This is a genomic window from Azonexus hydrophilus, from assembly GCF_038368255.1.
Taxonomy (GTDB): domain Bacteria; phylum Pseudomonadota; class Gammaproteobacteria; order Burkholderiales; family Rhodocyclaceae; genus Azonexus; species Azonexus hydrophilus.
Map to the genome: position 1 here is coordinate 1,181,109 of NZ_CP151406.1, position 56,198 is coordinate 1,237,306.

Sequence of the window (56,198 nt, forward strand, 5' to 3'; positions counted from 1 at the left end):
GGTGACCATGCAGGCGATCCGTCCGGGCCTGATCGAAACCGAATTGAGCGGGCGCTTTCAGGTCGTTCCCGGCAAGCCGGCAATCGTCCTCGACGTCGGCCACAATCCGCAGGCGGTCAAGGTGCTCGCCGACAACCTCTCGAACATGGGTTTCTTCGACCGCACCCGGGCGGTGCTGGGCATGCTCGCCGACAAGGACATCGCCGGTGCTCTGGCGCCGCTCAAGGATCGCGTCGACGTCTGGCATCTGGCCAGTCTGCCGGGGCCGCGCGGCACGACCGCCGCGGCGCTGGCGCAGATCGTGCGCGATGCCGGGGTCGGCGGCGAGATCGTCTGCCACGACACGCCGGCCGAGGCAATGCGGGCGGCCCGGGAGGCAGCCGGGGAAAGTGATAGAATCCTCGCCTTCGGATCGTTCTACACGGTGGCCGGCGCGCTCGAAGCGCTGGGCAGGAAAGCCTGATTGATGGAAGACAACGACGTTCAGCTGCAGCTCAAGAAACGCGCCCGCCGCCGCCTGGTCGGCGCCGTCTTCTTCGTCTCGCTCGTCGCCCTGGTATTGCCGATGCTGATGGATCACGATCCGCGGCCACCCGTACAGGACGTCGAAATCCGCATTCCCGGCCAGGACGACAAACCCTTCGCGCCGGCGATGGTCGCCGTACCCGTCGAGAGCCCGCCCGAAAAACCCGTGCCGGCGAGTGAGGCGCCCGCCGCACCGGCTGCCCGCGTCGTCGAGGCCAGTCCGCCACCCGCGCCGGCGCCCGCGCCCGCCGTGGTCCAGCCGGCCCCGGCCAAGCCTGCCGATAAGCCGGTGGCCAAGGCGCCGGAAAAGCCGGTGGTCGAGAAAAAGCCGGAGGCGCCCACTGCGGCGGCCAACGACGAGGCCCGCCGGGCAGCGGCGATCCTTGCCGGACAGTCGCCGGCGCCAGCCCCGGCAGCGGCCGGCGCACCGCATCTGATCCTGATCGGTGCCTTCACCAACGAGGCCAACGTTGTCAGCCTGCGCAAGAAACTTGGCGAACTCGGCATCAAGACCTATACCGAACCGCTGGATTCGCCTCAGGGCAAGAAGACACGGGTCCGCGCCGGCCCCTTCCCGAACCGCGATGCGGCTGAAAAGGCACTGGAAAAGATGAAACGCATTGGCGTTTCCGGTGTCATTGCACCCAAGCCATGACCCTGTTCGACTACATTGCCGTGACCATCGTCCTGCTTTCCCTGGGCTTCGGCCTGTGGCGAGGTATGGTCAGCGAGGTCATTGCCTTGCTGGCCTGGGGCCTGGGCATATATGCGGCATTCAGTTTTGGCCCCGAACTCGGCGCGATGCTGCCCGCGGGGATCGAGGATCCGACGGTGCGAGCGCTGATCGGTTGTACGCTGATCTTCGTCGGCGTTCTGGTGGCGATGGCGATTGTCCGCCTGCTCATCCTCAAGGCAGTGAAAGCATTGGGGCTGTCGGTTTCCGACCGCCTCCTGGGCATGTTCTTCGGTCTGGCGCGGGGCCTGCTGTTGACCCTGCTGCTGGTGGCGCTCGGCGGCATGACGGCCGCCCCGAGCCAGCCATGGTGGCGCGGTGCAGCACTGGCGCCGCCGCTGGAAACGGCTGTGCTGGCAATGAAACCGATGTTGCCACACGATCTGGCCAAACGTATTCGATTCAGTTAATCAGGAAAATATCATGTGCGGGATTCTCGGCGTCTTGGCCACCACTCCGGTCAATCAATTGCTGTACGACGGACTCATGGTGCTGCAGCACCGCGGTCAGGATGCGGCCGGTATTGCCACGGCGGAAGGCAATACCTTCCACCTGCACAAGGGGCCGGGGCTGGTGCGCGACGTTTTCCGCACCCGCAACATGCGGGCGCTGCCGGGTAACTGCGGTATCGGCCACGTCCGCTACCCGACCGCCGGCTCAGCCTACAACTTTGCCGAGGCGCAGCCTTTCTACGTCAATTCGCCGTTTGGCATCGTGCTCGGTCACAACGGTAACCTGACCAACGCCGAGCAGTTGAAGGAGGAGATGTTCCGCCTTGATCGCCGACACATCAATACCAATTCCGATTCCGAAGTCCTGCTCAACGTGCTGGCGCATGAACTGCAGTCGGCGGCACACGGTTATGAACTGGATGTGGACAGCATTTTCCAGGCGGTGGCCGGTGTCCATCGCCGATGCCGCGGCGCCTACGCCGTTGTCGCTATCATCGCCGGCTATGGGCTGCTCGCGTTCCGCGACCCGCACGGTATCCGTCCGTTGATCTACGGTCAGAACGAAACCCCGGAAGGCACCGAGTACCTGGTTGCCTCCGAGTCGGTGGCGCTGGATACCCTGGGTTTCCAGACCATCCGCGACATCGAGCCGGGCGAGGCGGTGTTCATCGACCTCAATCACCAGTTGCACACCCGCCAATGCGCCCAGCAGCCGATGTACGCGCCGTGCATTTTCGAGTACGTCTATCTGGCCCGGCCGGACACCGTGATCGACCGCGTGCCGGTCTACGAAGCCCGTCTGGCGATGGGCGAATTGCTGGCCGAGAAGGTCAGGACGGCGATTCCGGTGGACGAGATCGACGTCGTCATTCCGATTCCCGATTCCAGCCGTCCCTCGGCCATGCAGTTGGCGCATGTGCTGAACATTCCGTTCCGCGAAGGCTTCGTCAAGAACCGCTACGTGGGCCGCACCTTCATCATGCCTGGCCAGGCGATGCGCAAGAAATCGGTGCGCCAGAAGCTGAACACCGTCGGCCAGGAGTTCAAGGGCAAGCGCGTGCTGTTGGTTGACGATTCCATCGTCCGTGGCACGACCAGCCGCGAGATCGTCGAGATGGCGCGAGCGGCCGGTGCGGTCAAGGTCTATTTCGCTTCCGCTGCGCCGCCGGTACGTTTCCCGAATGTCTACGGCATCGACATGCCGACGCGTGCCGAACTGATCGCCACCGGTCGCAGCGACGCCCAGATCGCCGCCGAAATCGGCGCCGATGCGCTGGTCTATCAGGACATCGAGGCGCTCAAGCAATCGATCACCAAGCTGCGCGCCGACCTGACCGTGTTCGACGCCTCCTGCTTCGACGGTTGCTACATCACCGGCGATATCGACGACTATTATCTCGATGCCGTCGAGGGCAAGCGCAGCAAGAAACCTGCGAAGAGCGACGACAAGAACGAAGACGATGGCGACGGCCGCGAATCGCAGCAGATGGTGCTCGGTCTGGCCAACGGCGGGCAGGAATGATGGCTGGGTTGCCGAACTACCGTCCGGAAACGCTGGCCGTTCGCGCCGGCCAGGAGCGTAGCCAGTTCGGCGAGCATGCCGAAGCGCTTTACCTGACGTCGAGCTTCGTCTTCGGCAGTGCCGCGCAGGCAGCGAAGCGCTTCTCCGGCGAAGAGGAAGGCAACGTCTACGCGCGCTTCTCCAACCCGACCGTGACCATGTTCGAGGAACGCCTGGCCGCGCTCGAAGGCGCCGAGGATTGCGTCGCCACCGCCAGCGGCATGGCGGCGATCATGGCGCTGTGCCTGGCGCACCTCAAGCAGGGCGACCACATCGTCGCCTCAAACAGCCTGTTCGGCGCCACCGTGCAACTGTTCAACAACATCCTGTCGCGCACCGGCATCACCACCACCTTCGTCTCGCATACCGACCCGGCGGCCTGGGAAGCGGCGATCCGCCCGGAAACCAGGCTGTTCTTCCTGGAAACACCGTCGAATCCGCTGACCGAAATCGCCGATATCCGGGCACTGAGTGCAATCGCTCACGCGCGCGGCATCCTGGTTGCGGTCGATAACTGCTTCTGCACGCCTATCCTGCAGAAGCCGCTGGAGATGGGCGCTGACCTCGTCGTCCATTCGGCGACCAAGTACATCGACGGCCAGGGGCGCGTCCTCGGCGGCGCCGTCTGCGGTCCGAAGAAGCTGACCGAGGAAGTTTTCAAGTACCTGCGTACCGCCGGGCCGACGCTGTCGGCGTTCAATGCCTGGGTCCTGCTCAAGGGCCTGGAAACGTTGAAAATCCGGATCGAGGCGCAGGCCGCCAATGCTGCACGGCTGGCCCACTGGCTGGAAGCGCACCCCAAGGTCGCCCGCGTTTTCTACCCGGGACTGCCGTCGCACCCGCAATACGCGCTGGCGCAGACGCAGCAGGCCAGTGGTGGCGCCATCGTCTCCTTCGAGGTCAAGGGCGCCCGCGAGCAGGCCTGGACGGTGGTGGATAACTGCCACCTGCTATCGATCACCGCCAATCTCGGCGACACCAAGACCACCATCACCCATCCCGCCTCGACCACGCACGGCCGCATTTCCCCGGAAGCCCGGGCCGCCGCCGGCATCAACGAAGGCCTGCTGCGCATCGCGGTCGGCCTGGAAGCGGTCGAGGATCTGCAGGCCGACCTCGAGCGCGGCCTTTCCCTGATCTGATTTTCCGTGCGGGCACCCGGCTGTGGCCGGGTGCCCGCCTTTGGAGCTGTCCATGCTTTTTTCCGAACTCGGCCTGAAGGCCGAAATCCAGCGTGCCGTTGCCGAACAAGGCTACGACACGCCGACGCCGATCCAGCAGCAGGCGATTCCCGCCGTGCTCGCCGGCCATGACCTGATGGCGACGGCACAGACCGGCACCGGCAAGACCGCCGGCTTCACGCTGCCCATCCTGCACCGCCTGGCCGGTGGTGCCAATGACCGCCTGACGCGCATCGCCAAGACGCCGCGCGTGCTGGTGCTGACGCCGACCCGCGAACTGGCGATCCAGGTCGAGGAAAGCGTGCGCACCTACGGCAAACACCTGCCGATCAATTCGCTGGCCGTCTTCGGCGGCGTCGGCATCAACCCCCAGATCGCCAATCTGCGCCGCGGCGTGGATATCCTGGTGGCAACACCGGGGCGCCTGCTCGACCACGTTCAGCAGAAGACGGTTGATCTGTCGGCGATCGAGATCTTCGTCCTCGACGAAGCTGATCGCATGCTCGACATGGGCTTCATTCGCGACATCCGCAAGATCATCGCGCTGCTACCCAAGCAACGGCAGAACCTGCTGTTCTCGGCGACCTTTTCGCCGGAAATCCGCGAACTCGCCGCCGGCCTGCTCAACCAGCCGGTGTCGGTCGACGTCGCGCCGCGTAACACGGCGGCCGAGACGGTGACCCAGAAAGTCATCGAGACCGACCGCGAGCGCAAGAAGGAGCTGCTCTGCCACCTGTTCCAGACGCATGGTTGGCACCAGGTGCTGGTCTTCGCCCGGACCAAGCACGGCGCCGACGCGCTGGCGCGGACGCTGGACAAGGCCGGCATCAAGGCGGCGGCAATCCATGGCGACAAATCGCAAGGGGCGCGCACCCGCGTCCTTTCCGAGTTCAAGGAAGGCAAGCTGGTCGCGCTGGTCGCCACCGACATCGCGGCGCGCGGCATCGACATCGACGCACTGCCCTACGTGATCAATTACGAGCTGCCCAACGTGCCCGAGGACTACGTCCACCGCATCGGCCGTACCGGTCGCGCCGGCATGGTCGGCGAGGCGATCTCGCTGGTCTGCCACGATGAGCGGGCTCAGCTAAAGGACATCGAGAAGCTGATCAAGCGGACGCTGGATCGTGTTGCCATCGAAGGCTTCGAACAATCGGCGGTGGCCAAGCCGCGGCCGCCGCAACCGCCGCGCGGGCCGCGTCGGGATGACTCCCGGGCAAGAGCGGGCAATGGTCAGCGTGGTGCGGGCAAACCGTCCGTCCATCCCAGCGGAAAGCGTCACCGCTGAAAAAAGAAGGTCTCCCAAATGGGGAGACCTTCTTTTCCTTCCTCGGGTGCTGATCGGCTATAATCTCGGCCCGACTTCAGCCCCCATAGCATGAAGGTCGTGCAGTTGATTTGTAATCATCAGGTGTTGGTTCGATTCCGACTGGGGGCACCATCATTGTTGATACTGCCGTAGCCAAGTCGGTGCGACAGATCAGCGGCTGCCTGCTGCATGGCGCGGGCGGTCGGGCTGTCCCATTCCACGTCGAACTCCCCGACCGAACCCAGTGAAGTGATGGCGGCGACCATGCGTTCGCTGTGATCGTATACCGGCGCACTGAAGCCGTTGATGCCGGGGGTCAGGCTTCCGGTGGCGCGGGAAAGTCCGCGCTCGCGGATTTCGGTCAGCGTCTTTTCCAGTTGTCGGCGGCACGTGCCAATGGCCGTCTTGCTTGACAGGGCCTGCTCATGCAACTCCTCGTCAATCATTTTCTTGAGGAAGGGCGAGCGATAGAATGCGGCAAAGGCGCGGCCGGTGGCCGAGCGGCTGAGCGAGAGAACTGTGCCCGGGCGCAAGGTAATCGTGATCGGGCTGCCGGCATCCACGATCCGGACGATGGTTGCCCCATGTGTTCCCCAGACAGCCAGTGCGACAGTTTCATGAATCGTTTCGCACAGCGAATCGAGCACGGGGCCGGCCAATCTGACCGGATCCAGTCTGCCGAGTCCGGAGAGTCCAAGGTCAAGTGCGTAGGCGCCGAGATCGTAACGGCCGGTGCCGGCATCCTGCTCGACGATACCGATGCGCATGAAGCTGACCAGGTAGCGATGTGCTTTGGCCGCAGGCATGCCAGCCCCCTTGGCGATGTCGCGCAACATCATTGATCGATTGTTCTTGGCAAGTACGTCGAGCAGGCGAAAGCCGACCTCGATGGATTGGATGCCTTGTCGTTCGCTGGCTACTTTTGTGATCATGGTGCGTGTGCCGAATCAAAGTCCATATTCTATGCATCTATGACGCCCTTGCGTGCGGCAATATAATTGCACCTCCAATATAGAGGGAGGTGGTATGCGGGCTGTTCTCGTGGCAAATCCCAAGGGTGGGGCGGGTAAGACCACCTTGGCGACGAATCTCTCCGGTCATTTTGCCAATCAGGGCAAGGTGACAACGCTGTGTGATCTCGACCGGCAGCAATCGGCATTGCGCTGGATGGCTTTTCGCGATCCCTCGCTGCCGGCGGTGACTGGCTACTATGGCGGCAATCAGATATCCCTGAGTCTGCCGCGCGAAGCCGACTGGGTCGTTGTCGATGCGCCGGCTGGGCTGCAGGGATACAAACTCACCGATTACATTCGCGCCGTCGATCGAGTCGTTGTTCCGCTGGTGCCTTCGGTCTTCGATATGGCGGCCACGGAAGACTTTCTCAACTCCATTCGTAGCGAAATCCGCGGCCAGCGCGCCAAGGTCGCAATTGTCGCGATGCGTGTTGATCCGCGCACCAGGGCGGCGGCAATGCTGGAAGAGTTCCTCAAACATTTCGACCTGCCCATCGTTGCCTATCTCCGGAATACACAGAACTACGTCAATGCAGCCGCTGCCGGGGCGACAGTCTTCGATCCGCCGCGGGCGCGCAATAAGAAGGACGTCGAACAGTGGAGAACCCTGCTGGAGTGGCTGGAGAATTAAATTCCATTAATTTGCTTCGAGGGGTTGACGAGGGGGCGGAAGCTCTGCATAATTCGGCCTCTCTGACGGACGCGGGGTGGAGCAGTCTGGCAGCTCGTCGGGCTCATAACCCGAAGGTCGCAGGTTCAAATCCTGCCCCCGCAACCAGCGAAGGTTGTTGGTGTAAGCGGAAGTCAGAGAATGTAGTGAAGCAGTGAGGTGAAAGAAATTTTGCTGAAGTGCTTGACGGAGGTGAGGAAGTGTTACATAATCTCGCTTCTCTGCTGCAGACGAATTGATGGATTGATTTGGCGCGGCGATGCTCTTTAAAAGTTTGGACAACCGATAGGTGTGGGTGTCTTGATGCAGTGGTTTCGGCCACGAAATGTATTAAGGCAAACGCACTAAATAAGATGGAGAGATCCATCGAGGTAGAGAAATCTACCGTCAGTGAATTTGCGAGTTTGTTGGATTGAACTGAAGAGTTTGATCCTGGCTCAGATTGAACGCTGGCGGCATGCCTTACACATGCAAGTCGAACGGCAGCACGGGCTTCGGTCTGGTGGCGAGTGGCGAACGGGTGAGTAATGCATCGGAACGTACCCGGGAGTGGGGGATAACTATCCGAAAGGATAGCTAATACCGCATATTCTGTGCGCAGGAAAGCAGGGGATCTTCGGACCTTGTGCTCCCGGAGCGGCCGATGTCAGATTAGCTAGTTGGTGGGGTAAAGGCCTACCAAGGCGACGATCTGTAGCGGGTCTGAGAGGATGATCCGCCACACTGGAACTGAGACACGGTCCAGACTCCTACGGGAGGCAGCAGTGGGGAATTTTGGACAATGGGGGCAACCCTGATCCAGCCATGCCGCGTGAGTGAAGAAGGCCTTCGGGTTGTAAAGCTCTTTCGGCCGGGAAGAAATCGCGTTGGCTAATACCCAGCGTGGATGACGGTACCGGAATAAGAAGCACCGGCTAACTACGTGCCAGCAGCCGCGGTAATACGTAGGGTGCGAGCGTTAATCGGAATTACTGGGCGTAAAGCGTGCGCAGGCGGTTTTTTAAGATAGGCGTGAAATCCCCGGGCTCAACCTGGGAACTGCGCTTATGACTGGAAGACTAGAGTATGGCAGAGGGGGGTGGAATTCCACGTGTAGCAGTGAAATGCGTAGAGATGTGGAGGAACACCGATGGCGAAGGCAGCCCCCTGGGCCAATACTGACGCTCATGCACGAAAGCGTGGGGAGCAAACAGGATTAGATACCCTGGTAGTCCACGCCCTAAACGATGTCAACTAGTTGTTGGGAGGGTAAAACCTTTTAGTAACGGAGCTAACGCGTGAAGTTGACCGCCTGGGGAGTACGGCCGCAAGGTTAAAACTCAAAGGAATTGACGGGGACCCGCACAAGCGGTGGATGATGTGGATTAATTCGATGCAACGCGAAAAACCTTACCTACCCTTGACATGCCAGGAACTTGCCAGAGATGGCTTGGTGCCCGAAAGGGAGCCTGGACACAGGTGCTGCATGGCTGTCGTCAGCTCGTGTCGTGAGATGTTGGGTTAAGTCCCGCAACGAGCGCAACCCTTGTCGTTAATTGCCATCATTTGGTTGGGCACTTTAACGAGACTGCCGGTGACAAACCGGAGGAAGGTGGGGATGACGTCAAGTCCTCATGGCCCTTATGGGTAGGGCTTCACACGTCATACAATGGTCGGTACAGAGGGTTGCCAAGCCGCGAGGTGGAGCCAATCCCAGAAAGCCGATCGTAGTCCGGATTGTAGGCTGCAACTCGCCTGCATGAAGTCGGAATCGCTAGTAATCGCGGATCAGCATGTCGCGGTGAATACGTTCCCGGGTCTTGTACACACCGCCCGTCACACCATGGGAGCGGGTTCCGCCAGAAGTGGGTAGCCTAACCGCAAGGAGGGCGCTTACCACGGCGGGGTTCGTGACTGGGGTGAAGTCGTAACAAGGTAGCCGTAGGGGAACCTGCGGCTGGATCACCTCCTTTCTAGAGAAGCATCCTGGCACCCACAACCTATCGGTTGTTCAGAAGTAGCAAACAGACGAGGGTCTGTAGCTCAGTCGGTTAGAGCACCGTCTTGATAAGGCGGGGGTCGTTGGTTCGATTCCAACCAGACCCACCAACGTCACCACGGGGGATTAGCTCAGCTGGGAGAGCACCTGCTTTGCAAGCAGGGGGTCGTCGGTTCGATCCCGTCATCCTCCACCAAAACCTAAAGATAAGCAGCGATGTTTATCTTTGGCTTTTGGGCAACCAATTGCTACGTTCTTTAACAAAATGGAAGAAGGTTGTGTATCGCAGTGATGAGCTGCTGATACACGTTGTGATTGCATCTGTTCTCATTTCTAGCCGAAATGAGACAGCACAAATATGAGTTTGCCTGTAGCCGTTCTCGAAAGAGAACACAAGGTTATAGGATCAAGCGACTAAGTGCATGTGGTGGATGCCTTGGCGATCACAGGCGATGAAGGACGTGCAAGCCTGCGAAAAGCGGGGGGGAGCTGGCAATGAAGCTTTGATCCCCCGATATCCGAATGGGGAAACCCACCTCTTTGAGGTATCGCTTACTGAATACATAGGTAAGCGAGGCGAACCCGGCGAACTGAAACATCTAAGTAGCCGGAGGAAAAGAAATCAACCGAGATTCCCCTAGTAGTGGCGAGCGAATGGGGAAGAGCCTGCTAGTGATAGCGGAACTGTTAGAAGAACGGAATGGAAAGTCCGGCCGTAGTGGGTGATAGCCCCGTACTCGAAAACAGATCCGTGGTACTAAGTTAGCGAAAAGTAGGGCGGGGCACGTGAAACCTTGTCTGAACATGGGGGGACCATCCTCCAAGGCTAAATACTCGTGATCGACCGATAGTGAACCAGTACCGTGAGGGAAAGGCGAAAAGAACCCCGGGAGGGGAGTGAAATAGAACCTGAAACCGCATGCATACAAACAGTGGGAGCCTCCTTGTGGGGTGACTGCGTACCTTTTGTATAATGGGTCAGCGACTTACGTTGTGTTGCGAGCTTAACCGAATAGGGAAGGCGTAGCGAAAGCGAGTCTGATAAGGGCGTTGAGTAGCACGGCGTAGACCCGAAACCAAGTGATCTATCCATGGCCAGGATGAAGGTGCCGTAACAGGTACTGGAGGTCCGAACCCACTAACGTTGAAAAGTTAGGGGATGAGCTGTGGATAGGGGTGAAAGGCTAAACAAACTTGGAAATAGCTGGTTCTCCCCGAAAACTATTTAGGTAGTGCGTCTTGTATCACTGACGGGGGTAAAGCACTGTTATGGCTAGGGGGTCATCGCGACTTACCAAACCATGGCAAACTCTGAATACCGTCAAGTGCGAGCAAGGCAGACAGACAGTGGGTGCTAACGTCCATTGTCAAGAGGGAAACAACCCAGACCGCCAGCTAAGGTCCCCAAGACATGGTTAAGTGGGAAACGAAGTGGGAAGGCATAGACAGCTAGGAGGTTGGCTTAGAAGCAGCCACCCTTTAAAGAAAGCGTAATAGCTCACTAGTCGAGTCGTCCTGCGCGGAAGATGTAACGGGGCTCAAACCATGCACCGAAGCTGCGGATATCCGTAAGGATATGGTAGGGGAGCGTTCTGTAGGTCTGTGAAGGTGTCTTGTAAAGGATGCTGGAGATATCAGAAGTGCGAATGCTGACATGAGTAGCGATAAAGGGAGTGAAAAGCTCCCTCGCCGAAAGCCCAAGGTTTCCTACGCAACGTTCATCGGCGTAGGGTGAGTCGGCCCCTAAGGCGAGGCTGAAAAGCGTAGTCGATGGGAAACAGGTCAATATTCCTGTACCGATTCTAGATGCGATGTGGGGACGGAGAAGGTTAGGTCAGCCAACTGTTGGAATAGTTGGTTTAAGCGTGTAGGCGTGCCCCTTAGGCAAATCCGGGGGGCTAAGCTGAGGCGTGACGACGAGGCACTACGGTGCTGAAGTGATTGATACCATGCTTCCAGGAAAAGCCACTAAGCTTCAGTCTAGATTCGACCGTACCGCAAACCGACACAGGTGGGCAGGATGAAAATTCTAAGGCGCTTGAGAGAACTCAGGAGAAGGAACTCGGCAAATTGACACCGTAACTTCGGGAGAAGGTGTGCCCCGGTAGGTTGTAGAGATTTACTCTCGAAGGCCGATGGGGTTGCAGTGAAATGGTGGCTGCGACTGTTTAATAAAAACACAGCACTCTGCAAACACGAAAGTGGACGTATAGGGTGTGACGCCTGCCCGGTGCTGGAAGATTAATTGATGGGGTGCAAGCCCTTGATCGAAGTCCCAGTAAACGGCGGCCGTAACTATAACGGTCCTAAGGTAGCGAAATTCCTTGTCGGGTAAGTTCCGACCTGCACGAATGGCGTAACGATGGCCACACTGTCTCCTCCTGAGACTCAGCGAAGTTGAAATGTTTGTGAAGATGCAATCTCCCCGCGGCAAGACGGAAAGACCCCATGAACCTTTACTGCAGCTTTGCATTGGACTTTGAACCGGTTTGTGTAGGATAGGTGGGAGACTGTGAAACCGGAACGCTAGTTTCGGTGGAGTCGTCCTTGAAATACCACCCTGATTTGTTTGAGGTTCTAACCTTGATCAGTGAATCCTGATCGGGGACCGTGCATGGTAGGCAGTTTGACTGGGGCGGTCTCCTCCCAAAAGGTAACGGAGGAGTACGAAGGTACGCTTAGGGCGGTCGGACATCGCCCATAAAGTGCAATGGCAAAAGCGTGCTTGACTGCGAGACCCACAAGTCGAGCAGGTGCGAAAGCAGGTCATAGTGATCCGGTGGTTCTGTATGGAAGGGCCATCGCTCAACGGATAAAAGGTACTCTGGGGATAACAGGCTGATACCGCCCAAGAGTTCATATCGACGGCGGTGTTTGGCACCTCGATGTCGGCTCATCTCATCCTGGGGCTGTAGCCGGTCCCAAGGGTATGGCTGTTCGCCATTTAAAGAGGTACGTGAGCTGGGTTTAAAACGTCGTGAGACAGTTTGGTCCCTATCTGCCGTGGGCGCTGGAAATTTGAAGGGGGCTGCTCCTAGTACGAGAGGACCGGAGTGGACGAACCTCTGGTGTACCGGTTATGACGCCAGTCGTATCGCCGGGTAGCTATGTTCGGAAGAGATAAACGCTGAAAGCATCTAAGCGTGAAACTCGCCTTAAGATAAGATTTCCCGGAGTCTTGAACTCCCTAAAGGGTCGTCGAAGACCACGACGTTGATAGGTCAGGTGTGGAAGCGCAGTAATGCGTTAAGCTAACTGATACTAATTGCCCGTGCGGCTTGATCCTATAACCTTGTAACACTGCAGCAAACTCATACCGCAGTCACAACATCAACCTTCTACCATTTTGCGTTCGGCGCGACTCAACCCGCGACGAACATACAAGTTACGCTTGGCGGCAATAGCCTTCTGGACCCACCCCTTCCCTTCCCGAACAGGACCGTGAAACAGATGAGCGCCAATGATAGTGAGCTTCCGCTCGCGAAAGTAGGTCACCGCCAGGCTACCCAATACCAAAACCCCCTCAGAAAACACTGAGGGGGTTTTTGCGTTCTTGAACGACGAAACCACGGGGAATTTAGTTGTCGATCCTCGGGGCGGGAAAGGCGCTCTGTGCTAGAATTCGCACCGGCGGGTCTCCCCGCATTGTAGTGTGGTGAACCTGGTCAGGTCCGGAAGGAAGCAGCCACAGCCATTAACTGCAAGTGCCGGGGGTTAGGCTCGCCACTTTCATTTTTGCTTTGGTGTGGGGCGCATGAGTTACCAGGTTCTCGCCCGCAAGTGGCGACCGCGCAATTTTTCGACACTCGTCGGCCAGGAACATGTGGTTCGGGCGTTGACGCATGCATTGTCCGAACAGCGGCTACATCATGCGTACTTGTTCACCGGTACGCGCGGGGTCGGCAAGACCACCATTGCGCGCATCCTGGCCAAATCCCTGAATTGCGAAACCGGCATCACCGCCACGCCTTGCGGCAAGTGCTCGGCCTGCCAGGAAATCGATGCCGGACGTTTCGTCGATCTGCTGGAAGTCGATGCGGCAACCAATACCCGTGTCGATGAAATGCGTCAGTTGCTCGAGAACGCAATCTACGCACCGACGCGTGGCCGTTTCAAGGTTTACGTGATCGACGAAGTGCACATGCTGTCGACGTCGGCGTTCAATGCCATGCTGAAGACGCTGGAGGAACCGCCGGAGCACGTCAAGTTCATTCTGGCGACGACGGATCCACAGAAGATTCCGGTGACCGTCCTGTCGCGCTGTCTGCAGTTCAACCTCAAGCAGATGCCGGCACCGGCCATCTCCGGTCATCTGGCGAACATCCTGCAAGCCGAGGACATCCCGTTCGATCAAGGGGCCTTGGCCCTGATTGCCCGTTCGGCCGGCGGTAGCATGCGTGATTCGCTGTCCCTGCTCGACCAGGCCATTGCGCATGGTGCCGGGCGGGTGGACGAGTCACAGGTCCGGGTCATGTTGGGTAGCGTCGACCAGGATCATCTGTTTTCGATACTGGAAGCGCTGCACGAAGGTAATGCCTCGGCTTTGCTGCAGGTCGCGTCGACGCTGGCGGTGCGCAGCCTCTCCTTTGCCAGTGCGCTGCAGGAACTCGCCGCATTGTTGACGCGTATCCAGGTGGCGCAATGCGTACCTGAGGCGGTCGATGACGAGGATCCGGATCGCGAGCGCATTACGCTGCTGGCGCGCATGCTGTCGCCCGAGTTTGTTCAGTTGGCCTACCAGATCGTCAATCTCGGTCGCGCCGAACTGGGCCTGGCGCCGGACGAGCATGCCGGGTTCCTGATGACCCTGTTACGCCTGCATGCTTTCCGGCCGCGCGGCGTGCCGGAAATGCTGGATACGGTTCGTGCAACACCGCGTCCGACTGCTGTGTCGGCGGCACCCGTGCCCAAGGCACCGGTGGCTGCAGTGACGCCGCCGGCAGCGGCTGCCGAGCGAGCCGCGCCCGCGGCGAAGTCGTTCGCGGAAGATGCTGGCGATGACTGGAATGCCACGGTGGCCCGTCTGGCGCTGAGTGGCCTGGCCAAGGAGTTGGCGCTGAATTGCGAATTGCGGGCACTCGAGGAAGGGCGTTGTCTGTTGCGCTTGCCCTCGACGAAGGGGCACCTGCAGATTAAGCCGTCGCCTGAGCGTTTGCAGCAGGCCTTGAGTGAATACTTTGGTCGGCCACTAGTGCTGAAAATCGAACTTGGTGATCCTTCGTCGGAGACGCCGGCCGAACAGGCGGGGCGGCAGCGGCAGGCGCGTCAGGCCGACGCAGAGGCGGCTATTGAACAGGACATGTTCGTTCAGGAGGCGATTTCCTCACTGGACGCTTCGATTGTGAAATCTTCCATTAAACCCATTGATTGACGGAGCAGCACATGATTAAGGGCGGTTTGGGCGGCCTGATGAAGCAGGCCCAGATGATGCAGGAAAACATGAAGAAGGCGCAGGAGCAACTGGCGCATACTGAAGTCGAAGGTCAGGCCGGTGCCGGCATGGTCAAGGTGGTGATGACCTGCGCGCATGATGTGCGCCGCGTTTCCATCGATCCTTCAGTCATGGACGACCGTGAGATGCTAGAAGACCTGATCGCGGCCGCGATGAACGACGCTGCGCGCAAGGGCGAAGCACTGAGCCAGGAAAAGATGTCCGGCTTCACCGCCGGCATGAATCTGCCGCCGGGTTTCAAGCTGCCGTTCTGACGTGAATCCCAGTGGACTTGAGGCCCTGATCGAGGCCCTGCGCTGTCTGCCGGGGATCGGCCCCAAGTCGGCCCAGCGGCTGGCCTATCACCTGATGCAGCATGACCGGGCTGGGGCCGCCCGGCTGGGTGATGCGATCCAGCATGCCCTGCAGGCGATTCGCCATTGTCAGCGCTGCAATACATTCACCGAGCTCGATATCTGCGAGCGCTGTGCTTCGCCACGGCGCGATCCCAGTCTGCTTTGCGTGGTCGAGACGCCGGTCGACATGAACATGATGGAGCAGACCCAGGCTTATCAGGGGCTTTATTACGTCCTGATGGGCAGGATTTCGCCCATGGATGGCATCGGCCCGCGCGACCTTGCCCTGGAACGTTTGCTGGCCCGGGCCAGTGATGGCCTGGTGCGTGAAGTCATCCTGGCGACCAACTACACCAACGAAGGCGAAGCAACGGCGCATTACATCATGGCCATGCTCAAGGCGCGCGATATCAATGTCACCCGGATCGCTCGCGGGGTGCCCGTCGGCGGCGAACTTGAGTACGTCGACGCCGGAACGCTGGCGCAGGCTTTGCGCGAACGCAAGCTTCTTGGTTCATCCTGATTGCGACAGCGGCTTTTATCGGGGGTTCCATTGGCGTATAATTTAGCGTTTGTTTTTAAACCCATTCAATTCCTTCAGGGGTCAGCGTTATGAGCAATCAAGGGAAAGTGGACTGCGGCCGGCGGCGTCTAGTCGTCGCAACCGCAGCCGTGGGCGGTGTGGGCGCGGTTGCCGCGCTCGTGCCGTTCGTGTCCAGTTTGCTTCCGTCCGAACGTGCCAAGGCAGCAGGCGCACCGGTCGAAGTCGATATCAGCAAGCTGGAAGCCGGTCAGATGATGACCGTCGAATGGCGTGGCAAGCCGGTCTGGATCATCAACCGGACCCCGGAAATGCTCGAAACGCTGCCCAAGCTGGCCGATCAGATGGCCGACCCGAATTCAGAAGTGAAGTCGCAGCAGCCCGATTACGCTGCCAACCCGACCCGTTCGATCAAGGAAAACCTGCTGGTCGTCGTCGGCATCTGTACCCACCTGGGTTGCTCGCCGACTTCGAAGTTCAAGGCCGGTGCCGAAGAAGGCATGGCTGGCGACTGGCTCGGCGGCTTCCTGTGCCCCTGCCACGGTTCGACATTCGACTTCGCCGGCCGCGTGTTCAAGGCGAAGCCTGCACCGACCAATCTCGAAGTGCCGCCGCACGTGTATCTGGCTGATACCCGTATCCTGATCGGCGAAGACAAGAAGGGGGCATGACCATGGCTGGTGGAAATTTCGAAAAGTACAAGTCGGACGGCTCGCTGGCCGGCAACGTGCTGGAATGGGTTGATGCCCGTTTCCCGGCAACCTCGATGTGGAAGGGTCACCTTTCCGAATACTACGCACCGAAGAACTTCAACTTCTGGTATTTCTTCGGCTCGCTGGCCCTGCTGGTTCTGGTCATCCAGATCGTCACCGGCATCTTCCTGGTCATGCACTACAAGCCGGATGCCTCGCTGAACGCCGCCGGTGTGCCGGTCGCCTTCGCCTCGGTCGAATACATCATGCGCGACGTGCCGGGTGGCTGGCTGATCCGCTACATGCACTCGACCGGTGCCTCGGCCTTCTTCATCGTGGTCTATCTGCACATGTTCCGTGGCCTGATCTACGGTTCGTACCGCAAGCCGCGCGAGCTGACCTGGCTGTTCGGCGTCGGCATCTTCCTGGTGCTGATGGGCGAAGCCTTCTTCGGTTACCTGCTCCCGTGGGGGCAGATGTCGTACTGGGGTGCCCAGGTGATCGTGAACCTGTTCGGTGCCATTCCTGTGGTCGGTAACGATCTGTCGATCCTGATCCGCGGCGACTTCGTCGTTGGCGATGCGACCCTGAACCGCTTCTTCTCCTTCCACGTGATCGCCTTCCCGCTGGTGCTGATCGGTCTGGTTGCCGCGCACATTCTGGCGCTGCACGAAACCGGCTCGAACAACCCGGACGGTATCGACATCAAGGAAAAGAAGGACGAGAAGGGCATTCCGCTCGACGGCATTCCGTTCCATCCGTACTACACGGTCAAGGACATCGTAGGCGTGGTCGTCTTCCTGATGGCTTTCAGCGCGATCATGTTCTTCGCGCCGGAAGGTGGCGGCCTGTTCCTGGAAACGCCGAACTTCTATCCGGCCGATCCGCTTAAGACGCCGCCGCATATCGCGCCGGTCTGGTACTTCACCCCGTACTACTCGATCCTGCGTGCCATCGTCTGGAACTTCTTCGGTCTTGATGCCAAGTTCTGGGGTGTGGTCGCCATGGGCGCCTCGGTCGTGATCTTCGCCTTCCTGCCGTGGCTCGATCGTAGCCCGGTACGTTCGATCCGCTATCGCGGCCCGATCACCAAGGTGATGATCACCCTGTTCGTGATCTGCTTCCTCATCCTAGGTTATCTGGGTACCCAGTCGCCGTCCGCGATGGGCGAACTGATCTCGCAGATCTGTACGGTGTTCTATTTCGGTTTCTTCCTCGCCATGCCGTGGTGGTCCCGGATGGACAAGTTCAAGCCGGTTCCCGAACGTGTCACGAAGTGAGAGGGTGCATAAAATGAAAAAATTTCTGATCGCATTGCTCTTCGCACCGGTTCTGGCTTTTGCGGCCGGTGCCAACGTGCCGCTCGACAAGTGGCCCGGTTCGGTGAGCGACAAGGCCGCACTGCAGAATGGTGCCAAGCTGTTCGTCAATTACTGTATGAACTGTCATGGCGCTTCCTACATGCGCTACAAGAACCTGATGGATCTTGGCCTAACCGAACAACAGGTCAAGGAAAACCTGATGTTCACCAGCGACAAGATCGGTGACCTGATGATGGTTGCTGCCCGTCATGACGAGCAGAAGCTGTGGTTCGGCGCGATGCCGCCGGATCTGACCATCATCGCTCGTGCCCGTGGCGAATTGGGTAATCCGGGTGCTGGTGCCGACTGGTTGTACACCTATCTGCGTACTTTCTATCAGGACGAAAAGCGTCCGACCGGCTGGAACAACGTTGCCTTCGAAGCTGTCGGCATGCCGCACGTGCTGTGGGAACTGCAGGGTACCCAGGTGATGAACCATGAAACGCACAAGCTCGAACTGGCCGTTCCCGGCAAGATGAGCCCGGCGGAGTTCGACAAGGCAGTTTCCGACCTGGTCGGATTCATGGTCTGGATGGGCGAACCGCAACAGGAGTACCGCAAGACGCTCGGCATTTTCGTGCTGGCCTTCCTGGCGCTGCTCTTCGTGGTGGCTTACGCCCTGAAGAAGGAATACTGGAAAGACATTCACTGATCCTTCCCGGATCGGCTGACGGCATCGTGGGTTAGACTTCGGTCTGCCCCCGGTGCCGAATCTCATTTTGAGGGTTGCTAAACATGATGAACCTCTACTCGGGCACGACCTGCCCCTTCAGTCACCGTTGCCGCATCGTCCTGTTCGAAAAGGGCATGGACTTTCAGGTAATCGACGTCGATCTGTTCTCCAAGGCCGACGAAATGGCCGCGATCAATCCGCACGGCCGCGTGCCGGTGCTGGCCGAACGTGATCTGGTGCTGTTCGAACCGAACATCATCAACGAATACATCGACGAGCGTTTCCCGCATCCGCAGCTGATGCCGGCCGACCCGATCATGCGTGCGCGTGCCCGCCAGTTGCTGATCGGCATGGAGCGCGAGATCTTCTCGCACATGGAAATCATCGAGAAGAACGGCAAGACCGCCGACAAGGCCCGCCAGGAAATCAAGGCGCGTCTGACCGAGATCGTGCCCATCTTCAACAAGCAGAAGTTCATGCTGGGTGATGAGTTCTCCATGCTTGACGTCGCCATCGCCCCGCTGCTGTGGCGTCTCGACCACTACGGCATCGACCTCGGCAAGGCTGCGGCACCGCTGATGAAGTACGCCGAGCGCATCTTCAGCCGTCAGGGCTTCATCGACGCGCTGACGCCGTCCGAAAAGGCCATGCGCAAGTAAGATGGAACTGCCGTCCACCAAGCCCTACTTGCTGCGCGCCATCTGGGAGTGGTGCTGCGATAACGGCTTTACGCCCTACATCGCGGTCCAGGTCGATGCGCGCACCCAGGTGCCGCGTGAGTTCGTCCGCGATGGTCAGATCGTGCTCAATCTCGGCCCGGATGCAACCAACAAGTTGCAGATGGGTAACGAACTGATCGAGTTCCAGGCCCGCTTCGGTGGCGTGGCCCGGGAGCTGTCGGTGCCGGTGGGCCAGATATCGGCAATCTATGCGCGGGAGAACGGGGCCGGCATGGCTTTTGAAACCGGCGACGAGACCCTGCCTTTCGACGAGAACGAAGAAGCCGTACCGATGGACGAAGTCCCCGATGACGAGCCGCCATCGCCGTCACACCCCGAAGGCGGGCGGCCCAAGCTGCAACGCGTCAAATAGGGACACGGCATCCCCGGGATGCACCAAAAATGGGAGAACCGGAATCGGGTTTTCCCTTTTTTTATGGCAACTCCTTGATTTTTATGGGTGGCATGCCTGTTGCTCAATGCTCGACCGGAAGGAAGATCATGAGCCAGGAAGTCAAATCCACTTGTTGTTACTGCGGCGTCGGTTGCGGCGTGTTGATCCGTGCGGAAGGCGGTGTCATCACCAGCGTGCGCGGCGATCCGGAACATCCGGCCAACCTTGGTCGTTTGTGCACCAAGGGCGCATCCCTGCACCTGACGGCAGGTACCGCCAATCGTCTGGTGCACCCGGCCTTGCGTCCGGCGCGCGGAGAGCCGGCGCAGGGGGTGGCCTGGGACGATGCCCTGGAACATGCCAGCGAGCGTTTTGCGCAAATCATCCGGACGCACGGCCCCGATGCGGTCGCCTTCTATATCTCCGGTCAGTTGATGACCGAGGACTACTACGTTTTCAACAAGCTGGCCAAGGGCCTGATCGGGACCAACAACGTCGATACCAATTCGCGGTTGTGCATGTCATCGGCCGTGGCCGGCTACAAGCAGACGCTGGGTGCCGATGCGCCGCCGAGTTGTTACGACGACATTGACCAGGCCGGGGTCATCCTGATCGCCGGCGCCAATCCGGCCATTGCTCATCCCATCGTCTTTCGCCGCATCGAGGATGCGCGGGTGGCCAATCCGGACCTGAAGGTCATCGTCGTCGATCCGCGCCGCACCGAAAGCGCGGCCATTGCCGATCTCCATCTGCCGATCAAGCCGGGCAGCGACATCGCGCTATTTAATGGCATGTTGCATGTGATGATCGGCGAAGGACTGATCGACGAGACCTATATTGCCGAACATACCGAGGGTTTTGCCGAACAGGCCGCCATCGTCGCCGAATACACCCCGATGCGGGTCGCCGAATTGTGCGGGATTCCAGCCAGCGACATCGTGCGCGCGGCGCGCTGGTTTGCCACCCGGGGGCCGGCGTTGTCGCTTTACTGCCAGGGGCTCAACCAGTCGGCGCACGGTACGCACAACAATGCCGCGCTGATCCAGTTGCACCTGGCTTGCGGCCAGATCGGCAAGGCCGGTGCCGGCCCCTTCTCGCTGACCGGCCAGCCGAATGCCATGGGCGGTCGCGAGGTCGGCGGGCTGGCCAATCTGCTGTCGGCGCATCGTGACCTGGCGAATCCGCAGCATCGCGCCGAGGTGGCGGCCTTGTGGGGAATCCCGGAAGTGCCGGCAAAGCCCGGCAAGGCTGCGGTCGACCTGTTCAAGGCGCTGGCCAGCGGCGAGATCAAGGCGGTCTGGATCGCCTGCACCAATCCCGCACAATCCCTGCCGCATCAGGCGGCGGTTCGTGCCGGACTGGCCAATGCCGAATTCGTCGTGCTCCAGGAATGCTTTGCCGATACCGATACCGCCGCCTATGCCGACCTGTTGCTGCCGGCAACCGGCTGGGGCGAAAAGCACGGCACGGTGACCAACTCCGAGCGCCGCATCACGCGTGTCCAGGCGGCCGTACCGCCGACTGGCGAAGCGCGCCATGACTGGCAGATCGTCGTCGACTTCGCGCGGCGCCTGGGGCGCAAGCTCGATCACGCGGCCGTCGATCGTCTTTTCCCTTACGCCAGTGTCGAGGAAATCTTCAATGAACATCGCGCGTCGACCGCCGGTCGCGATCTCGACATCACCGGTCTGAGCTATGCCTTGCTCGAACAGCAGGGGCCGCAGCAGTGGCCGTTTCCGCAAGGGGCGACGGCCGGGCGGGCGCGCCTTTATGCCGATGGGCGTTTCCCGACTGCCAACGGCCGGGCACGTTTTGTCAGCGTCCAGCATCAAGCGACTGCCGAACAGGCTGACAAGACTTATCCGCTCAGCCTGTTGTCCGGGCGCATGCGCGACCAATGGCACGGCATGAGCCGGACCGGAATCGTGCCGCGCCTGTTCAATCTGGAAGATGAACCTCTGCTGCAGATGCATCCCTGCGACATGCGCCATCGCCAGCTTGAGGATGGCGATCTGGTTCGCCTGTTCAACCGTCGCGGCGAAATTGTCGTGCGTGTTGCTGCCGGCAGCGGCTTGGTGCGCGGCCGGACCTGGCTGCCAATGCACTGGGGCAACCGGTTCATGAACGGGGCCGGCGCCAACGCGCTGCTTGGCGACGCCGTCGATCCCTGGTCGCAGCAGCCGGAACTCAAGCACACCACGGTCGAAGTCGCCAAGAGCGGCCTGGAGTATCCGTTGGCCGTGATCCGCCGTTGTACGGATCTGGACGATGCCTTGCGTCAGCTCGAACTGGCGCGCAGCCTGTTCGACGAATTTCCCTATGCCACCGCTTCGCTCTATGGTCGGGCCAGTCCGCTGGTCGTCTTCCGGGCGGCGACGGCGGCACCGATGCCGGCCGCCTTGTTGCAAACCATCGATGCCACTTTCGGTCTGACAGGCGATACTGGCGCCATCGTCTTCAGCGATGCCCGGCGCCATATCGCCAAGAAAGCCGTGGCCCTCGACGGGCAATTGCTCGGCGTCCGTCTGGCTGGCGAAACCCAGGCACTGAACTGGCTGCGTCAGGCGATGGCGGAAGGCGAACTGGATGCCAGCCTGCTGCGCTTTGCCCTGGCGCCGACGGCGGCACCCCCCGCATCGCTGGCGCCGCGCCAGATCGTCTGCAAATGTGCTGACGTCAGCGACGATCAGATCATTTCCGCCGTTGCCGGCGGTGCCGACCTGGCCGCCTTGCAGGATACGCTCAAATGCGGCACCTTCTGTGGCGGCTGCATGCCGGACATCAAGCGCCTGCTGACCCGGCAGCCACAACAACATCCAGAGGCCGCCTGAGGCCCGAACGGAGGAGACCCGTGAGTTACGCTCAATACATCAAGGAAATCGGACGCGGTGCCCAGGGATCGCGCGATCTGTCGCCGGAAGAGGCACGCCAGGTCTACGCAGCGATGCTCGACGGCGGCGTTCCCGACCTGGAACTCGGAGCGATCCTGATCGCCCTGCGCGTCAAGGGCGAGTCCAGCGACGAGATGCTCGGCTTCCTGGCCGCCATCGACGAGCGCATGAATCGCCTCGACATGCCGCACGGCCGGGTGCGCCCGGTGGTGCTGCCCAGTTACAACGGCGCGCGCAAGGAAGCCAACCTGACCCCGCTGCTGGCCTTGCTGCTGCAGCGCTTCGGCGTGCCGGTGCTGGTCCATGGTCTGATCGAAGGCTATGGTCGGGTGACCAGTGCGCAGATCCTGCGTGAGCTCGGCCACATGCCGGTGATGTCGGCGCAACAGGCGCAGCAGACGCTGGAAGAAAAGGGTCTGGCTTTCCTGCCGCTGACCGCGCTGGCGCCCGGCCTGCACAACATGCTCTCCCTGCGCGCCCGGATGGGCGTGCGCAACAGTGCGCACAGCCTGGTCAAGCTGCTCAATCCCTTCCGTGGCGAGGCGGTGCTGGTGGCGCCGGCGACGCATCCCGATTTCATCACGCTGATGCGCGACATCCTTGTCGAGCGCGGGCAGCGCGGCTTGTTGCTGCGCGGTACCGAAGGCGAGCCGGTGGCCAATCCGAAGCGCCGGCCGCGTCTCGAATATGTCCGTAACGGCAGCGTCGATACCTTGTTCGAAGCCGAGCACGACAGCCTGCGCGGCCTGCCCAACCTGCCCGAAGCCTGCGATGCGGTGAGCACCGCGCGGTGGACGCGGCGGGTGCTGGAAAAGCAGGTGCCGCTGCCCAAGCCGATTGCCAACCAGTTGGCCTGCCTGCTGTTTGCCAGCGGTTATGTCGACGACCTCAACCAGGCCAAGGCCATCGTCGCGGTCGAGGCGACCGGGCTGTTGATGGGTGGCAACTGAGCGCTGCATGCACTGTGCTGGTCAGATGGGCACGTTAATGGTGCATCGTATCGCACGCGGCTTCATGTAAATCCTGTTTAATCAATGATTTGGTCCGCTGGCACGCGGATTGCAACAAGCCCGGCAAAGCAGCGAATCCACCGCCAACGGGGGCGGTCCGATGGCAACGACGTCATGCGCTGAAACATCTTTGCACCGCAAGGTGCGCGCAACGTTGGAGCCCCGTCATCATGAGCAAACCCCGTCTGGTACTGATCGGCAACGGCATGGCCGGTGTCCGCACCATTGAAGAACTGCTGAAGATCGCCCCGGATCACTACGAGATCACGATCTTCGGCGCCGAACCCCACCCCAACTACAACCGCATCCTGCTGTCACCGGTCCTGGCCGGCGAGATGACGGTGCCGGAAATCGTCCTCAACGAACTCGACTGGTATGCCAGCAATGGCATCACGCTGCACACCGGCAAGCAGGTCGTCGCCATCGACCGCGTCCGCCGCAAGGTGATCGCCGACGACGGCAGCGAAGCGCCCTACGACCGCCTGCTCATCGCTACCGGCTCAACGCCCTTCATGCTGCCGATTCCCGGCAACGACCTGCCCGGTGTCATCGGTTACCGCGACATCAAGGACACCGACGAAATGATCGCCACCGCCAAAGTGCATAAGCACGCGGTCGTCATCGGTGGCGGCCTGCTCGGCCTGGAAGCCGCCAACGGCCTGAAGCTGCGCGGCATGGACGTGACCGTTGTGCATATCGGCCCGTGGCTGCTCGAACGCCAGCTCGACGAGACGGCCGGCCGCATGCTGCAACAGTCGCTGGAAGACAAGGGCCTGAAATTCCTGCTGCAGAAGCAGACCGAAATGCTCGTTCAAGGCGAGAGCGGGCGTGTCGCCGCGGTGCGCTTCAAGGACGGCATGCAGATTCCGGCCGACCTCGTCGTGATGGCCGCTGGCATCCGCCCGAACTACGCGTTGGCCGAAAAATCGGGCATCTATTGCAACCGTGGCATCGTGGTGAACGACACCATGCAGACCTACGACCCGAAGATCTACGCCGTCGGCGAATGCGTCAGCCATCGTGGCATCGCTTACGGCCTGGTGGCGCCGCTGTTCGAGCAGGCCAAGGTCGCCGCCAACCATCTCGCCGGCTACGGCATCGGCCGCTACACCGGTTCGGTAACTTCGACCAAACTCAAGGTCACCGGCATCGACCTGTTCTCGGCCGGCGACTTCATGGGCGGCAAGGATACCGAGGAAATCGTTCTCAACGACCCGCACGGCGGCGTCTACAAGAAGCTGGTGATCAAGGACAACAAGCTGGTCGGCGGCGTCATGTACGGCGACACCGCCGATGGCCCGTGGTATTTCCAGTTGCTCAAGGACGCCCGCGACATCCATGACATCCGCGACTCGCTGATCTTCGGCCAGAGCCTGGTCGGCGACGTCGGCCACGCCGGCAACAGCAAGGCCGCTTCCATGGCCGACAGCGCCGAGGTCTGTGGCTGCAACGGGGTGACCAAGGGAACCATCGTCAAGGCGATCAAGGAGCAGGGGTTGTTTACGCTCGACGAGGTCAAGAAGCACACCAAGGCCGCGTCGTCCTGCGGTTCCTGCGCCGGGCTGGTCGAGCAGATCCTGGCCTCGACCATCGGCGGCGCCTATACGCCGGCCGCCTCGGACAAGAAACCGATCTGCGGTTGTACCGAGCATTCGCACCAGAAGGTGCGCGAAGCCATCCGCAACGAACACCTGACCACCAAGGAAGCCGTGTTCGCCGAACTCGGCTGGACGACGCCGAACGGCTGCGAGAAGTGCCGGCCGGCGATCAACTATTACCTGATCTCGACCTGGCCGCACGAAGCCAAGGATGACCCGCAGTCGCGGCTGATCAACGAGCGCTCGCACGCCAACATCCAGAAGGACGGCACCTATTCGGTGGTGCCGCGGATGTGGGGCGGCCTGACGACGCCGGCCGAGCTGCGCGCGATCGCCGATGTCGCCGAGAAATACCAGGTGCCGACGGTGAAGGTCACCGGCGGCCAGCGCATCGACCTGCTCGGCATCAAGAAGGAGGATCTCCCCGCCGTGTGGGCCGACCTCAACGCTGCCGGCATGGTTTCCGGCCACGCCTACGGCAAGTCGATCCGCACCGTGAAGACCTGCGTCGGCGCCGAACACTGCCGCTTCGGCACGCAACTGGCGATGGACATGGGCGTCAAGCTGGAAAAGATGCTGTTCGACATGTACGCCCCGCACAAGGTCAAGCTGGCCGTCTCCGGCTGCCCGCGCAACTGTGCCGAAGCCGGCATCAAGGACGTTGGCGTGATCGGTGTCGATTCCGGCTACGAGCTTTACGTTGGCGGCAACGGCGGGATCAAGACCGAAGTTGCCCAGTTCCTGTGCAAGGTGAAGTCGGACGAGGAGGTCATGGAATATTCCGGGGCCTTCCTCGAACTCTACCGCCAGGAAGCCTGGTACCTGGAGCGCACCTGCCACTGGCTGGACCGCGTCGGCCTCGATTACGTCAAGGGACGCATCGTCGAGGACGAGGACGGCCGGCGCACGCTGTACGCGGGACTGGTCGCTGCCTTGAAGGACGCCAAGGACCCCTGGTCGACCTCGCGTGAGGCGCAGCCGGTCAAGCAATTCATCCCGATCACGGTCGCTGCCTGAAGCAGACGAAAGGAACTGAAATGAGCCACTGGAAACTGATCTGCAAACTGGAAGACATCCCGGCACTGGGTTCGCGCATTGTCCGCCCCCCCAAGGGCGGCGACATCGCCATTTTCCGCACCAGCGACGACAAGGTCTTCGCGCTGCACGACAAATGCCCGCACAAGGGCGGACCGCTGTCGCAAGGCCTGGTCCATGGCGAGCGCGTGACCTGTCCGCTGCACGGCTGGAATATCGGCCTGGCCGACGGCCAGGCGGTGGCGCCGGATGTCGGTGGCTGTGACCGTTTCGACGTCAAGCTGGAAAACGGCGAGGTCTGGCTGGCAATCTGATCGCACCAAAGCGGACGGCGGCTGTCAATACGCCTTCGGGCGGACAGCCGCCGTTTTCTATTTGCGCTAAAGTGAAAGCCATGACTACAGCCATCATCCTTTTTGCCCACGGTGCCCGCGATCCGGAATGGGCGGCGCCGATGCGCCGCGTGCAGGCGGCAATCCGTTCTACCGCGCCGGCGATGTCGGTCGAACTGGCCTTTCTCGAATTCATGACCCCGGACCTGCCGACTTGTGCCGCGGAGGCCATTGCTGGCGGCGCCCGCAAGGTGGTGGTGCTGCCGATGTTCATTGCCCAGGGTGGGCATCTCAAACGCGAAGTCCCGGAAATGCTGGCCGCCATGCAGGCGCGCTGGCCGACGGTCGAGTTCGTGCTCGACCGCGCCATCGGCGAGGAGGAAAGTGTCGTCCAGGCGATGGCCGAGGCCGCACTCCGCAAAGCTGGCGCAGCGCTTGCTTGATTCCGGGCATGTTAAGCGTACTGGTCATTGATGAATCCCGTAGCCGGGCGGCGGAAATCTGCGCCGGGCTGGCGCTCGCCGGTTATCAGGTGGCGGCCATTCTGGCCGATTCGGCCAACCTGACGGCCGAGGTCGAGAAGTTGCAGCCGGATGTGATCCTGATCGACACCGAAAGTCCCAGCCGCGATACGCTCGAAAACCTCGCCGTGGTGCATAAGAACATGCCGCGTCCGGTCGTCATCTTTACCCAGGAAGACGGTCAGAGCGCGATCCGCGATGCCGTCAAGGCCGGGGTTTCGGCCTATATCGTCGATGGTCTGGACCCGAAGCGGATCAAACCGATAGTCGATGTCGCCCGCGTCCGCTTCGAGGATACGCAGGCGATGCGCCGCGAACTCGACGAGATTTCGCGCAAGTTGTCCGACCGCAAGCTGGTCGACAAGGCCAAGGGCATCCTGATGAAGGCTCGCGATCTGGACGAAGAGGCGGCCTATCACGCCATGCGCAAGCTGGCGATGGAGCGCGGCCAGAGCATGTCCAAGGTGGCCAAGGACGTCATCGACATGGCGCGCGTCCTGCTCTGATTCCGCCTCTTTTTGTGCAGATTCGCCGGGTGTTGCACTGCAACAGTGCATGTGGTTTTTCCAGCGAATTCCCGGCTTTCTTCAATTTATCCATGTTATTCAAAGGCTTGTCTGTTTTTCTTAGACCTGGCACGGCCGTTGCGTTAAGGAAGGCATAGCACGGTCAAAGGCGGCCGGGCACGAACCGGGTGTTCCGGTTCCAGGACAATGGCGTCCATCCTCGCTGCCCCGTGCAGCAAGGATGCGACGCCTTTTTTATTTTTAGCCATCTGGAGTCAATGCAATGGAAGATAAAAAGCCGGCTGCCGCAGCCCAAGAATCCTCTCCTGTCTCGACCAAGCGTCGCGATTTCGTCACTGCCGCCCTGGGAGCATCCCTCATGTCCATGGTTCCCCCCGGTGTCCGTAGCGCAGCCTGGGCTGCCGGCTCGGATGCCCCCGAAAAGAAGGAAATCCGCATTGGCTTCATCCCGCTGACCGATTGCGCTTCGGTGGTCATGGCGGCGGTCAACAAGTTCGACGAGAAGTACGGCATCAAGATCATCCCGACCAAGGAAGCCTCCTGGGCTGGCGTCCGCGACAAGCTGGTCAATGGCGAACTGGACATGGCGCACGTGCTCTACGGCCTGATCTACGGTGTGCATCTGGGCATCGGCGGGCCGAAGAAGGATATGGCCAACCTGATGACGCTGAACAACAACGGCCAGGCGCTGACCCTATCCAAGGCGCTGGCCGACAAGGGCGCGACCGACGTTGCCAGCCTGGCCGCGCTGATGAAGAAGGAACCGCGCGAATACACCTTTGCCCAGACCTTCCCGACCGGCACCCACGCCATGTGGCTGTACTACTGGCTGGCTTCCGGCGGCATCAACCCGATGAAGGATGCCAAGGCCATCGTCGTCCCGCCGCCGCAGATGGTGGCCAACATGCGCGTTGGCAACATGGACGGCTTCTGTGTCGGCGAACCGTGGAACCACCGCGCGATCATGGACGGTATCGGCATCACCGCAGCGACCACCCAGGACGTGTGGAAGGATCACCCGGAAAAAATCCTCGGCTGTACCGCCGAATTCGTCCAGAAGAACCCGAACACCTGTCGCGCCGTGATCATGGCCATTCTTGAAGCCAGCCGCTGGATCGATGCCAGCATCAGCAACAAGATGAAGATGGCCGAAGTCATCGCCCAGCGCGCCTATGTGAACACCAGTGTCGATGCGATCAACCAGCGCATCCTCGGTCGCTACCAGAACGGCCTGGGCAAGACCTGGGACGATCCCAATCACATGAAGTTCTTCAACGACGGCGCGGTGAACTATCCCTACCTGTCTGACGGCATGTGGTTCCTGACCCAGCACAAGCGCTGGGGCCTGCTCAAGGATCACCCGGATTACCTCGGTGTGGCCAAGAAGATCAACCAGACCGAGCTTTACGCCCAGGCAGCATCCAAGCTGGGCGTCAGCGTGCCGAAGAGCCCGCTGCGTTCGTCCAAGCTGATCGACGGCGTGGTCTGGGACGGTTCGAACCCGGCCAAGTATGCCGATGGCTTCAAGGTCAAAGCTTGAGTGAGCGAAGGAGATCGGGATGAGTACCACCCTGACGATGCGCGGTGAATTTGCCGGCGAACTGCCGGCCAAGCCCGAAACAGAGACTGTGCCGGTCAAGCCGGTCAAGGAAAAGACGATGGAAACACACGCCAATCCTGCAACCCAGGCGGCTGCGGCCGCCCCTGCCAACCCCTTCGGCGAGATGCTGTCGAATGCCATGCGGGCGGTCTTGCCGCCGGTGCTCGGGGTCTTGCTGCTGGTCGGCATCTGGTACGTGGCAACGCTCAAGGGCGGTTCCATCCCCGGACCGGTCGTCGTCTGGCAGGCAGCGGCGGAACTTTTCGCCGATCCCTTCTACAACAACGGTCCGAACGACCAGGGCATCGGCTGGAATGTGCTTGCCTCGCTCGAACGCGTCGGTCTCGGCTTCGGCCTGGCGGCGCTGGTCGGCATCCCGCTCGGTTTCATGCTCGGCCGTTTTGCCTTCCTGTCGGCAATGATCAACCCGATCATCAGCCTGCTGCGTCCGGTGTCGCCGCTGGCCTGGCTGCCGATCGGTCTGCTGGTGTTCCAGAAGGCCGATCCGGCGGCGACCTGGACCATCTTCATCTGCTCGATCTGGCCGATGATCATGAATACCGCCCAGGGTGTGCAGCGGGTGCCGCAGGATTACCTCAACGTCGCCCGCGTGCTCGATCTCTCCGAGTGGAAGGTGGTCACCAAGATACTGTTCCCGGCCGTGCTGCCTTACATGCTCACCGGCATCCGCCTGTCGATCGGCACCGCCTGGCTGGTCATCGTCGCCGCGGAAATGCTCACCGGTGGCGTCGGTATCGGTTTCTGGGTGTGGGACGAGTGGAACAACCTGAAGGTCGAACACATCATCATCGCCATCTTCATCATCGGCATCGTCGGCCTGATCCTAGAACAGGCGCTGATCCTGCTGGCCAAGAAGCTGACCAAAGAATCGTCCTGAGCGGAGTCAAGATCATGGAAAAATTCGTACAAATCGAAAATGTCGGTCAGACCTTCGACACGAAAAAAGGCAAGTTCGTCGCCCTGCGCGACATCGACCTGACCCTGAAGCAAGGCGAGTTCGTCGCGCTGATCGGCCACTCCGGCTGCGGCAAATCGACCCTGCTCAACCTGATTGCCGGCCTGACCAAGCCGACCACCGGCGTGCTGCTCTGCGATGGGCGGGAAATCGCCGGTCCCGGCCCGGAACGGGCGGTGGTCTTCCAGAACCACAGCCTGCTGCCCTGGCTGACCTGCTTCGAGAACATCTATCTGGCCGTCGAGCGCGTGTTCAGCCAGAAGGAAGGCAAGGCCAAGCTCAAGGCACGCACCCAGGCGGCGATCGAACTGGTCGGGCTGGCCCATGCCGCGCACAAGTACCCGCATGAAATCTCGGGCGGCATGAAGCAGCGTGTCGGCATCGCCCGGGCGCTGTCGATGGAGCCGAAAGTGCTGCTCATGGACGAGCCCTTCGGCGCCCTCGATGCGCTGACCCGGGCCAAGCTGCAGGACGAGTTGATGAAGATCTGCGAGAAGACACAGGCAACCGTGGTCATGGTCACGCACGATGTCGATGAGGCGGTACTGCTCTCCGACCGCATCGTGATGATGACCAACGGCCCGGCGGCGACCATCGGCGAGATTCTCGAGGTCAATCTGCCGCGCCCGCGCGCCCGCCTGGAACTGGCGCACGATCCGGCCTACATCGATTGCCGTGCTGCCGTGCTCGAGTTCCTCTACGAGAAGCAGGCGCACGTCGAGAAGCAGGCCGCCTGATCAGCCTGACTTTCCGATGGCGGCCCGCAGCGCAAGCTGACGGGCCGTTTTCAATGGCGCGTCGGCAGGGGATGCGTTCGTTGCAGGTGCTCGTAGGTCTGCATCAGGTCGAGCACGCGCTGGTTCTGCCCGGCCTCGAGCGCGTGCTGCATGTTCTCGATGATCATCGCGTGCAGCTGGCAGACCCCTTCCGGGCTGCACACCAGCACTTCGCTGAGTTCGGCGGCAATGGCCATCGGCAGGTGTTCGTGTTCGGCGATGGCTTCGATCTCACCACGGTCGAGATCGCAATAGTCGATCAAATCTTGCATGGACAGCATAGGGACTCCTCTGGTGTCGTTTTGGCATCAGTCGGTTTGTCTTTGTTCTGTCCGCCTTGTCGTTGTTATCGGTGGGGGATTACTTCATTTATAGCACGGTCGGCCGTAAAAACAAGGCTGGGCCTCAGAAGACGAGCGGCGCCTCGTTGCTGATGCCGGCTTCCTGCAGGCGGCTGACGGTGGGCTGCAGCTTGAGTTTGGTCCGCTGCCGCAGGGCTTCGGCCCGGCTTTCCAGCACCTCCAGGCCGACCTCGACCGACTGGTTGCCCCGGCCAAAAACAATGGTGTTGCCGCTGGGGCTGGACGGGAAAACGTGGCAGTGACCGAGAAAGGCTTCCGCGATGCGCTCGACGCTGCGCTTGAAGCCTTTTTCGCGTAGCAGGTTGACGCAGAACAGGCCGCTGTCGCTCAACCGGGCCTGCGCCGACTGGTAGAACGCCGGGGTGTCGAGCATGCCGGGGCGACCGCCGGCGTCGAAGCCGTCGGACAGGATCAGGTCGAAGCTACGCTTGCCCTGCTGCAGGTAATCGGCGCCGCAGCCAATCTGCACGTCGAGGCGCAACGGGTCGTCGGGCAGCTTGAAGTACTGACGGGCGATGAACTCGACCTGCGGATTGATCTCGACCACGGTGATCCGGCAATCCGGGTAGTACCGATACAGGAACTTGGCCAGCGAACCTGCCCCGAGCCCGATCAGCAGCGCACTGCGCGGCCAGCGCCCGGGCGGGCGCAGCAACAAACCCGCCATCATTTCCCGGGTGTAGTCGAGTTCCAGCGACCAGGGGCGGGCGATGCGCATTGCGCCCTGTACCCAGTCCGAGCCGAAATGCAGGTAGCGGACGCCGTCTTCCTCGCTGATGTCGATGGCGTGGCGGGGGGCTGAGCGCGGCATGCTGGATTCCGTGGGTGGTTGGCGTGGCGTCCCCGAGAGGAATCGAACCTCTAATTGAGTCTTAGGAGGACCCGGTTATATCCATTTAACTACGGGGACGCTGAGGCGGCGGGATTTTACCTGCTTCGCGCCGACGCAGGGAGTGCCGGGGCGAATTGTACCGGCTGCCGAAGGCATGTGATAGATTGGCCAGAAGAATATAAAAAATGGAGGAGATATATGATGTTTGGAAAATTTGCATATCGGCCGATTGCCCAGCAGTTGATCATGGCCATCCTGGCAGCCCTGATCCTTGTCTTCGCCCTGATGACGTTGATCGTCCAGAAGCGTGCCGACGGGGCGGCATTGAGCGTTGCCGAACACAATCTGACGCACGAAGCGAAATTGATGTCGGGCATGCTCGACGCCCTGTTCGATGCCGTGCGTGAGCGCGGCAGCCGGCAGTCCGATTTTTTCCTGCGTTACCTCAATGGCAAGCTCGAGCCGGGCGAGGGCATGGCGCGTACCGGTGACGTCGACCTGCCGGTGATGCGCCTCGGGGGCGAGGTACTGAACGCCAATGATCGCGTACTGGCTGCCTTCCGCAACCTGACCGGCGACGATGCTGCCTTGCTTGTGCTGCATTCGGGCAAGGTCTACCGCCTGTCCACGCTGCTGCGCAACAAGGAAGGCAAGGCCATGCATGGCGTGCCCTTGCCGGAGAACGACCCGGTTGCCCGTTCGCTGATGGCCGACAAGGATTACCAGGGGTTGGCAATCCGCGGCGGCAAATACTATTTCAGCACCGTTCGCCTGCTGCGTGATGGCAATGGCAAGGCCTGGGGCGCCTATTCGGTCCGTATCTCTCTGGAAGAAGAACTGAAGCGCATCCGGGCGCAATTCGGCAGCCTGGTGGCTGGCAAGACCGGTTATGTGTACATCGTTCGTCCGGCTGATACCAAGGGCGATGGCGAATTCGTGCTGCATCCGCGTTACCAGGAGAAGCTGATCTCCGAAACCGACCTGTCGGCCGAGGTCAAGCAATCGGTCCTCGACCTGCTGGAGAAAAAGAACGGTACCTATCGTTACCGGATGCCCGACGGCAGCGGTAGCGAGCGCGAGAAGATCGTTGTCGCGTCGACCTCGGAATCCTGGGGATGGACGGTGGCGACCGGCAGCTGGCTGGAGGAGTACCTGGAGGAAAGCCATGCCCTGCGCGACCTGCTGATCGTCGTCAGCCTGGTTGCCGCCGTGGTGCTGGCGCTGGTCGTGCTGGTGCTGGTCAATTCGCGCCTGCGCGGTCTGTCGCAGCTGGTGACTGAAGTTTCCCGCGTCAGTGCCGGCGATTTGCGGGCGACGGTGCAGGAGGACAATCCAGACAGTCGCAATGAGGTGCACGTCATTGCCCACGCCTTCAACCAGATGGCCGGCAGCATGCGCAAGCTGGTCAGTGGCGCGTCGCAGACCTCCGGGCAGGTCGGCGCAGCGGCCAACGAGTTGCAGGGCGCGGCGCAGCGTGCACTGGAAAGCGCCAGTCAGGCATCGCAGTCGGCGTCCGGCATTGCCGCGTCGGTCGAGGAGTTGTCGGTCAGTATTTCGCAGGTGGCCGACAATGCCCGCCAGGCCGCGCAGATTTCCGAAGAGGCCAAGGAAGTGACCGCCAATGGTCGTCAGGTGGTCCAGCGGACCATGCAGGAGCTTGAGCGGGTGGCCGACGATATTGGCGAATCGGCCCGCCTGATCGAGTCGCTGGGCGAGCGTTCGAAACAGATTTCCAGCGTGGTCGGCGTGATCCGCGAAATTGCCGAGCAGACCAACCTGCTGGCGCTCAACGCCGCCATCGAGGCGGCGCGGGCCGGCGAGCAGGGCCGCGGCTTTGCCGTGGTGGCGGACGAAGTGCGCAAGCTGGCCGAACGTACCGCCCTGTCGACGCAGGAAATCTCGACCACGGTGTCGGCCATCCTGCAGGAAACCGACAATGCCGTCGGGCGCATGCAGTCGGTCAGCAGCAACATGACCGGCAGTGTCGAACTGGCACGCGAAGCCGGCGAATCGCTGACTACCATCGACGAGCGGGCCGAGCAGACGGTCAGCGTGATCATGCATATCGCCGACGGAACCCGGGAACAGAGCGCCGCGAGCCAGGAAATCGCGCGCCTGGTCGAGCATATCGCCCAGGCCGCCGAAGGCACCAACGAGCGCGCGCTCGGCAACCGTCAGCGGGCGCATGAACTGGAACGCCTGGCCGCCGAATTGCAGGCACAACTTTCCCGTTTCACCACCTGAACGATTAGAATCGGGATCTCCCAATTTCCCAGTGCACGGCGCCTCGCGGGGCGCCGTTTTCATTGCCGCCGATGCCCTACCTGAAACTTTCCGACGCCTGTCTCGCCTACGGCCACGTGCCGCTCCTGGATCATGCCGAGTTTCAGCTCGATCCCGGCGAGCGCGTCGCCCTGATCGGTCGCAACGGCACCGGCAAATCGTCGCTGCTGGCGGCGATGGCCGCCGGTTCCGGCAAGGGGCGGCTGGACGACGGCGAGGTCTGGGTGCAGCCGGGCATTCGCGTCGGTTACGTGCCGCAGGAACCGCCTTTCGATCCGGAACACTCGGTGTTCGAAGCCGTGATTTCCGGCATGGGCGAGACCTCGACCCTGCTCGCCGAGTATCACGAGGTGTCGCACCGCCTCGGCGAAGGGCAGGGCGATCACGACGCCCTGCTGGCGCGCATGGATACGCTGCAGCACGAACTCGAGGCGCGTGGTGCCTGGGCCTACGAGGCGCAGGCGGAAAAGGTCATCGCCCGTTTCGGGCTCGATCCGGAAGCGAAGGTCGGCAGCCTGTCCGGTGGTCAGAAGAAGCGCCTGGCGCTGGCCCAGGCGCTGGCGGTGGCGCCGGAGGTGCTGCTGCTCGACGAGCCGACCAACCACCTCGACATCGCCGCCATCGAATGGCTGGAGACGCTGTTGATCGAATCGGGCGTGACCCTGCTGTTCATCACCCACGACCGTTCCTTCCTCGACCGGGTCAGCACCCGTATCGTCGAACTCGACCGCGGCCAGCTGGCCAGTTTTCCCGGCAACTTCAGCCAGTACCAGCAGCGTAAGGAAGCGATGCTGCACGAGGAGGCGCTGGCCAACGCGCGCGCCGACAAGCTGCTCAAGGAAGAGGAGGTGTGGATTCGCAAGGGCGTCGAGGCGCGACGCACGCGTGCGGTGTTCCGCGTCCAGCGGCTTGACCGCCTGCGCGCCGAACGCCAGGCGCGGCGCGAGCGCATGGGCAAGGTCAACCTGCAGCTCGAAGTCGGCGACAAGAGCGGCAAGCTGGTCGCCGAACTCGATCATGTCGTCAAATCCTACGGACAACGGCCCATCGTCGCCGATTTCTCGGCGCGCATCCAGCGTGGCGACAAGATCGGCCTGATCGGTCCCAACGGCGCCGGCAAGACGACGCTGCTACGGTTGATCCTCGGCGAACTGCAGCCGGACGCCGGCAGCGTGCGTCAGGGCACGAAGATGGAGATCGCCTACTTCGACCAGTTCCGCACCCAACTCAATCCGGATTCGACGCTGGCCGACGTCATTTCGCCGGGCTCCGACTGGGTCGAGATCGGCGGCGCCCGCAAGCATGTCATTGGTTATCTCGAAGACTTCCTGTTCGCGCCCGAGCGCGCCCGTTCGCCGGTCAGCTCGCTCTCCGGCGGCGAGCGCAACCGGCTGCTGCTGGCCCGGCTATTCGCCAAGCCGGCCAACGTGCTGGTTCTCGACGAGCCGACCAACGACCTCGACATCGATACTCTGGAACTGCTCGAACAACTGCTCCAGGACTACGACGGCACGCTCTTCCTGGTCAGCCACGACCGGACCTTCCTCGACAACGTCGTCACCCAGACCATCGCCGCCGAAGGCAACGGGCGCTGGAAGGAATACGCCGGCGGCTACAGCGACTGGGCCAACTACCAGGCGAGCCAGCCCAAGGTCGTTGTCGACAAGCCGAAGAGCGAAGTCAAACCGGCCGCAAAGCCTGCCGAAGCGGCAAAAGCCAAAACCGACAAGCTGAGCTGGAAGGAACAGCGCGAGCTGGAGGCGCTGCCGGAAAAGATCGCCGCGCTGGAAGCCGAACAGGCGAAGCTGACCGCATTGCTCGAAGACCCCGGCCTCTACCAGCGCGATCCGCAGGGCGCGCAGAAGGCGTCCGAGCGGCTGGCGGCGATCGACGACGAACTGCTGGCGCTGCTCGAGCGCTGGGAAAATCTTGAAGCCCGTATCGGGAACCCCAACTGAAACGGCGGATCGTAGACCGATGACCCTGACCAAACCCATCTGGCGCACGCCGCTGATCATCCTGATCGCTGGCTGCGTGATCCTCACCCTGTCGATGGGCGTGCGCCACACCGCCGGCCTGTTCCTGCAACCGATGACCCTGGACCATGGCTGGAGCCGGGAGACTTTCTCCTTCGCCATTGCCCTGCAGAACCTGGTCTGGGGCCTGGCCTCGCCGTTTGCCGGAGCGCTGGCTGACCGTCACGGCGCCGGGCGCACCGTGGTCGGTGCCGCTGTGCTATATGTGCTTGGCCTGGTGCTGATGTCGCAGGCCGCCTCGCCGCTGGCCTTCGACCTGACGGCCGGCGTGCTGATCGGCCTCGGCCTGTCGGGGACGACCTTTGCGGTGATCATGGGCGTCATCGGCCGGCACACGACCCCCGAGAAACGCAGCCTGGCGCTTGGCATCGCCAGCGCCGGCGGTTCCTTCGGCCAGTTTGCCGTGCTCCCCATCGGCCAGGCGTTGATCACCGCCTACGGCTGGCAGAGCGCGCTGGTTCTGCTCGCTTGCGGGGTCGGCCTGATCGCCCCGCTGGCCTATGCCATGGCCGACGGCCACAAACCGGCGGCCGGCGGCGGCCAGTCGATTGCCCAGGCGCTGCGCGAGGCGGGTGGCCAGAAGAGCTTCCATTACCTGTTCTGGGGCTATTTCGTGTGCGGTTTCCAGACGGCCTTCATCATGCTGCACCTGCCGTCCTTTCTGGTCGACGGCGGTCTGACCGCCAATGTCGGCATGACCGCGGTGGCGCTGATCGGCCTGTTCAACATCTTCGGTTCCTTCCTGTTCGGCTGGGCCGGCGGCTGCGGCAGCAAGAAGAACCTGCTGGTGCTGATCTATGCGGCGCGGGCGGTGGCCATCCTGATCTTCATGATGCTGCCGCTGACCACGGTCAGTGCCTGGGTGTTCGCGGCGGTGATGGGCATCCTCTGGCTGGGCACGGTGCCGCTGACCAACGGCCTGGTAGCGCAGATATTCGGCCTGCGCTACATGTCGATGCTGACCGGCATCGTCTTCCTCGGCCACCAGCTCGGCAGCTTCCTCGGCGCCTGGCTGGGCGGGCGCATTTTCGACCAGACCGGTTCCTACGAACTGGCGTGGATCATCGCCATCGTGCTGTCGGTGGCGGCGGCGCTGTGTTCGTGGCCGATCAATGAAAAGCCGCTGCTGCGGCCGGCGACCGCATGAAACCGCAATGGCGCTGGTTCCTGGCCGGGGTCGGGCTGGCCCTGGCCGGCGTGCTGCTGGCCTTCATCTTCATGGCCTACCAGATGCCGGAACTGCTGCTCGACTGGACCAACCTGAACTATTGCGGTTGATCGTCGTCCGCGACGCCAAGGTGCCGGCGGACCGCATCCGGGCTCAGGTGCAGTAGTTCGCCGATGTCGCGGTAGTCGTCCGGCAGGGCCGGGTCGTCCCAGCCATGCGCCGAATGGCGGGCCAGGCGGACGGCCAGCGAAACGTTGCGTACGCGGACCTGATCCTGATGCTGGTCGTCGATCAAGAGGGACAGCAGGTCGGGCAGGTGCCAGACCTTGCACAGGGCGACCTGGATATCCTGATAGGTCAGTCCCAGCACCTGATACTGGGCTTCGGCACTGCGCATCGTCGGCTGCGCCTGTTGCCGGGCCTGGATGTCCAGCGCCAGGCTGGGGGCGAAACACCACACCAGAATTTCCGCCAGATCGTGCAGCAGCGCGGCAATGCGGATTTCCTCGAGATTCATGTCCTGACGCCGGATCGCCCAGTCCTGAGCGTAGTCGGCAGCACGCTGGGCGCGCCGGATGACGTGAAGGACGCCGAGCAGCGCGTGCGGGTCGTGCGCCTTGAGTGCGTCTTCGATGCTTGGCAGATTGTCGAAACGACGGAAGAAGGGCAGCAGTCCGGACATCATCACGGCGCCGGCAATGGTCGTGATGTCGTGCTGCAGCGAGCGGCCGCGGAACGGCTGGATGTAGGCCAGCACGCGCACGGTCATGATCGGGTCGCGCAGGATCAGGTGAGCCAGTTCGCGGGCATCGAGATCGTCGAGGTCTTCGCGCATTTCGCCCAGCCGTCTTTTGGTCGCGCGCAGCACGGGCAGGCTGTTGTTGCTGAACAGCAGAACCCAGGCGTCCCGGTCGGGTAAAGGGTGGTCGATCATGCGCTCGATGTCCGCGAAAGACTGTATGGCCCGGAGTGTAAGTGGCGGCATCGCGGCGGGCAAGCGATACCCCGTGCAATAATGCAGCCCTTGATCAATTCCGGATGTCCGTCATGCGTTACCAGATCGTTCCCGTCACGCCCTTCGAACAGAATTGCACCATTTTCTGGTGTGAAAACACCCGGCAGGCGGTGGTGATCGACCCCGGTGGCGACATCGAACGCATCCTGCGGGCGCTGGAAACCGAGCAACTGACGCTGGCAAAAATCCTCGTGACCCACGGCCATATCGATCACGCCGGTGCGGTTGCCGCGCTGGCCGAACGCTGCAGCGTGACGATCGAAGGTCCGCATGCGGAAGACGCGTTCTGGATCGAGGGCATGGCCCAGCAGAGCCGGATGTTCGGCTTTCCGGAGGTGGCTGCCTTTACGCCGGATCGCTGGCTCAACGATGGCGACAAGGTCAGCTTCGGCGACATCGAACTCGACGTGTTGCACTGCCCCGGGCATACGCCGGGCCATGTCGTCTTCTTCCATGCGCCGAGCAAGCTGGCTCAGGTTGGCGATGTGCTGTTCCAGGGCTCGATCGGTCGTACCGATTTCCCGCGCGGCGACCACGACACGCTGATTGCCTCGATCAAGAACAAGCTGTTCGCGCTGGGCGACGATGTCGATTTCATCCCCGGCCATGGGCCGATGTCGACGCTCGGCGAGGAGCGTCGCTACAACCCCTTCCTCAGCGGGCGGTTTGGCTGATCAGGCGGCCGGGTGAATGCGGCCGGCCCAGCTCAGTGCCTGCATCTGGGCATCGACGAAGCGGGCCGGGTCTATCCCCAGTTCATCGAGAATGCCGGTGGCGACCGGCAGGTTGCGGCGGTCGGCAGCCTCCAGTGCCAGCAACAGTTTGCCGGCGGTGCCGCCGTGGTGCGCCAGCGCTGCGTTGACCGTGCTGGCCAGCGGCAGTTGTTGCAGGATTTCCGCCATCGGCATGTTGAGCAGCACATCCAGCAACGAGAAGCTGCCGATCATGAAAGCCCCGTCAGCCAAGTTGGGCAGATCGGGTGCAGGGCTTAGTTCCACAGACAGCAATTCCATCAGCCGGCCGCGAATCGCTGCTTTGTAGAGCAGGGGGTTCGGGTGATGATCGTTTTCCGGGTCGGCGTAGATCAGCAGTTGCAGCCAGCGTTCCAGTTGTCGTCGGCCAAGCAGGTTGATGGCCTGGGCAAAGCTGGTGATCGGCGTGCGCGGGGCGATGGCGGCGGAATTAACCAGGCGCAGCAGGCTGTAGGACAGCTTGGTTTCCTGACGGAAGATCTGGTCGAGTTCTGCTGTGTCGGCATCCTGAGCGATCAGGGCGATCAGTTGCAACATCTTCTGGCGCGTGGTGTCGGCCTTTTTGCCGAGCGCGGCGCGGGTCATCAGGTATTCGCCGGTGCACAGGGTGCAGGCGTGGCCGTGTGCCCAGTCGCGGTCGCTGTGATTCTGCACGCCGGTGGCGACGATCATCGTTCTTGCCGACAGGCCCTGCAGGGTGAAGGAGGGCAGGGTCCTTGCCTGGCTGAGGGTGATCAGCAGGTGTTCCCAGGCGCCGCTGGCCGGGAGTTTGCCGTTGGCGGCCAGCGCCAGCGCCAGCTTGCGCTTTGACTGGCGCAGGCCGCTCTCCAGCGGGTCGGGCTGGGCCGACGGGCAGGTATGAAAGGTGGCGATCAGACGTGCCGGGCTGGCGCTGTCCAGCGGCGCTGCCGGCACGAACCAGGGATGCCGGTGGTCGAAAGCGTCGAGCAGCGAATGTCGGACGATGTATTCTGTGGCCTGATGATTTTCAGAACCGTTGGCGGACAGTTCGACGAGGTAGCCACCGCAGGCATCGACCGGGTCGAGCAGGGGGTGGATGAAGGTGTGGACCTGGGATGTCATGTTCTGCCGTTGCAGGAGTTTTGCGGGATGTTAGCAAATTCGCCGACGTATTGGGGGGAGGCTTCGCGCGTGCTGGCGGCGGGCGATGCCGTGATGGCCGGGTTGGTTACCCGCCACGGCGATGCCTCGCTGGTCTCCCGGGGCGACTCTTTTGCCACGCTGGCCCGATCCATCGTCGGTCAGCAGATCTCGGTCAAGGCCGCCGACAGTGTCTGGGCGCGCTTTGTCGAGCGTTTGGGGCCGGTTGCGCCGGAACAGGTGCTGCGCTTGGGAACGACGGGGCTGGCGGGTTGCGGGCTGTCGCAGCGAAAGATCGAATACCTGTGCGATCTGGCGGCGCACTTCGCCGATGGTCGGCTCGATCCGGTCGGCTGGGCCGATCAGGACGATGCCGAATTGATCGCCGAATTGTGCCGGGTGCGCGGGATAGGGCGATGGACGGCGGAAATGTTCCTGATTTTCAACCTGATGCGCCCCGATGTCTTTCCGCTCGACGACATCGGTCTGCAACGGGCGGTCGGCGCACACTACCTGAGCGGCGAGAAGCCCTCGCGACAGGTGTTGGCGGATTTCGGCGAACGCTGGCGGCCATGGCGTTCGGTGGCGACCTGGTATCTCTGGCGCAGCCTTGATCCGGTGCCAGTTGAGTACTGATCGATTGACCGTCTGCCCTTTGGGGTAAAATGCGCGCCAACTTCAGAACCGAGCAGTCCATGAAAACTAGTTTTCTCGATTTCGAGCAATCCATCGCTGACCTCGAAGCCAAGATCGAACAGCTCCGCTTCGTCCAGGACGACAGTGCGGTCGATATCTCCGAGGAGATCGGGCGGCTGGAGAAAAAGAGCGCCCAGCTAACCAAGGATATCTACGCCAAGCTCACGCCCTGGCAGATTTCCCAGGTGGCCCGCCATCCGCAGCGGCCATATACGCTCGATTACGTCCAGCACATCTTTACCGACTTCGAAGAATTGCACGGTGATCGCGCCTTTGCCGACGACCATGCGATCGTCGGCGGCCTGGCCCGCTTCAACGGTCAGGCGGTGGTCGTCATCGGCCATCAGAAGGGCCGTGACACCAAGGAAAAGATCTATCGCAACTTCGGCATGCCGCGTCCGGAAGGCTATCGTAAGGCCCTGCGCCTGATGAAGCTGGCGGAAAAATTCGGCCTGCCGGTGATGACCTTCGTCGACACGCCCGGTGCCTATCCCGGCATCGGCGCCGAAGAGCGCGGCCAGTCCGAAGCCATCGGCCGCAACCTGTACGTGATGGCCGAACTGAAGGTGCCGGTGATCGTCACCATCATCGGTGAAGGCGGTTCCGGCGGTGCGCTGGCCATCGCCGTCGGCGACACCGTGCAGATGCTGCAGTATTCGACCTATTCGGTGATTTCGCCGGAAGGTTGTGCCTCGATTCTGTGGAAGAGTGCCGACCGTGCCCCCGACGCTGCCGAAACCATGGGGATCACGGCCCAGCGCCTGAAAACCCTGGGGCTGATCGACCGCATCGTCAACGAACCGGCCGGCGGCGCCCATCGCGACCATGTCGCCATGGCGGCCAGTCTCAAGAAGGCACTGCAGGAATCCCTCAAGCAGTTGTCGGCCCTGCCGGTCGACGAGTTGCTGGCCCAGCGCTACGAGCGTTTGATGAGCTATGGGCGGTTCAAGGAACAAGCCGTTTCCTGACCTGATCGCCCGGGTCGGCGACTTTGTTGCCGACCGCTGCGCCGGCGATGCGCCGATCTGCGTCGGCTTGTCCGGCGGCTGCGATTCGGTGCTGTTGCTCGCGCTCCTCGGTCGTCTGGGCTGGCCGGCGGGCATCTCCGCGATCCATGTGCACCACGGACTGTCGCCGCATGCCGATGCGTGGGCGCAATTCTGTCATGACTATTGCCGGCAACTGGCCGTTCCGCTGACGGTTGCCCGGGTTTCCGTCGACCGCAGCAGCGGTTGTGGCGTTGAAGCGGCAGCTCGCGAAGCCCGTTATGCGGCATTTGCCGCGCATCTGCCAACAACTTGCAACCTGTTGCTGGCCCAGCACCGCGGCGATCAGGCCGAGACCGTGCTGTTCAATCTGCTGCGCGGCAGCGGGGTTGCCGGCGCAGCCGGCATGCGCAACCAACGGGTCTGGCAGGGGCGGCGCATCCTGCGCCCCTTGCTAGGCGTGCCTCGGCTTGAGATCGAAGCCTGTGCCCGCGAGCTCGGTCTGGACTGGGTCGAGGACGAAAGCAATGCCGATACCGGGTTTTCGCGCAATTTCCTGCGCCATCGGGTGCTGCCCGAGATTGCCGGTCGTTTTCCCGGCGCCGAGGCCGCGCTGGCGCGGGCCGCCGACAATTTCCGCGAGGCGGCGGATCTGCTCGATGAACTGGCGGCGGCCGACTGGCAGGCGGTCGCGGTGGGCGATCAGGCCAGTCTGAGCGGTTTGCGTACCTTGTCGATGGCCCGTCTGAAAAACCTGCTGCGCTGGCGTCTGCAGGTGCTGGGCTGGCAAGTCCCGGTGGCCGACCGGCTGGCCGAGTTCGCCCGCCAACTGCTCAGTGCTGCGCCCGACCGGCATCCGGAACTGTCCCTGCCGGCGGGACGGATGCGCTTGTCCCGGGGGCGGCTGGCCTGGTTGCCGAAGGAATAACAATTGGTTACCGAGCGCCTTTCCCCTGTCGGAAGGCTTCAGTTACAATCACTGGATTAATTTCACGCATACAGGCCATGATTACCGGATCCCTTGTCGCCATCGTTACGCCCATGCACGAGGATGGCAGCCTCGATTTGAATTCCCTGCGCAATCTGGTCGACTTCCACATCAAGGAAGGCACCGATGCCATCGTTGTTGTCGGTACGACCGGTGAGTCGCCGACGGTCAATGTCGAGGAACACTGCGAATTGATCAAGCTCACCGTTGATCACGCTGCCGGCAGGATTCCGGTGATCGCCGGGACAGGCGCCAACTCGACGGCGGAAGCCATCGAACTGACCCGCTTTGCCAAGGAGGCCGGTGCCGACATGGCGTTGTCGGTCGTGCCCTACTACAACAAGCCGACCCAGGAAGGCCTGTACCGCCACTTCAAGGCGATTGCCGAGGCCGTCGAACTGCCGGTGCTGCTGTACAACGTGCCGGGGCGCACCGTTGCCGACATGAGCAACGACACCATCCTGCGCCTTGCCGAAGTGCCCGGCATTGTCGGCGTCAAGGACGCCACCGGCAACATGGATCGCGCCTACGACCTGATCCAGCGCGCGCCCAAGGGCTTCGCGCTGTACAGCGGCGACGACCCGACCTGCGTGCTGTCGATCATGATGGGTTTCCACGGCAATATTTCGGTGACCGCCAACGTTGCGCCGCGCCTGATGCATGAAATGTGCGTTGCGGCGGCGGCCGGAGATGTCGCCAAGGCCAAGGAGATTCATTTCCGTCTGCTCGGCCTGCACCGCGATCTGTTCTGCGAGGCCAACCCGATTCCGGTCAAGTGGGCGGTCAGCCGCATGGGCCTGATGCCGGCAGGTATCCGCCTGCCGCTGACCCCGTTGACCGAAGCCAATCAGGCACGCGTACTGGCCGCGATGCGCCAGGCTGGCATCAATGCCTGACGGAGTATGAAAAAGATGAATCGTCGGATTTCCGGTTTTACCCTGAGCATCATCGCCGTTGCTGTCGCCGGTTGCAGCATGCTACCCGAGTCACGCAAGATCGATTACAAATCTGCCGGCAAGGTGCCGACGCTTGAGGTGCCGCCAGACCTGTCGCAGATCAGCCGTGATGATCGCTATCTCGTGCCCGACGATGCCGGCCGTGGCTCTGCCACTTTCTCAGCCTATGCGGCCGAGCGTCAACCGGGGGCCCAGGTCGGGCAGGTTTTTGTCCTGCCAGAAGTGGACAAGGTGAGAGTTGAGCGTTCCGGCAGCCAGCGCTGGTTGGTTGCGGCCGTGCCTGCCGATGCCTTGTGGGACACGATCAAGGATTTCTGGCAGGAAACCGGCTTCATCGTCAATATCGAGCGTCCAGAAGCCGGCGTGATGGAAACCGACTGGGCGGAAAACCGGGCCAAGATTCCGTCGGATATCATCCGCAGTACTCTGGGGCGTCTGATCGAATCTTTTTATTCCTCGGGCGAGCGTGACAAGTTCCGTACCCGTCTTGAGCCTGGCAGCCAACCCGGAACGACTGAAATTTACATCAGCCACCGGGCGATGGAGGAGGTATATACCTCTTCGTCCAAAGATGAAACCCGCTGGCAACCACGTGCGCCGGATCCCGAACTTGAGGCGGAGATGCTGCGCCGTCTGATGGTCCGTCTCGGCGCCGATGGCAAGCGTGCGGAGGCTGCTCTGGCAACCCCCAAGGCCGAGCCGCGGGCGCGTCTCGCCGGGGCTGAGGATGGCGGCGGCAAGCTGGAAGTCTTCGACCGCTTCGACCGTGCCTGGCGTCGCGTCGGTCTGGCGCTGGATCGGGTCGGTTTCACCGTTGAAGATCGTGACCGTGCCGCTGGCCTCTATTTCGTCCGTTACGTTGATCCCGAGATCGACAATGCCAGCAAGAAACCGGATGGTGTGCTGTCGAAGCTGGCATTCTGGCGTGGGTCCGACAAGTCGGCGACGTCGCGCGAGCAGTATCGCGTGCACGTCAGCAACAGCGGTGGCAGCAGCTCCACGGTGCAGGTGCTGACCAGCGAGGGTGGTGTCGATCGCTCCGAGACGGCACGCCGGATTCTCGGTCTGCTGCAGCAGCAACTACAGTAAGTTCCAGCAGGACACCGGTGGCTTCGGCCATCGGTGTTTGGGCAGCGGAAATGAAAAACGGGGCCGAAGCCCCGTTTTTCATTGGTACTGGAAAAGAATTACTTCTTTTCTTCAGCAGCCGGGGCAGCAGCCGGAGCGGCAGCAGCGTCAGCCGGGGCAGCCGGGGCAGCGGCCGGAGCGGCGGCAGCATCAGCCGGAGCAGCAGCCGGAGCAGCAGCCGGAGCAGCAGCGTCAGCCGGAGCAGCAGCCGGAGCGGCCGGAGCAGCTTGTTCTTGAACCGGAGCCGGAGCGGCAACAACCGGCTCTTCCTTCTTACCGCAAGCGGTCAGGCCGAGGGCGATCAGAGCAGCAACGAGGAGGGACTTGTTCATGAGATTTCCTTATCGACAAGAAACAAAAATTCGAGATATATATCAGGTCGGCTTCAACCGATCCGCACAAAATTATAGCGCAAAAAAAATGTTGCGACGCAGCGCAATACGCGATTGTCACGCTAAAGATGGCATTTGAACAAAATTTCACGATTGCTGCAGTGCGCTGGGCGATCCCCGAGCATGGCGTCGGGAAAAGGTGGTTGATAGAATTCGCCTTTTAACGGGAGTGGGCATGCCGGTCGGCAAAGTCGAATCGCTGGATCACGAAGCGCGCGGCATCGTTCGCGAGGATGGCAAGGCTATCTTTGTCGATGGTGCGCTGCCGGGGGAAACCGTCGAATACGCCAGTTTCCGGCGCAAGCCCAAGTACGAGCTGGCTCATCTGGTGCGGGTGCTGAAGCCATCGGTCGCCCGTGTCGAACCGGCTTGCCCGCATTTCGGCATCTGCGGTGGCTGTGCCATGCAGCACATGGAGCCGTCGGCGCAGATCGCCGCCAAGCAGCGTGTGCTGGAGGATAGCCTGTGGCATATCGGTCGCGTTCGTGCCGAAACCATCCTGCCGCCGATCCACGGTGCGCCCTGGGGCTACCGTCACCGGGCGCGCTTGGGCGTGCGCAAGGTCGATTCGCGCGGTGGCATGCTGATCGGCTTCCATGAGTGGCGCAGTAGCTATATCGCTGACATTCGCAGCTGCCTGGTGCTGCCTCCTCACGTTTCCGACTTGCTGATGCCCTTGCGTGAGCTGATCGGTGGTCTGAGCGTTGCCGATCGTCTGCCGCAGATCGAAGTGGCCGTCGGCGAGCACTGTACGACGCTGGTCTTCCGTATCCTTCAGCCGCTGATCGGGGGCGACGAGAAGTCGGTTCGGGCATTTGCCGATCGTCACGACGTGGTGATCTACCTCCAGCCGGCCGGTCCGGACAGTGCCCGGCGCTTCCATCCATTACCGGGGCCGCGCCTGTCCTACACGCTGCCCGAGTTCGATCTCGAACTGGATTTCCGGCCGACCGATTTCACCCAGGTCAACCATGCGGTGAATCGCGTCATGGTCCGCCGCGCGTTACGCCTGCTCGATCCGCAACCGGGTGAGCGGATCGCCGACATGTTCTGCGGCCTGGGTAACTTCACCCTGCCGATTGCGCGCAGCGGTGCCTCGGTCGTCGGTATCGAAGGCAGCCCGGCATTGGTTGCCCGCGGGCGCGAGGCGGCGCTGGCGAACGGTCTTGGCAAGTGGGTCGAGTTCGGCGTCGCCAATCTGTTCGAGTGCACCGAGCAGTCGCTGGCCAAACTCGGTCGCTTCGACAAGATGCTGATCGACCCGCCGCGCGAAGGCGCGCTTGAATTGTGCAAGGCGCTCGGCGACGATGCGCCGGGTCGCCTGGTTTATGTTTCCTGCAACCCGGCCACGCTGGCCCGTGACGCCGGCGTACTGGTTTCGCTCAAGGGCTACCGACTGGCCGCAGCGGGTATCGTCAACATGTTCCCGCACACCGCTCACGTCGAATCGATTGCACTTTTCGAGCGGGCATGAAAAAGGGCGGCCTCGGCCGCCCTTGTTTATACGCGGTGCAGCTTATTCGCGTTCGCCGGTCAGCGCCATGATCAGTTGCAGCAGGCCGACGAAGACGTTGTAAACGTTCAGGTAAACCGCCAGAGTGGCGCTGACGTAATTGGTTTCGCCACCCTGAACGATGCGGCTGATGTCGTACAGGATGTAGGCCGAGAAGATGCCGACGACAGCCGCCGAGATCGCCAGCGACAGCGCCGGGATCTGGAAGAAGATGTTGGCGACGATGGCCAGCAGAACCAGAATGACGCCAGCAAACAGGAACTTGCCCATGCCGGTGAAATCCCGCTTGCTGGTGGCGGCGATCGAGGACAGGGTGAAGAAGATGGCACCGGTGCCACCGGCGGCCAGCGCGATCATCGAACCGCCATTGGAGAAGCCCAGGGCGAATTGCAGGATGCGCGACAGCATCAGGCCCATGAAGAAGGTGAAGCCGAGCAGCAGCGCGACGCCGAGGCCGGAATCCTTGTTCTTCTCGATGCCCCACATGAAGCCGAAGGCAATGGCCATGAACAGCACGAAGGAAATCAGCGGGCTGCCGGCGAAAAAGGAAAAGCCCATCTGGATGCCGACCAGGGCGCCGAGGACGGTGGGTACCATCGACAGGCCGAGCAGCATGTAGGTATTGCGCAGGACACGGTTCTGCGGGGCGGCGAAACTGCCGGCACCTTGACGGGCGATCTCGAAATTGGTGGTCATGGTTGCTAGCCTCACATCAGTCTGGTTTCAACGAAGGCTAAGACTAGCGGAGAGGCGCACAAGTTTCAAACCCTGATTGCCGGTGAGGTGCCGCGAATCCCTGTGATATCATGCGCGCCTTCTGCGGGTCTGTGGCAGAGCGGTTGAATGCACCGGTCTTGAAAACCGGCGTGGGGAAACCCATCGTGAGTTCGAATCTCACCGGACCCGCCATATCTTATTGAAATAAAACAATTTTATTTCGTGCTGCTGGTGGCTTGGCCTAGAGCTTGCCCAAGCAGGCTGGTCTTGAGACCCTGTCTGCCAAAATTGTCTACTACGGTATTTTGGAAGTCATGCTTCCGCTTTTTCTGGCGGAAATCAGGGGTCAGGCCATGCTCGCCAGTGCGCTCATCAGGTCCGAGTTGTCGTTACCGCCAGCCGCCGTGCCGGCGTCGATCAGTCCGTTCTGTGATTCGACGTAGGCTGTATAGCCATGATTCCGCAGGGTTTCTGCCCATTCTTCCGCCAGTTTCCGGGTGGCGTGCCAAGGCCCCCGTTCGATGACGGGCCGGGTGCTGCCATTGCGGTATTGGGTGACGACGCGGTACACGGTTGCTGCCTCGGGAGTGTGTCCGATTATGCTGCCGTAGCCGGGTCGGGATCAAGCCTCATGCAGCGGTCCGGCCCTTTTGCCAGAGCACGTCGCCACGGCCGCCGCTGCGGTTGAGGCTGCGGCCGAGGACAAACAGCAGGTCGGAGAGGCGGTTGATGTAGCGGCGTGCCGGTTCGGACAGGGCTTCCGCGTGGTGCAGGGCGACCATGGCCCGTTCGGCCCGGCGGCAGATGGTGCGGCACAGGTGGGCGAGGGCGGCCGGGCGGGTACCACCCGGCAGGATGAATTCCTTGAGCATCGGCAGGTCGCTGTTGAAATCCTCGACAATGGCTTCGAGGCGGGCAACTTGCGACTGTTTCATGACCTCCATGCCGGGCAGACACAATTCGCCGCCAAGGTCGAACAGATCGTGCTGGATGTCGTGCAGCACGCTGCGGACCGGGTCCGGCAGTTCCTCGCAGAGCAGCAGGCCGAGTGCGGAATTGAGTTCATCGACATCGCCGATGGCGGCAATGCGCAGACTGTCCTTGGTCGTCCGGCTGCCGTCGCCGAGTCCGGTGGTGCCGGCGTCGCCGGTACGGGTCACGATTTTGGACAGGCGGTTGCCCTTGCGTTCCGATTCGCTGTTTTGCTGCTTTTCTTCGCTCACGCGCTTCTCCTTGGTATTGCCGGAATTATACTTTCCGGCCCACGCACTGACTGTCGTCACCATGCCAAAGTTCGCCGCCAACCTGAGTTTTTTGTTTGCCGATGCGCCTTTTTCCGAGCGCTTTTCCCGCGCGGCCGCCGCCGGGTTTGCCGGGGTCGAATACCTGTTTCCCTACGACTGGGCGGCTGGCGAGGTGGCCGCCTGGCTCGCTGCAGCCGAGGTCGAGCAGGTCCTGTTCAATCTGCCGCCGGGCGATTGGGCAAAGGGCGAGCGGGGGCTGGCCTGCTTGCCGGAACGGCGCGCGGAGTTTGTTGATGGCGTCGAACTGGCGCTTGATTACGCGATGGCGTTCGATTGCCGGCAGGTTCATTGCATGGCCGGGCTGAGGCCGTCAGGGCTGGCCGAATCGGTGCTGGAGAGCACTTACGTCGCCAATCTGCGGCATGCCGCCGGGCGTTTCGTGAGCATCGGTGCGAACGTGCTGATCGAGCCGATCAACAGCCGCATCGACATGCCGGGGTACTGGCTCGACGACATCGGCCAGGCCTTGCGCCTGCTCGACCGGATCGGTTGCGACAATGTCCGCCTGCAACTCGACCTGTATCACGCCCAGATCATCCAGGGCGACCTGGCTCGCACCATCGAAAGCAATTTCGACCGGATCGGCCACATCCAGATCGCCGACAATCCGGGGCGGCATGAGCCGGGCACCGGCGAAATCCATTACCCCTACCTGTTCGCTTTGCTCGACCGGCTCGGCTACGCGGGCTGGGTCGGCTGCGAATACAAGCCGCTGGCTGCGACCGAGGCCGGGCTGGGCTGGCGTGAGCGGCTGGCCGGCGGCTAGAGTACGCGGTTGCGGCCGCTGTTCTTGGCGGCGTAAAGCTTGCCGTCGCAGGCGACGATGACGTCATGGACGAGCCGGCTATCGACGACCTCGTAGGTGCCGGGGGCGATCTCGGTGACGCCGAAACTGGCGGTCAGGGTCAATGGTGGCTCGTAGGGCAGCGGTGTTCCGGCAATGCGCTGGCGCAGCTTTTCAGCGATGATGTGGGCCTGGGCCAGCGAGGTCGACGGCGCGACCAGCATGAATTCCTCTCCGCCGTAGCGGAAGATCAGGTCGGACTGGCGCAGGCTGTCGCGGACGATGCCGGCGATGTGCTCGAGGGCCAGGTCGCCGGTCTGGTGCCCATGGTCGTCGTTGAGCCGCTTGAAATGATCGAGGTCGAACATGATGATGGAAAACGGCGATTCGGTCGCCTTGGCGATTTCCATCTGGTTGACCAGCACCCGGTCGAGGAAGCGGCGGCTGAGGAAACCGGTCAACGGATCCTTGCTGTAGACGCTCATGATGACGATGCTGTTGAGCAGCGAGATTTCGTGTCCGAGCTCCAGCGAGTAGCTTTCGGCCTTCTTGAGCAGGGCATAAACGGGGCCGCTGGCACGTGGGTGGTTCATGATGCTGCCGACCTCGGTGACCACGTGGTGCATCGCCGCATGCAGGTCGCGGATCTGGGCAATGTGGCTGCGATCGCGGATCAGGCGGGCGCCGTCGTTTTCCAGCCAGCGGCCGAATTCGCAGCGGGTCGGGTCGAGTTCCGGCATGCCTGGCGGTTCGCGTTGGCTCACGGCTTCGACCAGTCGGGCCATCCATTCGAGATGGGCTTCGAAATAGGCGAGCAGGTTCTTGTCGCTGAGCGCACGAATATGGCTCAGTCGCAGGTGGTTCCGGGTGCCCAAGCGGTTCAGGAAGACCTCCAGGTAGGCGGCAGCGAAGCTCTCTTCCATTTCGCCGAACAACTGCATGACGTGGCGCGCAGTCTCGATGGCGCCTTCGTCCAGTGTCTGGCCCAGGATCAGGTTGCGCAGCACGCCGAACTGGTGGGCGAAAAGCATGAACGGGGTATCGGTGGCGGCGAGTTGGCGGATCATCGCCAGGCAGTGGCTTTCATCGCCGGTGCGCAGGGTGCCGTGCAGGCAATCCTTGATGTGTGGCCAGGCAATGTTGGTGCTTTCGATGGCGAACACCTCGTCCGGCGGATCGGTGTCGATGCGACGGTCCAGTCCCAGCAGCAGTCGTTCAAGCAAATACCGGTTGTCCGGCGATTTCCAGTCGGTCATGTGCTCTCCTGTGTTTTATTGTTTTTTCTTGATTGTACGGAGATGCTCCTATTACTTTCGTAAAGTTTTGCGTTGACCTAATGGCTTTCCCGAGTGCTGCATTGGGCTCGTGCGGTTTAAAATGCGCTCCATGAATCCCTCCGCCGCCGGTTTGCAGACCGATCGAGCCCTCCTGGTTCGTCGCCTGAAGAACATCCTGCCCGCCCATTGCCTGCTGGTCGAGGATGAGGATCTTCGTCCCTATGAATGCGATGGGCTCACTGCCTACCGGCAGATGCCGCTGGCCGTGTGCCTGCCGGAGAACGAAGGACAGGTGGTCGATCTGCTGCGCACCTGCCACCAGCTCGGTGTGCCGGTGGTTGCCCGCGGTGCCGGTACCGGCCTGTCCGGCGGCGCGATGCCGCACGCCGAAGGCGTCGTGCTGTCGTTGGCGCGTTTCAACCGCATCCTCAAGGTCGACCGTGACAGCCGGACCGCCGTCGTCCAGCCCGGCGTGCGCAACCTGGCGGTGTCGGAAGCGGCGGCGCCGTTCGGTCTCTACTACGCGCCCGACCCCTCGTCGCAGATCGCCTGCACGCTCGGCGGCAACGTCGCCGAGAACTCGGGCGGCGTGCATTGCCTGAAATACGGGCTGACCGTGCATAACGTGCTGCGCATCCGCATGGTCAGCATCGAGGGCGAAATTTTCGAGATCGGCTCGGGCGCCCCGGATGCACCCGGTTACGATCTGCTTGCCCTGTTCATCGGCTCCGAGGGCCTGCTCGGCGTGGTCACCGAAGTGACGGTCAGGCTGGTGCCCAAGCCGGAGCTGGCGCAGGTGGTAATGGCTTCCTTCGACGATGTCGCCAAGGCCGGCGACGCGGTTGCCGCGATCATCGCCGCCGGCATCATCCCGGCCGGGCTGGAAATGATGGACAAGCCGGCGACCGCCGCCGTCGAGCCCTTCGTCAAGGCCGGCTACGACCTCGACGCCGCGGCCATCCTGTTGTGTGAGTCCGACGGCACGCCGGAAGAAGTCGCCGAAGAAATTGCCCGTGTGCGCGCGGTGCTGACCGGCTGCGGCGCCCGCGATCTGCGCGTCTCGCAGTCGGAAGTCGAGCGCCTGCGCTTCTGGGCCGGGCGCAAGGCGGCGTTTCCGGCAGTCGGCCGGATCACGCCGGATTATTACTGCATGGACGGCACGATTCCGCGGAAGCGCCTGGCCGAGATGCTGGCGGCCATCGCCGCCATGGAAACGAAGTACGGCCTGCGCTGCGCCAACGTCTTCCATGCCGGCGACGGCAACCTGCATCCGCTGATCATGTACGACATGTCCAAGCCCGGCGACTGGGAGAAGGCCGAGGCCTTCGGCGCCGAAATCCTGGAACTGTCGGTGGCGCTCGGCGGTTCGATCACCGGCGAGCACGGCGTCGGCATCGAGAAGATCAACCAGATGTGCGTGCAGTACGCGACGCCCGAGTTGGAAACCTTCCACGCGGTCAAGGCGGCGTTCGACGACAAGCGCCTGCTCAACCCGGAAAAGGCGATCCCCAGCCTGCACCGCTGCGCCGAATACGGGCGCATGCACGTGCATCGCGGCGAACTGAAATTCCCCGACCTGGAGCGCTTCTGATGACGCTGGACGAAATCGTCGCCGCTGTCCGCGCCGCCCACGCCGGGCACACGCCGCTGCGCCTGCGCGGCGCCGGCAGCAAGGATTTCTACGGCGGCCTGCTGGCCGGCGAGGTGCTCGACCTGTCCGGCCATCGCGGCATCGTCGATTACGAGCCGACCGAGCTTTACGTCACCGCGAAATGCGGCACGCCGCTGACCGAGATCGAGGCGGCGCTGGCCGAACATGGCCAGATGCTGGCCTGCGAGCCGCCGCGTTTCGCCGGGGCGACGCTCGGCGGCTGCATTGCCGCCGGCTTGTCCGGCCCGCGCCGCATGCAGGTGGGTGCAGTGCGCGACTTCGTGCTCGGCGTGAAATTGGTCGACGGGCGCGGTCAGGTGCTCAATTTTGGCGGCCAGGTGATGAAGAACGTCGCCGGCTACGACGTCTCGCGGCTGATCGCCGGCAGCCTGGGGACGCTCGGCGTGATCGCCGAGGCGACGCTGAAGGTGCTGCCGAAGCCGGTTGCCGAGACGACGCTGGAATTCGCCTGCGCCGCCGACGAGGCGGTGCGCCGGCTGAACGACTGGGGCGCGCAACCGCTGCCGGTGTCGGCCTCGTTCTGGCACGAGGGGCGGCTGTGGCTGCGCCTGTCCGGCGCGGCGGCGGCGGTCGACGCGGCGGCGCGCAAGCTGGGCGGCAAGGCCTTGGCGGATGCCGGGTGTATCTGGGAAGACATCCGCGAACAGCGCCACGCCGCTTTCGTGGCGCCGGTGCTGTGGCGGGTCGCCCTGCCATCCACCGCGCCGACCCTGGCGGTCGACGGCCTGCAGGCAATTGAATGGGGCGGTGCCTTGCGCTGGTACGCCGGTGAGATCGACGCGGCGGCGATCCGTGCTGCCGCCAGTGCGGCCGGCGGCCACGCGACGCTGTACCGGGCACCGGAATCGCTGCGCTGCCGTGTCGATCCGTTCACGCCACTGCCACCGGCACTGCTCGCGCTGCACCGGCGTCTGAAAAAGGTCTTCGACCCGGCCGGCATCCTTAACCCCGGCCGACTTTACGCGGAGTTCTGATGGACTGCCGGATCGCCGACGAATACCGCGACACGCACGCCGGCCAGGTGGCCGGCGAGATTCTGCGCAAGTGCGTGCACTGTGGTTTCTGCACCGCCACCTGCCCAACCTACCAGTTGCTCGGCGACGAGCTCGACGGGCCGCGCGGTCGCATCTACCTGATCAAGCAGCTCCTCGAAGGTCAGCCAGTCAGCGAAAAGACCCGGCTTCACCTCGACCGCTGCCTGACTTGCCGCTCCTGCGAGTCGACCTGCCCGTCCGGTGTCGACTACGGTCATCTGCTAGACATCGGTCGCCAACTCGTCGAGGACAAGCTGCAGCGGCCGGTCCGTGAGGCACTGCCGCGCGCGCTGCTGAAAACCGTGCTGCCCGAGCCGGCCCTGTTCGGCGCTGCCGTGGCGCTCGGCCGTGTATTCAAGCCGCTGCTGCCGTCGGCGCTTGCCGACAAGCTGCCACCGGCGCCGGTCGAGGCCAAACCGTGGCCGGCGAATGGCCAGCATGGCCGGCGTATGCTGGCGCTAGCCGGTTGTGTCCAGCCGGTGCTGGCACCGAACATCAACGCGGCGACCGCCCGCGTGCTCGGACGGCTCGGTATCGAATTGTTCGAAGAGAAGAAGGCCGGTTGCTGCGGCGCCGTGCGCCACCACCTCAACGACCAATCCGCCGCCAAGGCAGATGTCCGGCGCAATATCGACGCCTGGTGGCCGCATGTCGAAGCCGGGGTCGAGGCCATCGTTGTCACCGCCTCCGGCTGCGGCGTCCAGGTGCGCGACTACGGCCATTTGCTCGCCGATGATCCGGCTTACGCGGAAAAAGCCGCGACGATCAGCGCGCTGTGCCGCGACCCCTCCGAAGTGGTGGCCGGCGAGGCCGCACGACTTGCCGATCTGCTGGTGCCGGCCGAGCGCGGCAAGCTGGCCTTCCATTCTCCGTGTACACTTCAGCATGGGTTGAAAATCAGGGGCGTGGTCGAGGGCTTGCTGAGGTCTGCCGGCTATTGCCTGACATCGGTCGCCGACGGCCACCTGTGCTGCGGCTCGGCCGGTACCTATTCGGTCCTGCAGCCGGAAATCGCCGGCCAACTGCGTGACAACAAATTGACTGCGCTCAATGCGGGCGCACCGGCCGTGATCGCGACCGCGAATATCGGCTGTCTGACACACCTGCAGGCCGGGGCATCGCTGCCCGTGCGGCACTGGATCGAATTGATGGATGAGGCAATCGGATGAGCAAGCAACCGACAATCAGGGAAATCAGCGCCGGGCTCGGCGAGCAGGATGCCGCCAGGGTCAAGCGCGTGCTTGACGGCGGGATCCGCATTCCGGCGCAGCCCCGCGTCCTCAACGAGTTGCGCAAACTGATCGCGCGCCAGGAGCTCGACGTTCGCCCGCTGGCCAGGACCATCAACCAGGATCCGGGGCTGACGGCGATGCTGTTCAAGGTGGTCGGCAATGCCGCTTACCGCAAGCATCAGCCCTTCGACTCGGTCGAGCAGATACTGCATGCGGTCGGTGTCGAGCAAACCTGTAACCTGATTCAGGCGATTGCCCTGCGTAACGTCGGCATGGCTTCCGACAAGCGTGTCTATGAGGCTTTCTGGGCGCGTTCGCAGGCCGTGGGCGAGCTGGCGATGCTGATCGCCGACGAGCGCGTGGCGGTTTGCAACCTGTTTCCCGATCAGGCCTATCTGGCCGGCATTTTCCACGCTTGCGGCGTGCCGCTGCTGCTGCAGCGCTTTCCCAGTTATTGCCGGGAGCTGCGGCTGGGTACACCGGGGCACTGGACCAACTGGCAGGAAGAGGATCGCAAGTTCAATACCGATCACGCTGTGGTCGGCTACCTGATCGCTCGCCACTGGTGCCTGCCGGACTTTATCTGCAACGCCATCCGTTACCAGCATTCGATGCTGGAACTGGGCGATCACGAAGCGCGCAGCATGGTCGCCATCCTGCAACTGGCGATTGAACTTCATGCCCGCGATCAGCGTGTTCCCAATTCCGACTGGGATCTGGCCAAGCCCCAGGTTCTGCCAGAGCTTGGCTTGAGTGAGGATGCGCTGCCCGAGTTCGTCGATGTCGTCCTGGAGCGCTATGGTGCGACGGCCGCCGTATGACTTTCATGCTAATCTTCGCGGCTTGGAGGAGGATTGATGCCTATCGCCGTTGACGCATGCGCAGCCCAGCACCAGGGGGATCGCAAGGAGCAGCAGGATCGTGTTGCCATCCTGCCGCATGCGCGCAGCAAAGGTGTGGCCCTGGCGGTCGTGGCTGACGGCATGGGCGGTCACACCGGTGGGGCATTGGCCGCCGAGCAGGTGATTCACACCACCAAGAACAATCTTGACCATTTCGCGCCGGCCGAGGAAAGTGCCCGCTGGCTGCTGGAAAACAGCATGCGCGAAGCGCAC

51 protein-coding genes, 6 tRNA genes, 3 rRNA genes and 1 other RNA gene (2 of these 61 cut by a window edge) are annotated in these 56,198 nt (G+C 62.2%); 50 read left to right on the forward strand and 11 right to left on the reverse strand.

Annotation, left to right across the window (positions count from 1 at the left end):
• The 7 genes from folC to AADV58_RS05745 form a co-directional block, all read left to right on the forward strand.
• A protein-coding gene (gene folC, locus AADV58_RS05715; protein WP_341744298.1) for a bifunctional tetrahydrofolate synthase/dihydrofolate synthase crosses the window boundary here: on the forward strand, positions 1–463 show its final stretch. 845 nt of this gene lie to the left of the window's left edge; only the last 463 of its 1,308 coding nucleotides appear in the window; the start codon falls outside the window, past its left edge; the stop codon is at positions 461–463.
• A 3-nt stretch (positions 464–466) separates the two neighbouring features.
• The gene (locus AADV58_RS05720) at positions 467–1,180 is read left to right on the forward strand and encodes an SPOR domain-containing protein (RefSeq protein WP_298395046.1); all 714 of its coding nucleotides are present in this window, start codon (positions 467–469) and stop codon (positions 1,178–1,180) included.
• Entirely contained in the window at positions 1,177–1,668 is a 492-nt protein-coding gene (locus AADV58_RS05725; RefSeq protein ID WP_298395043.1) for a CvpA family protein, read from the forward strand. Before AADV58_RS05720 ends, AADV58_RS05725 begins: the two co-directional genes overlap by 4 nt.
• Before the next feature lie 13 nt (positions 1,669–1,681).
• On the forward strand, positions 1,682–3,232 hold the full coding sequence (gene purF / locus AADV58_RS05730) for an amidophosphoribosyltransferase (RefSeq protein ID WP_028993497.1): 1,551 nt from the start codon (positions 1,682–1,684) through the stop codon (positions 3,230–3,232).
• Positions 3,232–4,413, forward strand: coding sequence for an O-succinylhomoserine sulfhydrylase (locus AADV58_RS05735; protein WP_088177937.1), 1,182 nt, complete (start codon positions 3,232–3,234; stop codon positions 4,411–4,413). Before purF ends, AADV58_RS05735 begins: the two co-directional genes overlap by 1 nt.
• A gap of 52 nt (positions 4,414–4,465) precedes the next feature.
• Complete coding sequence (locus AADV58_RS05740; RefSeq protein WP_341744299.1) at positions 4,466–5,740, forward strand: DEAD/DEAH box helicase; 1,275 nt, start codon at positions 4,466–4,468, stop codon at positions 5,738–5,740.
• Positions 5,741–5,819: 79 nt separating this feature from the next.
• A tRNA-Thr gene (locus tag AADV58_RS05745) sits at positions 5,820–5,893 on the forward strand.
• On the opposite strand, the gene AADV58_RS05750 is transcribed toward AADV58_RS05745, so the two are convergent.
• Positions 5,860–6,693 carry an IclR family transcriptional regulator gene (locus AADV58_RS05750; protein ID WP_051295186.1) on the reverse strand — a complete coding sequence of 278 codons (834 nt, stop codon included), beginning with the start codon at positions 6,691–6,693 and terminating at the stop codon, positions 5,860–5,862. The genes AADV58_RS05745 and AADV58_RS05750 overlap by 34 nt on opposite strands.
• Before the next feature lie 94 nt (positions 6,694–6,787).
• Here AADV58_RS05750 and AADV58_RS05755 point away from each other — a divergent pair, with 94 nt between their 5' ends.
• The 25 genes from AADV58_RS05755 to AADV58_RS05875 all read left to right on the forward strand — a co-directional run bounded on the left by AADV58_RS05755 (position 6,788) and on the right by AADV58_RS05875 (position 30,816).
• Positions 6,788–7,405 (forward strand): AAA family ATPase, encoded by a 618-nt coding sequence (locus AADV58_RS05755; RefSeq protein WP_028993494.1) that lies wholly within the window; start codon positions 6,788–6,790, stop codon positions 7,403–7,405.
• Between the two features lie 70 nt (positions 7,406–7,475).
• Positions 7,476–7,552: transfer RNA gene (locus AADV58_RS05760), tRNA-Met, on the forward strand.
• 306 nt (positions 7,553–7,858) lie between these two features.
• Positions 7,859–9,396 (forward strand): 16S ribosomal RNA (locus AADV58_RS05765).
• A gap of 59 nt (positions 9,397–9,455) precedes the next feature.
• Positions 9,456–9,532 (forward strand) — tRNA-Ile (locus tag AADV58_RS05770).
• A 10-nt stretch (positions 9,533–9,542) separates the two neighbouring features.
• Positions 9,543–9,618 (forward strand) — tRNA-Ala (locus AADV58_RS05775).
• Positions 9,619–9,826: 208 nt separating this feature from the next.
• Positions 9,827–12,708 (forward strand): 23S ribosomal RNA (locus AADV58_RS05780).
• A 104-nt stretch (positions 12,709–12,812) separates the two neighbouring features.
• Positions 12,813–12,925, forward strand: a 5S ribosomal RNA gene (rrf, locus tag AADV58_RS05785).
• Together the 16S, 23S and 5S rRNA genes with 3 tRNA genes alongside form the textbook arrangement of a ribosomal RNA operon.
• Before the next feature lie 126 nt (positions 12,926–13,051).
• Positions 13,052–13,150: signal recognition particle sRNA small type (ffs, locus tag AADV58_RS05790), an RNA gene on the forward strand.
• 26 nt (positions 13,151–13,176) lie between these two features.
• Positions 13,177–14,793: a DNA polymerase III subunit gamma/tau gene (dnaX, locus tag AADV58_RS05795; protein WP_341744300.1), complete on the forward strand. Its 1,617-nt coding sequence runs from the start codon at positions 13,177–13,179 to the stop codon at positions 14,791–14,793.
• 14 nt (positions 14,794–14,807) lie between these two features.
• Positions 14,808–15,128, forward strand: coding sequence for a YbaB/EbfC family nucleoid-associated protein (locus AADV58_RS05800; protein ID WP_424243841.1), 321 nt, complete (start codon positions 14,808–14,810; stop codon positions 15,126–15,128).
• A 1-nt stretch (position 15,129) separates the two neighbouring features.
• Positions 15,130–15,732 (forward strand): recombination mediator RecR, encoded by a 603-nt coding sequence (gene recR / locus AADV58_RS05805; protein ID WP_028996256.1) that lies wholly within the window; start codon positions 15,130–15,132, stop codon positions 15,730–15,732.
• Positions 15,733–15,821: 89 nt separating this feature from the next.
• Entirely contained in the window at positions 15,822–16,421 is a 600-nt protein-coding gene (gene petA, locus AADV58_RS05810; RefSeq protein WP_028996255.1) for a ubiquinol-cytochrome c reductase iron-sulfur subunit, read from the forward strand.
• A 2-nt stretch (positions 16,422–16,423) separates the two neighbouring features.
• Entirely contained in the window at positions 16,424–17,722 is a 1,299-nt protein-coding gene (locus AADV58_RS05815) for a cytochrome b (protein WP_028996254.1), read from the forward strand.
• A gap of 13 nt (positions 17,723–17,735) precedes the next feature.
• Entirely contained in the window at positions 17,736–18,455 is a 720-nt protein-coding gene (locus tag AADV58_RS05820; RefSeq protein ID WP_028996253.1) for a cytochrome c1, read from the forward strand.
• Positions 18,456–18,538: 83 nt separating this feature from the next.
• Positions 18,539–19,135 carry a glutathione S-transferase N-terminal domain-containing protein gene (locus AADV58_RS05825; RefSeq protein ID WP_028996252.1) on the forward strand — a complete coding sequence of 199 codons (597 nt, stop codon included), beginning with the start codon at positions 18,539–18,541 and terminating at the stop codon, positions 19,133–19,135.
• A 1-nt stretch (position 19,136) separates the two neighbouring features.
• The gene (locus AADV58_RS05830; RefSeq protein ID WP_028996251.1) at positions 19,137–19,568 is read left to right on the forward strand and encodes a ClpXP protease specificity-enhancing factor; all 432 of its coding nucleotides are present in this window, start codon (positions 19,137–19,139) and stop codon (positions 19,566–19,568) included.
• Positions 19,569–19,696: 128 nt separating this feature from the next.
• Positions 19,697–22,420: a molybdopterin-dependent oxidoreductase gene (locus tag AADV58_RS05835; RefSeq protein ID WP_341744301.1), complete on the forward strand. Its 2,724-nt coding sequence runs from the start codon at positions 19,697–19,699 to the stop codon at positions 22,418–22,420.
• Between the two features lie 20 nt (positions 22,421–22,440).
• Positions 22,441–23,430, forward strand: coding sequence for a DNA-binding protein YbiB (ybiB, locus tag AADV58_RS05840; protein ID WP_028996249.1), 990 nt, complete (start codon positions 22,441–22,443; stop codon positions 23,428–23,430).
• A gap of 230 nt (positions 23,431–23,660) precedes the next feature.
• Entirely contained in the window at positions 23,661–26,105 is a 2,445-nt protein-coding gene (gene nirB / locus AADV58_RS05845) for a nitrite reductase large subunit NirB (protein ID WP_281981736.1), read from the forward strand.
• A 20-nt stretch (positions 26,106–26,125) separates the two neighbouring features.
• A complete protein-coding gene (gene nirD / locus AADV58_RS05850; RefSeq protein WP_028996247.1) occupies positions 26,126–26,437 on the forward strand; it encodes a nitrite reductase small subunit NirD in 312 nt (103 codons plus the stop codon).
• An 80-nt stretch (positions 26,438–26,517) separates the two neighbouring features.
• Positions 26,518–26,898 carry a CbiX/SirB N-terminal domain-containing protein gene (locus AADV58_RS05855; protein ID WP_341744302.1) on the forward strand — a complete coding sequence of 127 codons (381 nt, stop codon included), beginning with the start codon at positions 26,518–26,520 and terminating at the stop codon, positions 26,896–26,898.
• An 8-nt stretch (positions 26,899–26,906) separates the two neighbouring features.
• On the forward strand, positions 26,907–27,482 hold the full coding sequence (locus AADV58_RS05860; RefSeq protein ID WP_028996245.1) for an ANTAR domain-containing response regulator: 576 nt from the start codon (positions 26,907–26,909) through the stop codon (positions 27,480–27,482).
• Positions 27,483–27,861: 379 nt separating this feature from the next.
• On the forward strand, positions 27,862–29,043 hold the full coding sequence (locus AADV58_RS05865) for a CmpA/NrtA family ABC transporter substrate-binding protein (RefSeq protein WP_245580582.1): 1,182 nt from the start codon (positions 27,862–27,864) through the stop codon (positions 29,041–29,043).
• 19 nt (positions 29,044–29,062) lie between these two features.
• Positions 29,063–30,001 (forward strand): nitrate ABC transporter permease, encoded by a 939-nt coding sequence (ntrB, locus tag AADV58_RS05870; RefSeq protein WP_245580581.1) that lies wholly within the window; start codon positions 29,063–29,065, stop codon positions 29,999–30,001.
• Between the two features lie 14 nt (positions 30,002–30,015).
• Complete coding sequence (locus tag AADV58_RS05875; protein ID WP_211226448.1) at positions 30,016–30,816, forward strand: ABC transporter ATP-binding protein; 801 nt, start codon at positions 30,016–30,018, stop codon at positions 30,814–30,816.
• A 50-nt stretch (positions 30,817–30,866) separates the two neighbouring features.
• On the opposite strand, the gene AADV58_RS05880 is transcribed toward AADV58_RS05875, so the two are convergent.
• The 3 genes from AADV58_RS05880 to AADV58_RS05890 form a co-directional block, all read right to left on the reverse strand.
• The gene (locus tag AADV58_RS05880; protein WP_298396861.1) at positions 30,867–31,127 is read right to left on the reverse strand and encodes a hypothetical protein; all 261 of its coding nucleotides are present in this window, start codon (positions 31,125–31,127) and stop codon (positions 30,867–30,869) included.
• 133 nt (positions 31,128–31,260) lie between these two features.
• A complete protein-coding gene (locus AADV58_RS05885) occupies positions 31,261–32,028 on the reverse strand; it encodes a fused MFS/spermidine synthase (RefSeq protein ID WP_341744303.1) in 768 nt (255 codons plus the stop codon).
• A 24-nt stretch (positions 32,029–32,052) separates the two neighbouring features.
• Positions 32,053–32,127: transfer RNA gene (locus AADV58_RS05890), tRNA-Arg, on the reverse strand.
• Between the two features lie 120 nt (positions 32,128–32,247).
• On the opposite strand from AADV58_RS05890, the gene AADV58_RS05895 reads away from it, so the two are divergent.
• From AADV58_RS05895 to AADV58_RS05910, 4 genes are all read left to right on the forward strand, one after another.
• Entirely contained in the window at positions 32,248–34,293 is a 2,046-nt protein-coding gene (locus AADV58_RS05895; protein WP_341744304.1) for a methyl-accepting chemotaxis protein, read from the forward strand.
• 71 nt (positions 34,294–34,364) lie between these two features.
• Positions 34,365–36,290, forward strand: a complete 1,926-nt coding sequence (locus tag AADV58_RS05900; protein ID WP_028996238.1) for an ATP-binding cassette domain-containing protein — start codon at positions 34,365–34,367, stop codon at positions 36,288–36,290.
• A gap of 19 nt (positions 36,291–36,309) precedes the next feature.
• On the forward strand, positions 36,310–37,515 hold the full coding sequence (locus AADV58_RS05905) for an MFS transporter (protein ID WP_281982103.1): 1,206 nt from the start codon (positions 36,310–36,312) through the stop codon (positions 37,513–37,515).
• Positions 37,512–37,646, forward strand: coding sequence for a hypothetical protein (locus tag AADV58_RS05910; protein WP_281982101.1), 135 nt, complete (start codon positions 37,512–37,514; stop codon positions 37,644–37,646). The genes AADV58_RS05905 and AADV58_RS05910 overlap by 4 nt, the downstream gene beginning before the upstream one ends.
• Here the strand turns inward: AADV58_RS05910 and AADV58_RS05915 are convergent.
• Positions 37,634–38,470, reverse strand: a complete 837-nt coding sequence (locus tag AADV58_RS05915; RefSeq protein WP_281982099.1) for an HDOD domain-containing protein — start codon at positions 38,468–38,470, stop codon at positions 37,634–37,636. The genes AADV58_RS05910 and AADV58_RS05915 overlap by 13 nt on opposite strands.
• A gap of 113 nt (positions 38,471–38,583) precedes the next feature.
• Here AADV58_RS05915 and AADV58_RS05920 point away from each other — a divergent pair, with 113 nt between their 5' ends.
• Positions 38,584–39,225, forward strand: a complete 642-nt coding sequence (locus AADV58_RS05920) for an MBL fold metallo-hydrolase (RefSeq protein ID WP_341744305.1) — start codon at positions 38,584–38,586, stop codon at positions 39,223–39,225.
• Here AADV58_RS05920 and AADV58_RS05925 read toward each other — a convergent pair whose 3' ends face one another.
• Positions 39,226–40,386, reverse strand: a complete 1,161-nt coding sequence (locus AADV58_RS05925) for an EAL and HDOD domain-containing protein (protein WP_341744306.1) — start codon at positions 40,384–40,386, stop codon at positions 39,226–39,228.
• 27 nt (positions 40,387–40,413) lie between these two features.
• Here AADV58_RS05925 and AADV58_RS05930 point away from each other — a divergent pair, with 27 nt between their 5' ends.
• From AADV58_RS05930 to bamC, 5 genes are all read left to right on the forward strand, one after another.
• Complete coding sequence (locus tag AADV58_RS05930; RefSeq protein WP_341744307.1) at positions 40,414–41,040, forward strand: DNA-3-methyladenine glycosylase; 627 nt, start codon at positions 40,414–40,416, stop codon at positions 41,038–41,040.
• Between the two features lie 59 nt (positions 41,041–41,099).
• The gene (locus AADV58_RS05935; protein ID WP_281982094.1) at positions 41,100–42,068 is read left to right on the forward strand and encodes an acetyl-CoA carboxylase carboxyltransferase subunit alpha; all 969 of its coding nucleotides are present in this window, start codon (positions 41,100–41,102) and stop codon (positions 42,066–42,068) included.
• On the forward strand, positions 42,037–43,014 hold the full coding sequence (gene tilS, locus AADV58_RS05940; RefSeq protein WP_341744308.1) for a tRNA lysidine(34) synthetase TilS: 978 nt from the start codon (positions 42,037–42,039) through the stop codon (positions 43,012–43,014). The genes AADV58_RS05935 and tilS overlap by 32 nt, the downstream gene beginning before the upstream one ends.
• A gap of 77 nt (positions 43,015–43,091) precedes the next feature.
• Entirely contained in the window at positions 43,092–43,970 is an 879-nt protein-coding gene (gene dapA / locus AADV58_RS05945; protein WP_341744309.1) for a 4-hydroxy-tetrahydrodipicolinate synthase, read from the forward strand.
• Positions 43,971–43,985: 15 nt separating this feature from the next.
• Positions 43,986–45,119, forward strand: coding sequence for an outer membrane protein assembly factor BamC (gene bamC, locus AADV58_RS05950; protein WP_028996231.1), 1,134 nt, complete (start codon positions 43,986–43,988; stop codon positions 45,117–45,119).
• A 98-nt stretch (positions 45,120–45,217) separates the two neighbouring features.
• On the opposite strand, the gene AADV58_RS05955 is transcribed toward bamC, so the two are convergent.
• Positions 45,218–45,490 carry a hypothetical protein gene (locus AADV58_RS05955; RefSeq protein WP_341744310.1) on the reverse strand — a complete coding sequence of 91 codons (273 nt, stop codon included), beginning with the start codon at positions 45,488–45,490 and terminating at the stop codon, positions 45,218–45,220.
• A 235-nt stretch (positions 45,491–45,725) separates the two neighbouring features.
• Between AADV58_RS05955 and rlmD the strand changes: the two genes are divergently transcribed.
• On the forward strand, positions 45,726–47,024 hold the full coding sequence (gene rlmD, locus AADV58_RS05960; protein ID WP_028996229.1) for a 23S rRNA (uracil(1939)-C(5))-methyltransferase RlmD: 1,299 nt from the start codon (positions 45,726–45,728) through the stop codon (positions 47,022–47,024).
• A 42-nt stretch (positions 47,025–47,066) separates the two neighbouring features.
• Here rlmD and AADV58_RS05965 read toward each other — a convergent pair whose 3' ends face one another.
• Complete coding sequence (locus AADV58_RS05965; RefSeq protein ID WP_028996228.1) at positions 47,067–47,759, reverse strand: Bax inhibitor-1/YccA family protein; 693 nt, start codon at positions 47,757–47,759, stop codon at positions 47,067–47,069.
• 125 nt (positions 47,760–47,884) lie between these two features.
• Between AADV58_RS05965 and AADV58_RS05970 the strand changes: the two genes are divergently transcribed.
• Positions 47,885–47,972 (forward strand) — tRNA-Ser (locus tag AADV58_RS05970).
• A gap of 154 nt (positions 47,973–48,126) precedes the next feature.
• Here AADV58_RS05970 and AADV58_RS05975 read toward each other — a convergent pair.
• The gene (locus tag AADV58_RS05975) at positions 48,127–48,351 is read right to left on the reverse strand and encodes a hypothetical protein (RefSeq protein WP_028996227.1); all 225 of its coding nucleotides are present in this window, start codon (positions 48,349–48,351) and stop codon (positions 48,127–48,129) included.
• A 58-nt stretch (positions 48,352–48,409) separates the two neighbouring features.
• Complete coding sequence (locus AADV58_RS05980) at positions 48,410–49,003, reverse strand: cob(I)yrinic acid a,c-diamide adenosyltransferase (RefSeq protein ID WP_051295559.1); 594 nt, start codon at positions 49,001–49,003, stop codon at positions 48,410–48,412.
• A gap of 61 nt (positions 49,004–49,064) precedes the next feature.
• Between AADV58_RS05980 and hyi the strand changes: the two genes are divergently transcribed.
• Positions 49,065–49,850 carry a hydroxypyruvate isomerase gene (hyi, locus tag AADV58_RS05985; protein WP_341744311.1) on the forward strand — a complete coding sequence of 262 codons (786 nt, stop codon included), beginning with the start codon at positions 49,065–49,067 and terminating at the stop codon, positions 49,848–49,850.
• Here hyi and AADV58_RS05990 read toward each other — a convergent pair.
• A complete protein-coding gene (locus AADV58_RS05990; RefSeq protein ID WP_341744312.1) occupies positions 49,847–51,124 on the reverse strand; it encodes a sensor domain-containing diguanylate cyclase in 1,278 nt (425 codons plus the stop codon). The two genes, hyi and AADV58_RS05990, sit on opposite strands and share 4 nt — an antisense overlap.
• 130 nt (positions 51,125–51,254) lie before the next feature.
• Between AADV58_RS05990 and AADV58_RS05995 the strand changes: the two genes are divergently transcribed.
• The 5 genes in view from AADV58_RS05995 to AADV58_RS06015 are tightly spaced (at most 36 nt apart) and all read left to right on the forward strand, a layout consistent with a single transcriptional unit that may run on beyond the window.
• Positions 51,255–52,736 (forward strand): FAD-linked oxidase C-terminal domain-containing protein, encoded by a 1,482-nt coding sequence (locus tag AADV58_RS05995; protein WP_341744313.1) that lies wholly within the window; start codon positions 51,255–51,257, stop codon positions 52,734–52,736.
• Complete coding sequence (gene glcE / locus AADV58_RS06000; RefSeq protein ID WP_341744314.1) at positions 52,736–53,791, forward strand: glycolate oxidase subunit GlcE; 1,056 nt, start codon at positions 52,736–52,738, stop codon at positions 53,789–53,791. The genes AADV58_RS05995 and glcE overlap by 1 nt, the downstream gene beginning before the upstream one ends.
• On the forward strand, positions 53,791–55,020 hold the full coding sequence (gene glcF, locus AADV58_RS06005; protein ID WP_028996221.1) for a glycolate oxidase subunit GlcF: 1,230 nt from the start codon (positions 53,791–53,793) through the stop codon (positions 55,018–55,020). Before glcE ends, glcF begins: the two co-directional genes overlap by 1 nt.
• On the forward strand, positions 55,017–55,904 hold the full coding sequence (locus tag AADV58_RS06010) for an HDOD domain-containing protein (protein ID WP_341744315.1): 888 nt from the start codon (positions 55,017–55,019) through the stop codon (positions 55,902–55,904). Before glcF ends, AADV58_RS06010 begins: the two co-directional genes overlap by 4 nt.
• Positions 55,905–55,940: 36 nt before the next feature.
• A protein-coding gene (locus AADV58_RS06015; protein ID WP_341744316.1) for a PP2C family protein-serine/threonine phosphatase crosses the window boundary here: on the forward strand, positions 55,941–56,198 show its 5' end (the start). The gene runs 540 nt beyond the window's last position; the window shows 258 of its 798 coding nt (coding positions 1–258); its start codon is at positions 55,941–55,943; its stop codon lies off the right edge, out of view.

Bases quoted from the DNA above. Each gene is read 5' to 3' on its own strand.
- purF (WP_028993497.1), top strand. From the start codon at position 1,682: ATGTGCGGGATTCTCGGCGTCTTGGCCACCACTCCGGTCAATCAATTG.
- glcF (WP_028996221.1), top strand. From the start codon at position 53,791: ATGGACTGCCGGATCGCCGACGAATACCGCGACACGCACGCCGGCCAG.
- AADV58_RS05895 (WP_341744304.1), top strand. From the start codon at position 32,248: ATGATGTTTGGAAAATTTGCATATCGGCCGATTGCCCAGCAGTTGATC.
- rlmD (WP_028996229.1), top strand. From the start codon at position 45,726: ATGCCGGTCGGCAAAGTCGAATCGCTGGATCACGAAGCGCGCGGCATC.
- AADV58_RS05965 (WP_028996228.1), bottom strand. From the start codon at position 47,759: ATGACCACCAATTTCGAGATCGCCCGTCAAGGTGCCGGCAGTTTCGCC.
- AADV58_RS05825 (WP_028996252.1), top strand. From the start codon at position 18,539: ATGATGAACCTCTACTCGGGCACGACCTGCCCCTTCAGTCACCGTTGC.
- glcE (WP_341744314.1), top strand. From the start codon at position 52,736: ATGACGCTGGACGAAATCGTCGCCGCTGTCCGCGCCGCCCACGCCGGG.
- AADV58_RS05990 (WP_341744312.1), bottom strand. From the start codon at position 51,124: ATGACCGACTGGAAATCGCCGGACAACCGGTATTTGCTTGAACGACTG.
- AADV58_RS05855 (WP_341744302.1), top strand. From the start codon at position 26,518: ATGACTACAGCCATCATCCTTTTTGCCCACGGTGCCCGCGATCCGGAA.
- AADV58_RS05875 (WP_211226448.1), top strand. From the start codon at position 30,016: ATGGAAAAATTCGTACAAATCGAAAATGTCGGTCAGACCTTCGACACG.
- AADV58_RS05820 (WP_028996253.1), top strand. From the start codon at position 17,736: ATGAAAAAATTTCTGATCGCATTGCTCTTCGCACCGGTTCTGGCTTTT.
- tilS (WP_341744308.1), top strand. From the start codon at position 42,037: ATGGGCGGTTCAAGGAACAAGCCGTTTCCTGACCTGATCGCCCGGGTC.
- AADV58_RS05740 (WP_341744299.1), top strand. From the start codon at position 4,466: ATGCTTTTTTCCGAACTCGGCCTGAAGGCCGAAATCCAGCGTGCCGTT.
- AADV58_RS06010 (WP_341744315.1), top strand. From the start codon at position 55,017: ATGAGCAAGCAACCGACAATCAGGGAAATCAGCGCCGGGCTCGGCGAG.
- AADV58_RS05880 (WP_298396861.1), bottom strand. From the start codon at position 31,127: ATGCAAGATTTGATCGACTATTGCGATCTCGACCGTGGTGAGATCGAA.
- nirD (WP_028996247.1), top strand. From the start codon at position 26,126: ATGAGCCACTGGAAACTGATCTGCAAACTGGAAGACATCCCGGCACTG.
- ntrB (WP_245580581.1), top strand. From the start codon at position 29,063: ATGAGTACCACCCTGACGATGCGCGGTGAATTTGCCGGCGAACTGCCG.
- AADV58_RS05920 (WP_341744305.1), top strand. From the start codon at position 38,584: ATGCGTTACCAGATCGTTCCCGTCACGCCCTTCGAACAGAATTGCACC.
- AADV58_RS05750 (WP_051295186.1), bottom strand. From the start codon at position 6,693: ATGATCACAAAAGTAGCCAGCGAACGACAAGGCATCCAATCCATCGAG.
- AADV58_RS05835 (WP_341744301.1), top strand. From the start codon at position 19,697: ATGAGCCAGGAAGTCAAATCCACTTGTTGTTACTGCGGCGTCGGTTGC.
- AADV58_RS05735 (WP_088177937.1), top strand. From the start codon at position 3,232: ATGGCTGGGTTGCCGAACTACCGTCCGGAAACGCTGGCCGTTCGCGCC.
- nirB (WP_281981736.1), top strand. From the start codon at position 23,661: ATGAGCAAACCCCGTCTGGTACTGATCGGCAACGGCATGGCCGGTGTC.
- AADV58_RS05905 (WP_281982103.1), top strand. From the start codon at position 36,310: ATGACCCTGACCAAACCCATCTGGCGCACGCCGCTGATCATCCTGATC.
- AADV58_RS05955 (WP_341744310.1), bottom strand. From the start codon at position 45,490: ATGAACAAGTCCCTCCTCGTTGCTGCTCTGATCGCCCTCGGCCTGACC.
- AADV58_RS05865 (WP_245580582.1), top strand. From the start codon at position 27,862: ATGTCCATGGTTCCCCCCGGTGTCCGTAGCGCAGCCTGGGCTGCCGGC.
- AADV58_RS05720 (WP_298395046.1), top strand. From the start codon at position 467: ATGGAAGACAACGACGTTCAGCTGCAGCTCAAGAAACGCGCCCGCCGC.
- AADV58_RS05910 (WP_281982101.1), top strand. From the start codon at position 37,512: ATGAAACCGCAATGGCGCTGGTTCCTGGCCGGGGTCGGGCTGGCCCTG.
- AADV58_RS05935 (WP_281982094.1), top strand. From the start codon at position 41,100: ATGAAAACTAGTTTTCTCGATTTCGAGCAATCCATCGCTGACCTCGAA.
- AADV58_RS05860 (WP_028996245.1), top strand. From the start codon at position 26,907: ATGTTAAGCGTACTGGTCATTGATGAATCCCGTAGCCGGGCGGCGGAA.
- AADV58_RS05830 (WP_028996251.1), top strand. From the start codon at position 19,137: ATGGAACTGCCGTCCACCAAGCCCTACTTGCTGCGCGCCATCTGGGAG.
- dnaX (WP_341744300.1), top strand. From the start codon at position 13,177: ATGAGTTACCAGGTTCTCGCCCGCAAGTGGCGACCGCGCAATTTTTCG.
- AADV58_RS05900 (WP_028996238.1), top strand. From the start codon at position 34,365: ATGCCCTACCTGAAACTTTCCGACGCCTGTCTCGCCTACGGCCACGTG.
- bamC (WP_028996231.1), top strand. From the start codon at position 43,986: ATGAATCGTCGGATTTCCGGTTTTACCCTGAGCATCATCGCCGTTGCT.
- petA (WP_028996255.1), top strand. From the start codon at position 15,822: ATGAGCAATCAAGGGAAAGTGGACTGCGGCCGGCGGCGTCTAGTCGTC.
- AADV58_RS05885 (WP_341744303.1), bottom strand. From the start codon at position 32,028: ATGCCGCGCTCAGCCCCCCGCCACGCCATCGACATCAGCGAGGAAGAC.
- AADV58_RS05725 (WP_298395043.1), top strand. From the start codon at position 1,177: ATGACCCTGTTCGACTACATTGCCGTGACCATCGTCCTGCTTTCCCTG.
- AADV58_RS05925 (WP_341744306.1), bottom strand. From the start codon at position 40,386: ATGACATCCCAGGTCCACACCTTCATCCACCCCCTGCTCGACCCGGTC.
- AADV58_RS05995 (WP_341744313.1), top strand. From the start codon at position 51,255: ATGAATCCCTCCGCCGCCGGTTTGCAGACCGATCGAGCCCTCCTGGTT.
- AADV58_RS05755 (WP_028993494.1), top strand. From the start codon at position 6,788: ATGCGGGCTGTTCTCGTGGCAAATCCCAAGGGTGGGGCGGGTAAGACC.
- AADV58_RS05915 (WP_281982099.1), bottom strand. From the start codon at position 38,470: ATGATCGACCACCCTTTACCCGACCGGGACGCCTGGGTTCTGCTGTTC.
- dapA (WP_341744309.1), top strand. From the start codon at position 43,092: ATGATTACCGGATCCCTTGTCGCCATCGTTACGCCCATGCACGAGGAT.
- AADV58_RS05815 (WP_028996254.1), top strand. From the start codon at position 16,424: ATGGCTGGTGGAAATTTCGAAAAGTACAAGTCGGACGGCTCGCTGGCC.
- hyi (WP_341744311.1), top strand. From the start codon at position 49,065: ATGCCAAAGTTCGCCGCCAACCTGAGTTTTTTGTTTGCCGATGCGCCT.
- AADV58_RS05930 (WP_341744307.1), top strand. From the start codon at position 40,414: ATGTTAGCAAATTCGCCGACGTATTGGGGGGAGGCTTCGCGCGTGCTG.